Origin of the sequence: Streptomyces sp. NPDC048523 (assembly GCF_043199815.1) — a bacterium.
Lineage (GTDB): Bacteria > Actinomycetota > Actinomycetes > Streptomycetales > Streptomycetaceae > Streptomyces.
In genome coordinates this window covers 1-55,164 of the sequence record NZ_JBICWQ010000017.1, presented here as the reverse complement: position 1 = coordinate 55,164, position 55,164 = coordinate 1, and the positions used below count along the sequence as shown (strand labels likewise).

General features: G+C 70.2%; 55 protein-coding genes and 11 pseudogenes (1 of these 66 only partly in view). 38 read left to right on the top strand and 28 right to left on the bottom strand.

What is annotated here, in order from left to right; all coding sequences use genetic code 11:
• Both ACGFWE_RS42290 and ACGFWE_RS42285 read right to left on the bottom strand, forming a co-directional pair.
• Positions 1-295: pseudogene (locus ACGFWE_RS42290) on the bottom strand (cytochrome P450) (its annotated part extends 233 nt beyond the left edge of the window); the annotation flags it as partial.
• A 661-nt stretch (positions 296-956) separates the two neighbouring features.
• Entirely contained in the window at positions 957-2,039 is a 1,083-nt protein-coding gene (locus tag ACGFWE_RS42285; RefSeq protein ID WP_352391490.1) for an NAD(P)-dependent alcohol dehydrogenase, read from the bottom strand.
• A 72-nt stretch (positions 2,040-2,111) separates the two neighbouring features.
• Between ACGFWE_RS42285 and ACGFWE_RS42280 the strand changes: the two genes are divergently transcribed.
• From ACGFWE_RS42280 to ACGFWE_RS42240, 9 genes are all read left to right on the top strand, one after another.
• Positions 2,112-3,557 carry an aldehyde dehydrogenase family protein gene (locus ACGFWE_RS42280; RefSeq protein WP_393605856.1) on the top strand — a complete coding sequence of 482 codons (1,446 nt, stop codon included), beginning with the start codon at positions 2,112-2,114 and terminating at the stop codon, positions 3,555-3,557.
• A gap of 11 nt (positions 3,558-3,568) precedes the next feature.
• Positions 3,569-4,768 carry a PucR family transcriptional regulator gene (locus ACGFWE_RS42275; protein ID WP_393605854.1) on the top strand — a complete coding sequence of 400 codons (1,200 nt, stop codon included), beginning with the start codon at positions 3,569-3,571 and terminating at the stop codon, positions 4,766-4,768.
• A gap of 228 nt (positions 4,769-4,996) precedes the next feature.
• Complete coding sequence (locus ACGFWE_RS42270) at positions 4,997-6,019, top strand: alcohol dehydrogenase catalytic domain-containing protein (RefSeq protein ID WP_393605852.1); 1,023 nt, start codon at positions 4,997-4,999, stop codon at positions 6,017-6,019.
• Positions 6,016-7,410, top strand: a complete 1,395-nt coding sequence (locus ACGFWE_RS42265; protein WP_393605850.1) for an amidohydrolase family protein — start codon at positions 6,016-6,018, stop codon at positions 7,408-7,410. Before ACGFWE_RS42270 ends, ACGFWE_RS42265 begins: the two co-directional genes overlap by 4 nt.
• A gap of 11 nt (positions 7,411-7,421) precedes the next feature.
• Complete coding sequence (locus tag ACGFWE_RS42260) at positions 7,422-8,075, top strand: flavin reductase family protein (RefSeq protein WP_393605848.1); 654 nt, start codon at positions 7,422-7,424, stop codon at positions 8,073-8,075.
• Between the two features lie 64 nt (positions 8,076-8,139).
• A complete protein-coding gene (locus tag ACGFWE_RS42255) occupies positions 8,140-9,237 on the top strand; it encodes a BMP family ABC transporter substrate-binding protein (RefSeq protein ID WP_352391496.1) in 1,098 nt (365 codons plus the stop codon).
• A 34-nt stretch (positions 9,238-9,271) separates the two neighbouring features.
• Positions 9,272-10,828, top strand: coding sequence for an ABC transporter ATP-binding protein (locus tag ACGFWE_RS42250; RefSeq protein WP_393605846.1), 1,557 nt, complete (start codon positions 9,272-9,274; stop codon positions 10,826-10,828).
• The gene (locus ACGFWE_RS42245; RefSeq protein WP_352391498.1) at positions 10,825-12,003 is read left to right on the top strand and encodes an ABC transporter permease; all 1,179 of its coding nucleotides are present in this window, start codon (positions 10,825-10,827) and stop codon (positions 12,001-12,003) included. The genes ACGFWE_RS42250 and ACGFWE_RS42245 overlap by 4 nt, the downstream gene beginning before the upstream one ends.
• Complete coding sequence (locus tag ACGFWE_RS42240) at positions 12,000-12,914, top strand: ABC transporter permease (protein ID WP_352391499.1); 915 nt, start codon at positions 12,000-12,002, stop codon at positions 12,912-12,914. Before ACGFWE_RS42245 ends, ACGFWE_RS42240 begins: the two co-directional genes overlap by 4 nt.
• A gap of 386 nt (positions 12,915-13,300) precedes the next feature.
• Here ACGFWE_RS42240 and ACGFWE_RS42235 read toward each other — a convergent pair whose 3' ends face one another.
• On the bottom strand, positions 13,301-14,335 hold the full coding sequence (locus tag ACGFWE_RS42235) for an aldo/keto reductase (protein WP_393605843.1): 1,035 nt from the start codon (positions 14,333-14,335) through the stop codon (positions 13,301-13,303).
• A 214-nt stretch (positions 14,336-14,549) separates the two neighbouring features.
• On the opposite strand from ACGFWE_RS42235, the gene ACGFWE_RS42230 reads away from it, so the two are divergent.
• The 6 genes from ACGFWE_RS42230 to ACGFWE_RS42205 all read left to right on the top strand — a co-directional run bounded on the left by ACGFWE_RS42230 (position 14,550) and on the right by ACGFWE_RS42205 (position 18,748).
• Positions 14,550-15,002: a VOC family protein gene (locus tag ACGFWE_RS42230; RefSeq protein ID WP_393605841.1), complete on the top strand. Its 453-nt coding sequence runs from the start codon at positions 14,550-14,552 to the stop codon at positions 15,000-15,002.
• On the top strand, positions 14,987-15,382 hold the full coding sequence (locus ACGFWE_RS42225) for a nuclear transport factor 2 family protein (protein ID WP_393605839.1): 396 nt from the start codon (positions 14,987-14,989) through the stop codon (positions 15,380-15,382). Before ACGFWE_RS42230 ends, ACGFWE_RS42225 begins: the two co-directional genes overlap by 16 nt.
• 159 nt (positions 15,383-15,541) lie before the next feature.
• Complete coding sequence (locus ACGFWE_RS42220) at positions 15,542-16,402, top strand: fumarylacetoacetate hydrolase family protein (protein ID WP_393605837.1); 861 nt, start codon at positions 15,542-15,544, stop codon at positions 16,400-16,402.
• A 27-nt stretch (positions 16,403-16,429) separates the two neighbouring features.
• Positions 16,430-17,593: an amidohydrolase family protein gene (locus tag ACGFWE_RS42215; RefSeq protein WP_393605835.1), complete on the top strand. Its 1,164-nt coding sequence runs from the start codon at positions 16,430-16,432 to the stop codon at positions 17,591-17,593.
• Positions 17,594-17,621: 28 nt separating this feature from the next.
• Positions 17,622-18,395, top strand: a complete 774-nt coding sequence (locus ACGFWE_RS42210; protein ID WP_393605833.1) for an HpcH/HpaI aldolase/citrate lyase family protein — start codon at positions 17,622-17,624, stop codon at positions 18,393-18,395.
• On the top strand, positions 18,392-18,748 hold the full coding sequence (locus tag ACGFWE_RS42205) for a cupin domain-containing protein (RefSeq protein WP_352391506.1): 357 nt from the start codon (positions 18,392-18,394) through the stop codon (positions 18,746-18,748). The genes ACGFWE_RS42210 and ACGFWE_RS42205 overlap by 4 nt, the downstream gene beginning before the upstream one ends.
• 93 nt (positions 18,749-18,841) lie before the next feature.
• On the opposite strand, the gene ACGFWE_RS42200 is transcribed toward ACGFWE_RS42205, so the two are convergent.
• The 3 genes from ACGFWE_RS42200 to fdxA form a co-directional block, all read right to left on the bottom strand.
• Positions 18,842-19,639: an IclR family transcriptional regulator gene (locus tag ACGFWE_RS42200; protein WP_352391507.1), complete on the bottom strand. Its 798-nt coding sequence runs from the start codon at positions 19,637-19,639 to the stop codon at positions 18,842-18,844.
• Between the two features lie 120 nt (positions 19,640-19,759).
• The gene (locus tag ACGFWE_RS42195) at positions 19,760-20,761 is read right to left on the bottom strand and encodes an NAD(P)/FAD-dependent oxidoreductase (RefSeq protein ID WP_393605830.1); all 1,002 of its coding nucleotides are present in this window, start codon (positions 20,759-20,761) and stop codon (positions 19,760-19,762) included.
• Positions 20,758-21,099: a ferredoxin gene (fdxA, locus tag ACGFWE_RS42190; protein ID WP_393605828.1), complete on the bottom strand. Its 342-nt coding sequence runs from the start codon at positions 21,097-21,099 to the stop codon at positions 20,758-20,760. Before fdxA ends, ACGFWE_RS42195 begins: the two co-directional genes overlap by 4 nt.
• A gap of 221 nt (positions 21,100-21,320) precedes the next feature.
• On the opposite strand from fdxA, the gene ACGFWE_RS42185 reads away from it, so the two are divergent.
• The 4 genes from ACGFWE_RS42185 to ACGFWE_RS42170 are packed head-to-tail and all read left to right on the top strand — an operon-like array spanning position 21,321 to position 25,554.
• Positions 21,321-22,640 (top strand): SRPBCC family protein, encoded by a 1,320-nt coding sequence (locus ACGFWE_RS42185; protein ID WP_393605826.1) that lies wholly within the window; start codon positions 21,321-21,323, stop codon positions 22,638-22,640.
• Positions 22,637-23,161 carry an aromatic-ring-hydroxylating dioxygenase subunit beta gene (locus ACGFWE_RS42180; protein WP_393605824.1) on the top strand — a complete coding sequence of 175 codons (525 nt, stop codon included), beginning with the start codon at positions 22,637-22,639 and terminating at the stop codon, positions 23,159-23,161. The genes ACGFWE_RS42185 and ACGFWE_RS42180 overlap by 4 nt, the downstream gene beginning before the upstream one ends.
• Positions 23,162-23,182: 21 nt before the next feature.
• Positions 23,183-24,394, top strand: a complete 1,212-nt coding sequence (locus tag ACGFWE_RS42175; RefSeq protein ID WP_393605822.1) for a Dabb family protein — start codon at positions 23,183-23,185, stop codon at positions 24,392-24,394.
• Complete coding sequence (locus ACGFWE_RS42170; protein ID WP_393605820.1) at positions 24,358-25,554, top strand: hypothetical protein; 1,197 nt, start codon at positions 24,358-24,360, stop codon at positions 25,552-25,554. Before ACGFWE_RS42175 ends, ACGFWE_RS42170 begins: the two co-directional genes overlap by 37 nt.
• A 105-nt stretch (positions 25,555-25,659) precedes the next feature.
• Here the strand turns inward: ACGFWE_RS42170 and ACGFWE_RS42165 are convergent, their stop codons facing one another.
• The 5 genes from ACGFWE_RS42165 to ACGFWE_RS42145 form a co-directional block, all read right to left on the bottom strand.
• The gene (locus ACGFWE_RS42165) at positions 25,660-26,733 is read right to left on the bottom strand and encodes a TauD/TfdA family dioxygenase (RefSeq protein ID WP_393605818.1); all 1,074 of its coding nucleotides are present in this window, start codon (positions 26,731-26,733) and stop codon (positions 25,660-25,662) included.
• Positions 26,734-26,853: 120 nt separating this feature from the next.
• Entirely contained in the window at positions 26,854-26,994 is a 141-nt protein-coding gene (locus ACGFWE_RS42160) for a hypothetical protein (protein ID WP_266510399.1), read from the bottom strand.
• A 184-nt stretch (positions 26,995-27,178) separates the two neighbouring features.
• The gene (locus ACGFWE_RS42155; RefSeq protein ID WP_352391514.1) at positions 27,179-27,376 is read right to left on the bottom strand and encodes a hypothetical protein; all 198 of its coding nucleotides are present in this window, start codon (positions 27,374-27,376) and stop codon (positions 27,179-27,181) included.
• 115 nt (positions 27,377-27,491) lie between these two features.
• Positions 27,492-27,716 (bottom strand): translation initiation factor IF-1, encoded by a 225-nt coding sequence (infA, locus tag ACGFWE_RS42150; protein ID WP_352391515.1) that lies wholly within the window; start codon positions 27,714-27,716, stop codon positions 27,492-27,494.
• Positions 27,713-28,516, bottom strand: a complete 804-nt coding sequence (locus ACGFWE_RS42145; RefSeq protein WP_393605815.1) for a GNAT family N-acetyltransferase — start codon at positions 28,514-28,516, stop codon at positions 27,713-27,715. Before ACGFWE_RS42145 ends, infA begins: the two co-directional genes overlap by 4 nt.
• A 303-nt stretch (positions 28,517-28,819) precedes the next feature.
• Between ACGFWE_RS42145 and ACGFWE_RS42140 the strand changes: the two are divergent.
• The 3 genes and pseudogenes from ACGFWE_RS42140 to ACGFWE_RS42130 form a co-directional block, all read left to right on the top strand.
• Positions 28,820-29,329: pseudogene (locus ACGFWE_RS42140) on the top strand (IS6 family transposase); the annotation flags it as partial.
• Positions 29,330-29,536: 207 nt separating this feature from the next.
• Entirely contained in the window at positions 29,537-30,133 is a 597-nt protein-coding gene (locus ACGFWE_RS42135) for a sigma-70 family RNA polymerase sigma factor (protein WP_352391517.1), read from the top strand.
• The gene (locus ACGFWE_RS42130; protein ID WP_393605813.1) at positions 30,130-31,107 is read left to right on the top strand and encodes a CU044_5270 family protein; all 978 of its coding nucleotides are present in this window, start codon (positions 30,130-30,132) and stop codon (positions 31,105-31,107) included. Before ACGFWE_RS42135 ends, ACGFWE_RS42130 begins: the two co-directional genes overlap by 4 nt.
• Before the next feature lie 209 nt (positions 31,108-31,316).
• On the opposite strand, the gene ACGFWE_RS42125 is transcribed toward ACGFWE_RS42130, so the two are convergent.
• Together ACGFWE_RS42125 and ACGFWE_RS42120 are read right to left on the bottom strand one after the other, a co-directional pair.
• Positions 31,317-31,805: a hypothetical protein gene (locus tag ACGFWE_RS42125; protein WP_352391519.1), complete on the bottom strand. Its 489-nt coding sequence runs from the start codon at positions 31,803-31,805 to the stop codon at positions 31,317-31,319.
• Positions 31,806-31,884: 79 nt separating this feature from the next.
• A complete protein-coding gene (locus ACGFWE_RS42120) occupies positions 31,885-32,181 on the bottom strand; it encodes a hypothetical protein (protein WP_393605811.1) in 297 nt (98 codons plus the stop codon).
• 321 nt (positions 32,182-32,502) lie between these two features.
• Between ACGFWE_RS42120 and ACGFWE_RS42115 the strand changes: the two genes are divergently transcribed.
• From ACGFWE_RS42115 to ACGFWE_RS42105, 3 genes and pseudogenes are all read left to right on the top strand, one after another.
• Entirely contained in the window at positions 32,503-33,399 is an 897-nt protein-coding gene (locus ACGFWE_RS42115; protein ID WP_393605809.1) for an aminoglycoside phosphotransferase family protein, read from the top strand.
• 488 nt (positions 33,400-33,887) lie between these two features.
• Positions 33,888-34,873, top strand: a pseudogene (locus ACGFWE_RS42110) (NAD-dependent epimerase/dehydratase family protein).
• A gap of 318 nt (positions 34,874-35,191) precedes the next feature.
• Positions 35,192-35,555, top strand: a pseudogene (locus ACGFWE_RS42105) (LysR family transcriptional regulator); the annotation flags it as partial.
• Between the two features lie 110 nt (positions 35,556-35,665).
• Here ACGFWE_RS42105 and ACGFWE_RS42100 read toward each other — a convergent pair.
• Positions 35,666-36,646, bottom strand: a complete 981-nt coding sequence (locus ACGFWE_RS42100) for an Lrp/AsnC family transcriptional regulator (RefSeq protein WP_393605878.1) — start codon at positions 36,644-36,646, stop codon at positions 35,666-35,668.
• A 110-nt stretch (positions 36,647-36,756) separates the two neighbouring features.
• Between ACGFWE_RS42100 and ACGFWE_RS42095 the strand changes: the two genes are divergently transcribed.
• Together ACGFWE_RS42095 and ACGFWE_RS42090 are read left to right on the top strand one after the other, a co-directional pair.
• Positions 36,757-38,274: an MFS transporter gene (locus ACGFWE_RS42095; RefSeq protein ID WP_393605807.1), complete on the top strand. Its 1,518-nt coding sequence runs from the start codon at positions 36,757-36,759 to the stop codon at positions 38,272-38,274.
• A gap of 250 nt (positions 38,275-38,524) precedes the next feature.
• On the top strand, positions 38,525-38,707 hold the full coding sequence (locus ACGFWE_RS42090) for a transposase (protein WP_393605805.1): 183 nt from the start codon (positions 38,525-38,527) through the stop codon (positions 38,705-38,707).
• Positions 38,708-38,710: 3 nt separating this feature from the next.
• On the opposite strand, the gene ACGFWE_RS42085 is transcribed toward ACGFWE_RS42090, so the two are convergent.
• Positions 38,711-39,580 carry a helix-turn-helix transcriptional regulator gene (locus ACGFWE_RS42085; RefSeq protein ID WP_393605803.1) on the bottom strand — a complete coding sequence of 290 codons (870 nt, stop codon included), beginning with the start codon at positions 39,578-39,580 and terminating at the stop codon, positions 38,711-38,713.
• Positions 39,581-39,735: 155 nt separating this feature from the next.
• Between ACGFWE_RS42085 and ACGFWE_RS42080 the strand changes: the two are divergent.
• Positions 39,736-40,448 (top strand): annotated as a pseudogene (locus ACGFWE_RS42080) (SDR family oxidoreductase).
• Between the two features lie 231 nt (positions 40,449-40,679).
• Positions 40,680-40,889 carry a 4-oxalocrotonate tautomerase family protein gene (locus tag ACGFWE_RS42075; RefSeq protein WP_352391525.1) on the top strand — a complete coding sequence of 70 codons (210 nt, stop codon included), beginning with the start codon at positions 40,680-40,682 and terminating at the stop codon, positions 40,887-40,889.
• A gap of 345 nt (positions 40,890-41,234) precedes the next feature.
• Here ACGFWE_RS42075 and ACGFWE_RS42070 read toward each other — a convergent pair whose 3' ends face one another.
• The 10 genes from ACGFWE_RS42070 to ACGFWE_RS42025 all read right to left on the bottom strand — a co-directional run bounded on the left by ACGFWE_RS42070 (position 41,235) and on the right by ACGFWE_RS42025 (position 48,807).
• A complete protein-coding gene (locus ACGFWE_RS42070) occupies positions 41,235-41,585 on the bottom strand; it encodes a hypothetical protein (RefSeq protein ID WP_393605801.1) in 351 nt (116 codons plus the stop codon).
• A gap of 127 nt (positions 41,586-41,712) precedes the next feature.
• Complete coding sequence (locus ACGFWE_RS42065; RefSeq protein ID WP_393605799.1) at positions 41,713-41,904, bottom strand: winged helix-turn-helix domain-containing protein; 192 nt, start codon at positions 41,902-41,904, stop codon at positions 41,713-41,715.
• 123 nt (positions 41,905-42,027) lie between these two features.
• A complete protein-coding gene (locus ACGFWE_RS42060; RefSeq protein WP_393605797.1) occupies positions 42,028-42,180 on the bottom strand; it encodes a hypothetical protein in 153 nt (50 codons plus the stop codon).
• Positions 42,181-42,231: 51 nt separating this feature from the next.
• Complete coding sequence (locus ACGFWE_RS42055) at positions 42,232-42,861, bottom strand: class F sortase (RefSeq protein ID WP_352391526.1); 630 nt, start codon at positions 42,859-42,861, stop codon at positions 42,232-42,234.
• A gap of 102 nt (positions 42,862-42,963) precedes the next feature.
• Positions 42,964-43,353: a sortase-dependent protein gene (locus ACGFWE_RS42050; protein ID WP_352391527.1), complete on the bottom strand. Its 390-nt coding sequence runs from the start codon at positions 43,351-43,353 to the stop codon at positions 42,964-42,966.
• A 123-nt stretch (positions 43,354-43,476) separates the two neighbouring features.
• Positions 43,477-45,540, bottom strand: a complete 2,064-nt coding sequence (locus ACGFWE_RS42045) for a sensor histidine kinase (protein ID WP_393605794.1) — start codon at positions 45,538-45,540, stop codon at positions 43,477-43,479.
• On the bottom strand, positions 45,527-46,294 hold the full coding sequence (locus tag ACGFWE_RS42040) for a response regulator transcription factor (protein ID WP_352391529.1): 768 nt from the start codon (positions 46,292-46,294) through the stop codon (positions 45,527-45,529). The genes ACGFWE_RS42045 and ACGFWE_RS42040 overlap by 14 nt, the downstream gene beginning before the upstream one ends.
• A 241-nt stretch (positions 46,295-46,535) precedes the next feature.
• On the bottom strand, positions 46,536-46,874 hold the full coding sequence (locus ACGFWE_RS42035) for an SDR family NAD(P)-dependent oxidoreductase (RefSeq protein WP_393605793.1): 339 nt from the start codon (positions 46,872-46,874) through the stop codon (positions 46,536-46,538).
• A 62-nt stretch (positions 46,875-46,936) separates the two neighbouring features.
• On the bottom strand, positions 46,937-47,812 hold the full coding sequence (locus tag ACGFWE_RS42030) for an SDR family oxidoreductase (protein ID WP_393605791.1): 876 nt from the start codon (positions 47,810-47,812) through the stop codon (positions 46,937-46,939).
• A gap of 485 nt (positions 47,813-48,297) precedes the next feature.
• Positions 48,298-48,807 carry a transposase family protein gene (locus ACGFWE_RS42025; RefSeq protein ID WP_393605789.1) on the bottom strand — a complete coding sequence of 170 codons (510 nt, stop codon included), beginning with the start codon at positions 48,805-48,807 and terminating at the stop codon, positions 48,298-48,300.
• A gap of 14 nt (positions 48,808-48,821) precedes the next feature.
• On the opposite strand from ACGFWE_RS42025, the pseudogene ACGFWE_RS42020 reads away from it, so the two are divergent.
• Positions 48,822-48,902: pseudogene (locus ACGFWE_RS42020) on the top strand (IS5/IS1182 family transposase); the annotation flags it as partial.
• Between the two features lie 119 nt (positions 48,903-49,021).
• On the opposite strand, the gene ACGFWE_RS42015 reads toward ACGFWE_RS42020, so the two are convergent.
• Complete coding sequence (locus tag ACGFWE_RS42015) at positions 49,022-49,159, bottom strand: hypothetical protein (RefSeq protein WP_393605876.1); 138 nt, start codon at positions 49,157-49,159, stop codon at positions 49,022-49,024.
• Positions 49,160-49,436: 277 nt separating this feature from the next.
• Positions 49,437-49,880: an inositol monophosphatase family protein gene (locus ACGFWE_RS42010; protein WP_352391533.1), complete on the bottom strand. Its 444-nt coding sequence runs from the start codon at positions 49,878-49,880 to the stop codon at positions 49,437-49,439.
• Between the two features lie 75 nt (positions 49,881-49,955).
• On the opposite strand from ACGFWE_RS42010, the pseudogene ACGFWE_RS42005 reads away from it, so the two are divergent.
• A pseudogene (locus ACGFWE_RS42005) lies at positions 49,956-50,453 on the top strand (transposase family protein); the annotation flags it as partial.
• 92 nt (positions 50,454-50,545) lie between these two features.
• Here ACGFWE_RS42005 and folE read toward each other — a convergent pair.
• Positions 50,546-50,926: pseudogene (gene folE / locus ACGFWE_RS42000) on the bottom strand (GTP cyclohydrolase I); the annotation flags it as partial.
• Between folE and ACGFWE_RS41995 the strand changes: the two are divergent.
• The 7 genes and pseudogenes from ACGFWE_RS41995 to ACGFWE_RS41965 form a co-directional block, all read left to right on the top strand.
• A pseudogene (locus tag ACGFWE_RS41995) lies at positions 50,882-50,977 on the top strand (alpha/beta fold hydrolase); the annotation flags it as partial. The pseudogenes folE and ACGFWE_RS41995 sit on opposite strands and share 45 nt — an antisense overlap.
• Before the next feature lie 203 nt (positions 50,978-51,180).
• The gene (locus tag ACGFWE_RS41990) at positions 51,181-51,558 is read left to right on the top strand and encodes a sortase-dependent protein (RefSeq protein ID WP_352391546.1); all 378 of its coding nucleotides are present in this window, start codon (positions 51,181-51,183) and stop codon (positions 51,556-51,558) included.
• 2 nt (positions 51,559-51,560) lie between these two features.
• Positions 51,561-52,202 carry a class F sortase gene (locus tag ACGFWE_RS41985; protein ID WP_393605874.1) on the top strand — a complete coding sequence of 214 codons (642 nt, stop codon included), beginning with the start codon at positions 51,561-51,563 and terminating at the stop codon, positions 52,200-52,202.
• A gap of 117 nt (positions 52,203-52,319) precedes the next feature.
• Complete coding sequence (locus tag ACGFWE_RS41980; protein WP_352391535.1) at positions 52,320-52,811, top strand: RNA polymerase sigma factor; 492 nt, start codon at positions 52,320-52,322, stop codon at positions 52,809-52,811.
• Positions 52,795-53,343: a hypothetical protein gene (locus ACGFWE_RS41975; RefSeq protein ID WP_393605787.1), complete on the top strand. Its 549-nt coding sequence runs from the start codon at positions 52,795-52,797 to the stop codon at positions 53,341-53,343. Before ACGFWE_RS41980 ends, ACGFWE_RS41975 begins: the two co-directional genes overlap by 17 nt.
• Before the next feature lie 243 nt (positions 53,344-53,586).
• Positions 53,587-53,852: pseudogene (locus ACGFWE_RS41970) on the top strand (transposase); the annotation flags it as partial.
• 710 nt (positions 53,853-54,562) lie between these two features.
• Positions 54,563-55,164, top strand: a pseudogene (locus tag ACGFWE_RS41965) (hypothetical protein); the annotation flags it as partial.

The following is a 55,164-nucleotide window of genomic DNA, read 5'->3' as shown; positions in this document are numbered from 1 at the left end:
ACTGCGACGGGGCGAACGCGCGGAGGAACTCCTCGGTCGCGGCGTCCAGCAGATCGGGGGAGTCGATCAGCTTCTGGCGCTGGTCGGGGTGGCGAGCGAGGTGGACGAGCGTCGATCCGGTCAGGGAGGTGGTGGTGTCGACGCCGCCGGCGATGAGCAGGCCGATCACCGACACCAGTTCGTCCTCGCCGAACTCGCTGCCGTCACCGCGCCGGCCGGCCACCAGTGCGCTGACCGCGTCGGCCCGTGGTGCCGACCGGCGCTCGGCGATCAGCTCGCGGATGCGCTGGTCCATGTAGGCCAGTCCGGCGGCCCCGCGCACGGCGCGCTCGCTGGCGGCCGGTGCGGCGAAGATGTCGTGGATCGGACCGGCCAGCTTCGCCCAGTCCTCCTCGGGGAAACCCAGCCAGTCCAAGGTCACCGCGGCCGGCAGCGGGTTGGTGAGGTCACGGACGAAGTCGCAGGAGCCGAGCTCGACGAAGTCGTCCACGACGCGGGCGGCATGCCGCTCGATCATGGGCACCAGCCGCTCGATCGCCTCCGGGGTGAGCAGCGGGTTGATCAGTTGGCGGTAGTCGGTCGACCGCGGGGGGTCGAGCTCGATCGGGTACTGGTCGAGACCCGGTCCCTTGGGGATGACGATGCCGACCCCCTGACCACCGTGGTCGCTGCGGGCCGAGGAGAACGTGGCGTCGTCGCGGGCGATGCGGGCCACGTCGGCATACCGCGTCGTATAGGTGAAGCCGCCATGGGCGGTGGTGCGGCCTACCGGGCAGGACTCGCGGAAACGCGCGTAGTAGGCGACCGGATCGGCGTTGGCCTCGTCGGAGTGGTGATCGAAGTCGATGTCGGCGGACATGAAGGGCACGCTCCACGTGCTCGGTCTTCTGCGCGGTGTTGACCGGCCGCGCCACCGGGTGAACAGGTGCCTCGTCTGCGTCGGGCCACCCTAACGTCTAGAAGGTCAGCACGGCCTTGCCGACCGCACCGGACCGAACCGCCGCGACGGCCTCGTTGATCTGCTCGAACGGGAAATAGGTGATCATCTTCTCGACCGGGAACTGCCCCTTGGCGTTGAGTCCGAGCAGCTTCGGCAGGAACACCTGCGGCAGGCTGGACCCGCCGATGATGCCGGTGACACTGCGCCCGTTGAGGATGCTCCGCCAGTCGAAACTCATCGTCTCGCTCGGTCCGATTCCGATGACCCCGGCGCGGCCGAGCGGCCCAAGTGACTCCACAGCGGTGCGCAGGACGTCCTCTCGGCCTGTCGTGTCGATCACGAAGTCGAATCCCTCGGGGACGAGGGCGGCCAACTGCTCGGCGGCCGGCCCGGCCGAGGAGTCGACGGTGTGCGTGGCGCCGTAGCCGCGGGCCGCCTCCAGCTTGGCCGGGTTCACGTCGACGGCGGCGACGATCCCGCAGCCGCTCAGCGAGGCCGCGATGATGGCGGCCACGCCGACGGCCCCCGCTCCGAAGACCGCGATCGACGAACCGGGGCGCGGCTGCAGCACGTTGAGCACGCCGCCGGCCCCGGTCTGGAAGCCACAGCCGAAGGGCCCGGCCCGCAGCAGGTCCAGGGACGGATCGATCCGGACGACCGCCCGCTCCGGCGCGACGACATGACTGGCGAACGACGACTGGCCGAGGAAGTGGGCGTTGACCTCGCGCCCGTCATGGGTCACCGCGGTGGAGCCGTCGGGCCGGCGGCCGGAGAAGTTCACCGCGTCGAAGCTGCGGCAGTAGGCGGGCGAGCCGGTGCGGCACAGCGTGCACGTGCCGCACGAGGCGAAGGACATGGTGACGCTGTCGCCCGGGCGCACGGACGTGACATGCGCGCCGACCTTCTCGACGACGCCCGACCCCTCGTGCCCGAGCAGCGCGGGCGTGGGGAAGAAGGTGGCGAATTCCAGGTCGGTGCCGCAGATGCCGACCCCGGCGACGCGGACGAGCACCTCGTCGGGGCGGGGTTCGTCCAGGTCCACCTCGGTCAGGACGAAGGGCTGTCCGGGTTGCTCCAGCAGAGCGGCGGTGGCGCGCACCAGGCCTCCTCAGTGACTCACATAGCGAGATCGCATATTGACATGCGTGACAGGGTCGGTCAAGGTTCACCTATGGCGGCTGTTGACTTCCCTTCCTCCCAGCAATTCATCGACGGCGAGTGGGTCGGGGCCCGCGACGGGGGCACCCTGGACATCGTCGATCCGGCCACCCAGCAGGTGATCACCAAGGTGGCGCTTTCCGGTGGAGCAGATGTCGACGACGCGGTCGCTGCGGCGCGGCGCGCCTCCCCTGGCTGGGCGGCGACCAACCCCAGCGACCGCGGGGCACTGATCGGGCGCTGGGCCGACCTGATCCTCGCCGACGTCGAGGCACTGGCGGCCGTAGAGGCGAGGGACGTCGGCAAACCACTGTCCGGGGGCCGGACGAACATCTACATCGCCCACGACATCATCAACTACTTCGCCGGCGCGGCCGACAAGCTCACCGGGGTCACGCTGCCGACCCGCAGCCCCGACTTCCTGGGCTACACGGTTCCCGAGCCGTACGGCGTGTGCGCCGTCGTCATCCCGTGGAACGTGCCCGCGGTGCTCACCGCCGCGAACGTCGCGCCGGCGCTGGCCGCGGGCAACGCGGTCGTCCTCAAGCCGTCCGAGATCGCGCCGTTGGCCCCGTTCGCACTCGCCGAACTCGCCCGCCGAGCCGGGTTCCCTCCCGGGGTGATCAACGTCGTCGCGGGCGGCCCCGAGGCGGGCGCCGCGCTGACCTCGCACCCGGGCGTCGACCACATCAGCTTCGTCGGCTCCACCGCGACCGGACGGGCGATCATGACGGCCGCCGCGCAGAACCTCGTCCCGGTGAAGCTCGAACTCGGCGGCAAGTCGCCGAACGTGCTGTTCGCCGACGCCGACCTCGACACGGCGATCGAGGCGGTCGTCGGCTCGATCACCGAGAACGCGGGGCAGAACTGCTACGCCGGTTCCCGGCTGCTCGTCGAGGCCTCGGTGCACGACGAGGTCGTGGAGCGGGTCGCCGCCGCCATGGCCGCCGTCAAGACCGGGCCCTGGGACGCCGACCTGGACATGGGGCCACTGGTCAGCGCCACGCAGTTCGCCCGCGTCAGCGGCTTCCTCGAGGACGCGCCTCGCGACGGCGCGCGGCTGGTCACCGGAGGCGCACCCACCGGCGACGGATGGTTCGTCCAGCCGACCGTGTACGACCGCGTGGACGCGGGCATGCGCGTCGCCCGCGAGGAGATCTTCGGCCCGGTCCTCGCCGTACAGTCCTTCCGCGACACGGCCGCGGCTACCGAACAGATGAACGCGACGGACTTCGGCCTGCTGGCCTGCATCTGGACCAACGACGTCTCCCGGGCCCTGCGCCTGGCGAAGGACGTCCGCTCCGGGCAGGTGGCGGTCAACCAGTTCCACGACGCGGGAGTGATCGGCTTCCCCTTCAACATGCAGAAGGACAGCGGCTTCAGCCGGGGCGGCGGCTACGCGGCGCTGCGCGAGTACACCCAGGAGAAGGGCGTGGCCATCCGGCTGCTGGCCCGCTGAGACTCGACATCATGGGAACCGTCGCCGAAGCACGGTCCGGACCGGCCCGCGACAGGGCCGGTCCGGACGCCGAATCGGCTGCGCTGGAGCGGGAACTGACCGAGGCCGTGCTCGCCGGCGCCGCGCGCTCGGACGTGCTCCACGCGCTGGTCCGGGCCACCGGCCGGCAGGTGCGGCTGCTGTCCGCCGAGGGCGCGGTGCTGGCGACCACCGACGGCGGGTCAGGAGTGCCGGCCACGGTGGCGGACGGTGTGCTCGCCGGCGCGGCCGGACCGGTGGTCGACACGCTGGACGGGCTGCGCGCCACAGCGCTGCCCGTGCGTGCGGGGACGACCGTGGCCGGTGTACTGCTGACCGTCGGTCCCGGTGATCCGCGCGTGCAGCAGCTGGCCGGTGCCGCGGTCACCGCGCTCCTCATCGACGCCGTGCGCGCGGGGGACGACACCGCCCAAGCCTCGCCGCCACATACACCGGCCGACGTCGTCGCCGCACTGCGGTCCGGGACGGTGAGCCCCTCGGTGTGCGCGGCGGCCTCGGAACTGGGGATCGATCTGCAGCGACCGCCGGCCGGTGCCGTACTCCACTACAGCGGCTCCCGCCTGCGCGCCTGGTCCACCGCTCTCACCTGGCTGGAGCACCCTGTGCAGCAGGAGGCGCGCACGGCATGGACGGTGGCGGCCGGCGAGGTCACGCTCGCCCGCCTGCGAAGCCGGCTGCGCCACATGACCGGTGACGAGTCCGCGGGTGACGACATCGTCGCGGCGAGCGGCTCCCACCCCGCATCGCCCATCGGTCTGGCCCGGTCCTTCACCGAGGCCGAACGGCTGCTCGGGCTGGCCAGGACCCGGGGCGTCCCGCTGCTCACCTTCGACGGGTGCGGGGTGGTCCAGGTGCTGCTGCCCCTCCCACGCGCGCACCTCGAGGCGTATGCCGAGGCGCACCTCGGGCCCATCAGGCAGCGTCCGGAACTGATGGCGACCCTCCGCGCCTGGCTGGCCGAGAGGGGCAGCCGGCAGAGCGTCTCCGAACAGCTCCACCTCCACCGCAACTCGGTGGGCTACCGGGTCCGCCAGATCAAGAACCTCCTGGGCACGGACCCCCTGCTGCCCGCCGCCTCGGCCGAACTGCACCTGGCGCTCGCGGCGCTCGACCTGCTCGCTGCCGACGACCGGCAGCCGCACGGCGACGAGCCGGTTCCAGCCGGACCCTGAACAGCCCTTCTCCGCGGCGGGGGTGGCGCCGAGCGAGCGTCCGCACCGGCCTCTTCCGGCCTGCCGCCTGCACCCGCGATTGTCACGGACAGGCGCAACGCCGACGAAACCCAGTTTTTCCCTACAAGCGTTGACAGCACTGTTCGGCATGGGCAGAGTGGCCTCACAATACGTTCCACCGACTCGCAATGCGAGACGGGTGAGGTGAGGAGGGCCGCGGTGCGAGCGATGGTGCAGACCGATTTCGGGGGAACCGAGGTCGTGTCCCTGCAGGACGTCCCGGAGCCGGTGTGCGGACCGCGCGACGTCGTCGTCGAGGTCGCGTACTGCGGGCTGAACCGCCTGGACCTGCTGCAGCGCAAGGGGCCGGGCCTGATCCCCGGGTTCCGCCTTCCGCACGTGCCGGGCATGGACTTCGCCGGAACGGTGGCGGCGACCGGCTCCGCGGTCAGCTCCATCGTCCCGGGCGACCGGGTCATCGCCGATCCCACACAAGGCTGCGGCAGTTGCCCGCGCTGTTCGGCGGGCGACCGTGCGTACTGCGCGAGCCCGCGCATCATCGGCGGCAACATCCCCGGCGCGCTCGCCGAATACGTCCTTGCGTCCGCCGAATCGGTCGTCCGGGTTCCGAAGTCCCTGCCACTAGCCGCAGCCGTCACCCTGCCGACCGCCTTCGCGACAGCGTGGCATGCGGTGCACACCGTCGGGGCCCTGCACACCGGTGAGACCCTTGTCGTGCACGCGGCCGCCAGTCCCGTCAGCCTGGCGGCCATCGCGCTGGCCAAGCGGGCCGGTGCCTCGGTCGTCGCCTTCGCGGGCAGCGGCGCGAAGCTGGCCGCCGCTCGCGCGGCCGGCGCGGACCTGGCCCTCCCCAGCGACGACCCCGACCCCGCGAAAGCGGTGTCGGCCTTCACCGACGGCGCCGGAGCGGACCTGGTCCTGGACCACGTCGGCACCGACACCTGGCGCACCTCACTGGACTGCCTCGGCATCGGCGGACGTCTGCTGATGCTGGGCAACACCAGCGGCGACCAGGTGGCGTTCTCGCTCAGCGAGGTCTTCCACCGCGGCCTGAAACTGCTGGGCGCAGGCGGCTACACCTCGGCCGACTTCGTCGCCGCCACCTCAGCCTGCTTCGCCGACCGCCTGCACCTGCCCACCGCCGCACTGTTCCCGCTCGCTGATCTCGCCGACGCCTGGGACATGCTCGGCGCCCGCGACACCATCGGAAAGGTCGTGATCACGCCATGACCGACCTTCTCGTCGTGGGCGGCGACATCGTCACCATGGACTCCGCGCGGAGGGTCCTCACCGGCGCGACGCTCGCCGTGTCCGGGGACAGCATCTCCGCGCTCGGCACGGCCGAGGACCTGCGCTCCCGATTCCCGGGTGCAAAGGAGATCGACGCCTCGGGCTGTGTCGTCATCCCGGGCCTCGTCGACGCCCACCAGCACACGACCGTGGACCCCCTCGTACGCAGCACGATCCCGGACCACATCGGCTCGCAGGAGTCGATCTTCGACTGGATCGTCCCGCTGCACGCCCACGCCGACGGTGACGACGACGAACTCGCCGCGACGATCACGGCCGTCGAGTGCCTGACCCGGGGCATCACCACGGTGCTGGAGCCGGGCACGGTGGCCTATCCGGAACGGGTCGCCGAAGGACTGGCCGCCGCGGGCATCCGCGCGCGGGTCGGCGGCTGGGGCTGGGACGCCGAGGGCGTGCCGTTCGGCGCCCCAGCCGACGAGGTGCTCGCCAGACAGGAGGACATCGTCCGGTCCCTGCCGGTCACCGGGCCGGTCACCGGGTGGGTGACGCTGGTGGGCCACGACCTGGCCAGTGACGAGCTGTTCACCGGAGCGGCGAGCCTGGCAGAGCGGCTCGACACCGGGCTGACCTGGCACATCTCGCCGGGGCCCGCCGACGTCGAGGCCTACGCCAAGCGCAGTGCGCGCCGACCGGTGCTCCACTTCGACGAGCTGGGAGTACTCGGCCCGCGCCTGCTGCTCGGGCACGCCGTGTGGCTCGACGACGCGGAGGTCGACGCGATCCTCGCCACCCGTACCGCGGTCGCCGCCTGCCCCGGGGCCTACCTGCGTCTCGCCCAGGGGTACACGCGTGCCTCGCGCCACGCCGAACTGGTGCGCCGGGGCGGCCGGGTGGCACTGGGCTGCGACGCCCACAACGCCGGCGACGCCCCGGACGTCCTCCTGGCCGCCTATCTGTTCGCCGGCCTAGAACGCGACCGTGACCTGCCCGACCCGATCCGCGCCGAGCAGGCGTTCGCGCTCGCGACCGTCGACGGCGCCGAGGCGATCGGTCTCGGCGAGCGGACCGGCTCCCTCGAGGTCGGCAAGGCCGCCGACATCGTCGTACTCGACACCCGCGACCCCGCCTGGATGCCCCGGGGCGACCTGGCCCGCCAGCTCGTGTGGGGCCACGTCTCACGCACCGTCCGTGACGTGCTGGTCGACGGCCGCGTGGTCGTCCGGGAACGGCAGCCGACCGGTATCGACCTGGCCGCCGTCGCCGAGGCAGCCGCCGAGCGGTCCGCCGCCCTCCTGCGGCGCGCAGGCATCAGGCCCCGCCCGACCTGGCCGACGCGGCCGGCGGGCACCGCAAAGGAGACCACCCGTTGAACGTCATCCACATGTCCGGACGCTCTCCGGCCCACAAGCAGGGCCTGCTCTCGCAACTGGTGGTGCCGCGGCCGATTGCGATGATCACGACGCTCGACCCGGACGGGGGGATCAATGTCGCGCCGTACAGCTACTACATGCCGGTCTGCGGCGAACCCCCGCTGATCGCGGTCACCATCGGCGCCCAGCGGGAGGGCACCGCGCAGCCGAAGGACACCTGGCTCAACATCGAGCGCACGGGTGAGTTCGTCGTCAACCTGACCACCGTCGCGATCGCCGAGCACATCGAGGCGGTGGCCCGCGAATACCCCCGTGGCGTGAGCGAGATGGACGTCGCCGACTGGCGGCCGGTGCCCTCACAGGTCGTCGACACGCCGTCGCTGGCCGACAGCCCCGCGCACCTGGAGTGCCGTGTGCACGAGGTCATCGACCGCGGCGATCACACGTCCTGCTTCTCGGGCGTGCACATCGTGCTCGCCGAGGTCGTCTGCATCACCACCGACGACTCGATCATGTCCGCCCCGGACCGCATCGACCCCACCCGGGTCCGAGCGGTCGGGCGGATGGGCTTCCCGTACTTCGTCGCCGCGGGTGAGGAGGCCCTCTTCCACCAGGAGCGGGTCGCCTACGCCGAACTCGAACGCGCCGACACGCCCGCCAACTGACCCACTCCCCGCCCCGCCACCGCCCCTGCCAGGGCGGTGCCACCCAGCGAATGGAACAGCAACCATGACTGCAAGAACTTCGCTCCGGCGTCGTCGGGCCGCACTCGGCCTCGCCCTCGCGGGAGGCCTCGCGCTCTCCGGCTGCGCCAGCAACGCGGCGACGGCACCCAAGGCGACCGCCGCGGCGACCGGCACGGCGAGTGCGGGCGGCTCGGGCCTCAAGGAGCCCGACGTCAACGGAGACGGCAAGGTCGTCATAGGGGTTCTCAGCCCCGGCGACATCAACGACCACGGCTTCTACGAGAGCTTCGTCGACTCCGCGGACGCCTTCGCCAAGGAGAAGGGATGGAAGGTCATCAAGCGCGGCAGCGTGCCCGCCGGTGACGCGCTGACCGCGGCACGCGCGCTGTGCCAGCAGCACGTCGACCTGGTCGCGCTCGCAGCCGGTGAGCTGAAGGCCGCCATCCCGGCCTCCGAGGAGCCGGTCTGCGCCAAGACGGCCTGGTACGTGCCGTCGTCGGCGAACATCGACCAGTCCCCGCGGATCCTGCTGTCCTCCGACAATCCCAACCAGTCGCTGCTCGCCGCCGGTTACGCCGCGGGCCTGAAGATGAAGGCGGCCGGCTACACCAAGGCCGGGTTCGTCACCGGCGTCAAGGCCGACTTCAGCGTCCTCGGGGCCAAGGCCTTCCTGGCCGGGATCCGGGAGGTCGTCCCGAAGGCCACCCTGGTGAGCACCTACACCGGTGACTTCAACGACTCGGCGAAGGCCAAGGAGGCCACCCAGGCACAGATCAGCCAGGGCGCCAAGGTCATCTACCCCTATCTCGGCGGAGCGACCGACGCTGCCGCGCAGCTGGCCAACGCCAACGGCGCGCTGACCCTCACCCCGGGCACCGACCGGTGCGCCTCGACCAGCCCGAAGTTCGACATCTCGGTGATCTTCAGCCCGGGCGACTACTTCCGCGCCGCGCTGGAGAACTTCGCCAAGGACGACCTGAAGATGGGCACGGAGCGCGTGTGGCAGCTGGGCGTCGATCCCTACCCGACCGTCAGGATCTGCAACGGCCAGGGCGACGAGGACCAGCAGTTGGCCCAGTTCATGAAGAAGATCGGCACCAAGGCGATCGACCCGGAGGCCGAGGTCAAGCGCCTCGGCTGACCGTGCCGACACCGACCCAGGAGACTCACACGCGATGACACCGACGACCTCAGCGGCCCGGATCCTCGAGCTGCGTGGCATCACCAAGACCTACGGATCCGTCACGGCCTGCGACGCCGTGGACCTCACCGTCGACGCCGGCGAGATCCACGGTCTCCTGGGCGAGAACGGGGCGGGCAAGTCCAGTCTCATGAAGGTCCTCCTCGGGCTGATCCGGCGCGACGCCGGCACCGTGCTGGTGCGCGGAGAGCAGGTCGCGCTGGACAGCCCGCAGGAAGCGGCCGAGCTGGGCATCGGCATGGTGCACCAGCACTTCAGCCTCATCAACGGGCTCACCGTGTGGGAGAACGTCGCGCTCGGCGACACGGGCGCGGTGAACAAGCAGGCGATCTGTGCCGAGATCGCCGAGGTCGCCGGGCGGTACGGGCTGCCGGTCGACCCCGAGGCGCGCGTCGACGCGCTCGCGGCGGGCGAGCGGCAGCGCGTCGAGGTGGTCAAGTGCCTGCGCCGCAACCCCCGGATCCTGATCCTGGACGAGCCCACCTCGGTGCTGACCCAGGCCGAGTCGCAGGAGCTGTTCGCCGTGCTCGGCCGGGTGGTGCAGGAGGAAGGACGCGCGGTCATCCTCATCAGCCACAAGCTCGCCGAGATCGAGCAGGCCACCGACCGGGTGACGGTGCTGCGCAAGGGCCGGGTCGCCTTCCGGGCGGTCACCGCGGAGACCACCGCGCCGGAACTCGCCCGCCGGATGGTGGGCCGTGACGTGTCGCTGCACGAGGAGGCCGCCGCGCTGGGCCTGCTGCCGGTGCGGAAAACCCGTACCGGCGAGGGCGGCGCGCACGACCGGCAGCCGCCCGTCCTGCGCCTCGCCGGACTCACCGTCGAAAAAGGCGGGGTCAGGGTTCTGGAAGGAGTCGACCTGACCGTCGGCGCGGGCGAGATCTGCGCCCTCTACGGCGTCGAGGGCAGCGGCCAGGCGGCGCTCGGCGAAGTCCTCGCCGGGCTGGTCCTGCCGACCGCCGGCACCATCGAGGTCGCCGGGCACAGGGTCGATGTGGCCCGGCCGGGCGCGCTCGGGAAGGCCGGTCTCGGCATCGTGCCGGAGGACCGGCACCAAAGCGGTGTCGTCCTCGACATGAGCGTCACCGAAAACCTGACGATGAAGTCGCTCGACAAGCTCAGCGGCCGCTTCCTGCTGCGTCGGCGCGCGATGCTCGCCGAGGCCCGTCGCCTCGCCGACGAGTTCAACATCGTCGCCCCCTCACTCGACGCACCGCTACGCAGCCTGTCCGGAGGCAACCAGCAGCGCGTCGTGCTCGCCCGGGAACTGTCCGGTGACACCAGCGTCCTGGTGGCGGCGCAACCCACCCACGGGCTGGACGTCGGCGCCATCGAGGACATGTACGCCCGCCTGCGCAGGGCGGCCGCGGAAGGCGTCGGAGTGCTGCTCATCTCCACCGAACTCGAGGAAGTCATGGCCCTTGCAACCTGGATCGCGGTGATCTCGTGCGGGCGGATCACCGGAGCACTCCCCGTCTCGGAGGCGAACCCCGAGCGACTGGGCATGCTGGTCGGCGGTGAGGCCGCATGAGTGCCGCCTCGCTGACGAGCGTCGACGACCAAGCCCGGCGCTTTCTCGCTCGCCTTCGGCCCGGGCCCGGTGGCCCGCTCGTGATGGGCCTCACCGTGGTGCTGGTCGCCGTCGCCGCGGGTGCGTCGGCGCTGCTGCTCCTGCTCACCGGTGGCTCGCCGAGTGCTTCGGCGAGCGCGATATGGACCGGGAGCCTGGCCGACGCCGCGGGATGGACGACGACGCTGCTCAACGCGGCACCGCTGCTGCTGGTCGCGGTCGGGGCGTGCGTCTGCGCGTCGGCCGGCACGTTCAACATCGGCCAGGAGGGACAGGTGCTCATCGGCGGCCTGGTCGGAGCCTGGGTCGGACTGCGGCTGGCACTGCCCGGCCCGATGCTGGTCGTCGTGGTGATGATCGCCGCGGCGGTCGGCGGTGGCGCCTGGGCCGCGCTCAGTGCCCTGATGCTCCGCTACCGGGGCGTCAACGTCCCGGTGAGCACTCTGCTGATGACGTTCCTCGCCATCCAGCTCGTCACCTTCGCGGTCAGCACGCCGTGGCTGCAGGAGAGCGCGCAGGGCACTTCGGGCATCGCTGACGCGGCGTCCAACCCCCTGCCGGCCAACGCCCGGCTCGGCGGTTTCGGGCAGTACCCGTCGGTGCAGTTGAACGTGGGCCTGTTCATCGCCCTCCTCGCCGCGGTCGGCGTCGCGTTGGTCCTCAGCCGCAGCCGGTGGGGCTTTCGGGTACGCATGCTCGGACTGAATCCGCTGACGGCCAAGCACACCGGTGTCCGGGTGGCAGCGCTCGGCGGCTTCACCCTGGCGCTGTCCGGCGCCCTGGCCGGGCTGGCGGGCGGGCTGCTGCTGGTCAGCCCGATCGGCACCAACCAACTGCAGGCCGGGCTCTCGGACAACTTCGGCTGGGACGGCCTGCTCGTCGCGCTCGTCGCTCGCAACCGGCCCCTGGTCGCGGTCCCAGTGTCGTTGGTGTTCGCCGTGCTGCGTGCGGGCGGCGACTTCCTCTCGGCGACAGGCGTGCCGTACTACCTCGTCGATGTCGTCAAGGCGTTGCTGGTCCTGGCGTTCGTCGCGCCGCCCGTCCTCGTCGATCTCTTCCGCAGGCGGCGTCGTGCGATCCCGCGGACGGCGACCGCCGTGTCCGTTGTCCCGACCAAGGTGAAGGCATCCGCGTGAGCGCCCTGGACAGCACCACCACCATCCTCGCCAGCGGTGTCCGGCTGACGGTGCCACTGGCGTTCGCCGCCTGCGGCGAGTACGTGGCCGAGCGCGCCGGCACGATGAACATCTCCGTCGAGGCGATGATGCTCGGCGCCGCGTTCACCTCGATCGCCACCGCGAGCGCGACCGGCAGCGCCACCGTCGGTCTCGTGGCCGGCGTCGTGACGGGCCTCGTCCTCGGCTTCGTCCACGGCAACCTCGCCCACCGGGCGCAGATCAACACCTTCGTGGTCGGCCTGGTGCTGAACGCGCTGGTCCTCGGCCTGACGAGCTACCTGATCACGACGAACCAGTTCGCCTCGCACCAGGTCCACATGCTGTCGATCCCGCTGCTGCAGGACATCCCCGTGATCGGCAAGCCGCTGTTCTCCGAACGCTGGCCCGCCTTCTTCCTGTTCGCGCTGGTGCCGCTCACCTGGTGGCTGATGGAGCGCAGCCGCTGGGGCCTGGAACTGCGGGCGGTGGGGGAGAACCCCCAGGCGGCCGATGTCACGGGCATCAAGGTGAACATGCGGCGCCGACAGGCTCTGCTGTGGTGCGGCGCGCTGGCCGGTCTCGGGGGCGCGTACCTCGCCGTTGGCGAGGTCGGATCGTTCAACCAGAACATGACGGCCGGGCGCGGCTACATCGTCATCGCCGCGGTGATCTTCGGGGCGTGGCGGCTCGGCCGGACCCTGCTCGGCTGCCTGGTGTTCGGCCTCTCCGACGCGATGCGGCTGGCCCTCCCGGCGCTCGGCGTCACCCTCAACGCCCAACTCCTCGTCGCGGCCCCGTATCTGCTCGCGCTCCTGGCCATGCTGCTGTTCACCACCCAGCACCGGGAACCCGCTGCGCTCGGCCGGCCCTTCGAGCGCGGGTCGACGTGATGACCGGGATCGGACGAGGACGGATGCCGCTTGCGCGAGGACACGGGGCCCGTGGGTGCGCGAGCCCGCCGACGACGCAGTGCGGGGGCGTCCGTGGGGTGGGGCCCGTTGCCGGGTGTGAGGAGTGCGTAGATCCGGCCCACTGCCTCGGCCGGCCTTTGAGCGAGGCTCGACTCGGCGGCCGGGAGCGGCGAGTACGGATGCCGGCTCCGCGACCGCGCAGAGCCGGCATCCGACGCTGGTGCGCAGCCCCGCCGACTGAGCTCGTGGATCTTGTCCGCTGCCTGGGCCGACCTTCGAGGGAGGCTCGAGCTGGCGGCCGGGAGCGGCGACTGCGGACGCCGGTTCCGCAGCCGCACGGGGCCCGTTGGTGCTGGACCCCGATGTCAGCGGCGGCGCAGTGCCGCGGTCTGCAGCGCCGGCGGCGTGTGGCCGACGTCGAGCGGGTTGAGCACGCTGCCCGGCGCGACGAGTTCGTCGATCCGGTCCAGCGCCTCGGCCGACAGCGGCCGGTCCACCGCGGTGAGCTGCGCCAGGAGTTGGTCGTGGGTGCGCGCCCCCATCACGGCCGAGGTGACGCCGGGATGGGCGAGCACGAACCGCAGCGCCAGCTCGACCAGCGTGCAGCCCTCCTCGGCGGCCAGGCGCACGAGTTCCTCGACGACCGCGAGCTTGCGCTCGCGCACCTGCTCGTCGGCGAAGTCGAAGTGGTCGCCGTTTCTCAGCGCGCGCGAGTCTCCCGCAGGCTCGGCACCGGTCCGGTACTTGCCCGTCAGCCAGCCGCCGTTGAGCGGGCTCCAGACCATGACGCCCATACGGTGCCGCTCAGCGGTGGGCAGGGCGGCCGCCTCCGCGTGCCGGGCCAGGATCGAGTACGACAACTGCTCCACGGTGAACCGCTCGCTGCCGCCCCGCCGCGCGGCCCACTGTGCCTCCACGATCTCCTCGGCCGGAAAGCTGGAGGTGCCGATTGCCCGCACCTTGCCGGCCCGCACCAGGTCACTGAGCACACCGAGGGTCTCCTCGACGTCGGTGAGGGGATCGGGACGGTGGACGAGGTACACGTCCAGGTGGTCCGTCCCCAGCCGGCGCAGGCTGTCCTCCACAGCGCGCGTGATCCACAGCCGGGACGCGCCGCCCCGATTGCGGTCGAGCGGCCCCGCGGGCATCCGGCTCGCGACCTTCGACACCAGGACGACGTCGTCGCGCCGTCCCTTCAGCGCCCGGCCGACGATCTCCTCCGACTCACCGAAGGCGTACACATCAGCGGTGTCGACGAAGTTGATACCGGCGTCCAGCGCCGTCGCCACCATGCGGTGGCACTCCGCCTCGTCAGTGTTGCCCCAGGCGCCGAACATCATCGAACCCAGGCACAGCCGGCTCACCTCGATGCCCGTCCCACCCAGAATCCGGTAGTGCACGCCCGTCCTCGTCTCCCAGCCGACGCCGTGTCGCTGTCCTCCCGCAGGCTCGCACAGCGCCGGGCCCCGAACCGATGTCGCGCGGGGCCAGCATCCCTGGCCTGCGTGTTGTGTCCGCAGCACATCGACCCGCGGGTGCATGCGTGCCTAGGCTCAAACAAAGCCGATCAGAGAAATCCGATCAATGAAATCCGAACCCCTCACTGGAGGTACCGTGGCCACCGGTCTCACCTCGGCACGCTGGACTCACGTCGCGCTGCCGACCGGCGATCTCGACAAATCGATCGCGTTCTACACCACACTGACCCCGCTGGTCGTGGTCGAGCGGTTCAAGGACGCCGACGGCGAGAGCGTCTGGCTCTCCAACGACCAGCAGGCCGAGACGCCGTTCGTGCTCGTCCTGGTGTCCTTCAACAAGGACAAGGGCAACCAGCTGGGCCTGCTGCACCCCTTCGCGCACCTCGGCATCGAGGTGCCGACGCGCCAGGACGTGGACGCGCTCGCGGACCGGGCCCGCGAGCTGGGCTGCCTGCACTGGGAGCCCCGGCAGATGCCCGAGCCCGTCGGCTACATCTGCGCTCTGAAGGACCCCGACGGCAACGTCGTCGAGATCTCCCACGACCAGCGGGTCTTCGACTCGGTCCGCGCGAAGTGGGGTTCGTCCTGAAGGACACCCGCGCCGCCGTCGAGGCGTACCTCGCGGCGTTGAACGCGCACGACGCCGACGCCGTGGCCGCCTGCGTGGCCGAGGACTTCGTCAACGAGCACACGTCGTCCATGGGACAGAGCCGCAAGGGCCGCGCCGAGTACCGCGCCGCGCTGACCGGGTTCCTCGAGAACTTCGGGGACCTGCACTACGCGCCCGAGCGCTTCCTCGTCGACGGCGAGTCCGCCGCGGTGCCGTACGTCATGACGTTCCTGATGCGCTCGGCGGGCGACCGCCCCGTACGGGTTCGCGGAGTCTTCGTGTTCACCGTCGTCGACGGCCTCATCGCGCGTCGCACGGACTACTGGGACAGCGGCGAGGTGCAGCGGCAACTCGCCTGACCCCTCTGGCCGGCAGCCCGGAAGCAGCTCCCTGACACCCCGTCCGCCTCTTGCGCGGACGGGGTGCCGGTGTATCCCCGACCCGTCCTTCGTATCGCTTTGCATGACGGCATCTCGCATTGCTTGACACGATGTCGTCTCGCAATGAAAGATGCCGTCATGCAAGTAGTGACAACGCAGTCCGGCCTGGGCCGGATCGAGGACGGGGTCATCGCCCTGTTGGACACGGCATTTCCGCACGTCGGCGCGGTCCTCGAGCAGGACGGCTCGCTGCAGGGCCTGGCGTCCTGTGCGGTGCGCCGACGGATCCCGCTCGACCAGGCCACGATCGCGGCGCCGCTGGACCGCCCCCGAGCGGTGTGGGGCGTCGGGCTCAACTACGTGTCGAAGGCGGCCCGCACGGGCCGGGGAGTGCCCGAGCAGCCGATCCTGTACCTGGCCGCGTCGTCCGGCGTCCTGGCGCCCGGCGCGCAGGTGGTGATTCCGCGGGCCGCGACCGAACCCGACTACGAAGGGGAGATCGCGGTCGTCGTCGGCCGTCGGCTGTACCAGGCGTCCGAGTCGGAGATCTGGCCCGCCATCGCCGGCATCACGGCGGCCAACGACATGACGGCACGCGACGTCATGCGCAGCACCGCCACACCCGCCCTCGCCAAGAGCTACCCCGGCTTCACACCGCTCGGCGCGTCGATCCGCACCCCCGACGACCTCGCCGACCGCGACGCGATCCGCGTACGGACCCGGGTCAACGGCGAACTCGTGCAGGACGACACGAGCGCCGGAATGATCTTCGCGGTCACCGATCTGCTCAGCCGCCTGTCGTGGTTCGCCGCGCTGGAACCCGGCGATGTCGTCCTCACCGGCACTCCGGCCGGCACCGGCCAGGACCGCGACTGCTTCCTCGCCGACGGCGACGAGGTACGGGTCGAGGTGGACGGCGTGCTGCCCCTCGTCAACCGCGTCGCGCGCCCCGCGGACGCCTCAGCGCACGACCGCCGGCTGACCGAACCGGTCAGCTGACCACCTCTCACCCTGGAGCCCATACCGATGCCCATCTCCTCCACGCCGTCCTACGACCTCGTCCTGGCCGGCGGCACCGTCATCGATCCGGCGTCGGGCACCAACGCCCGGCTCGACGTGGCGGTCACCGGTGACCGCATCACCGCGATCGGGGAAGGGCTGGCGGCGGGCGCGACCCGCACGATCGACGTCACCGGCTCCACCGTGCTGCCGGGCCTCGTCGAGGGCCACACCCACATCTTCCAGTACGTCTCCGCCGTCGGCGCCCCCGCCGAGGAGGCCCACCTGCGGCGCGGCGTCGTCGCCGCGGCGGACGCCGGCACGGCCGGCGCCTCGACGTTCGCGGCCTTCCGCAAGCTGGTGGTCGAGGCGAACCCGCTGCGCATCGTCAACTTCCTCAACGTCTCGGTGCTCGGCCTGATCGACTTCCGGTTCGGCGAACTGCTGAACCCCGACACCCTGGTCCCCGAGGACGCGCTCGCGACCGCCGAGGCCCACCCCGACATCGTGCGCGGCTTCAAGATCCGGCTGTCCGAGGACGTCGTCGGCGAGAACTGGGAGTCGCTGCTGAAGAAGTCCGTGGCGCTGGCCGAGCAGGCCCGCCTCCCGCTGATGGTGCACATCGGCGAGACCGAGGAGCCGGTGCCCGTCGTCCTGGACTACCTGCGCCCCGGCGACATCGTGGCGCACTGCTACACCGGCAAGCCGAACGGCATCCTCGACGGCGACCAGGTGCACCCGGCAGTCATGGCGGCCCGGGAGCGCGGTGTGCTGTTCGACTCCGCCCACGGCAAGAGCAACCTCAGCTTCGAGGTGGCACGCCGGGCGATCGCCGACGGATTCCTGCCCGACATCCTCAGCTCCGACACCAGCGCCCGCAACTGGCGCGGCCCGGTGTTCGACCTGCTCACCAGCATTTCCAAGCTGATCGCCCTCGGCGCGCCGCTGGAGGAGTGCATCCGGCGGGCCACCGTCGCCCCGGCGCAGTTGCTCGGGCTCGACAGCGAGGGCTACGGCCGCCTCGCGGTCGGCGGACGGGCCGACGTCACGGTCGTCGACTGGACCGACGAGGTCACCCTGCCCGACGCCGCGGGCAACACCATCCTGGCGCCGCGCCTGGAGCCGAGCGTCGTGCTGCACAACGGCGCCGAGATCGACGTCGTGCCGTGGCGCGGTCTGCCGGCGGCATGAGACGCCCGCCCGTCCCGGGGCGGACGCGATGAGCGTCGGTGACGTCCATCCGCTGCGGCGTCGGCTGCGTGCGGCCCTGACCACGGGGCAACCCGCCGTCGGTACGTTCATCAAGCTGGCGTCGCCCGACGTGGTGGAACTGGCCGAGGCGGCCGGGTTCGCGTTCGTGGTCGTCGACCTCGAACACTCCGCCCTCACCGAGCAGAACGCCGTCGACCTGGTGCGACACGCCCACGCCTGCGGCCTGCCGGCCCTGGTCCGCGTGCCCGAGGTGGACGTCCCCGCCGTCAACCGGCTGCTGGAGGCCGGGGCGGCGGGCATCCAGCTGTCCATGCTCACCCGCGTCGCCCAGGCCGAGGCACTCGCGGCGGCGACCCGGTTCGCGCCCGCCGGCCGCCGCTCGGTGAGCCTGGCCAACAGGGCCGCCCGCTTCGGCGCGCTCCCACTGGCCGCCTTCCTGCACGCCGAGCGGGACGACCCACCGGTGCTGGTCGGCCAGATCGAGACCGCGCGCACCGATCCGCTGCCGGATCTGCTCGCCCCTCTCGACGTGTGCTTCGTCGGCAGCACCGACCTCGCGGTCGACCTGGGCCTGCCGGCCGACCCCGCGGTACTGCGCGCCGCGGTGGACCGGGTGCGCGGGGCCGCCCGCTCGGCGGCGGTGGCGTTCGGCGGCTGGGTGCCGGCCCGGGGCGCCGCGGCCGACCTGGGCCTGAATGACGCCGACTACCTGGTCGTCGGCTCGGACCTGCAGATGTTGGCGACCGCCCTGAAGGTGGCCGCCGGAGAGGAGAACCAGTGACCACACGCAACGCGGCGCTGTTCAGCACCGTCGTCAACTGGGACGAGCTGCCGGTGACCCAGGTGCGGCCGGGCGTCCGCCGTCGCGTCTACGCGACGGACGAGATGATGATCTGCCACCACGAGCTCGACGTCGGCATGACGCTCAACCCGCACCGGCACGAGGACTTCGACCAACTGGTCCATATCGCGGAGGGCCGTGCCAACTACTACGTGGACGGTGTCGCGCACGACATGCGTGCGGGGTCGTTCCTGCTGGTTCCCCGCGGCAGCGAACACTACGTGGAGCCGACACAGGCCCCCTGCGTGAACATCGACTTCTTCGTCCCGCCGAGGGCCGACCTGCTTCCCTGACCCAGGGACCTGGGAGCTGTTGAGGGCCTCCGGGCGGAGTGAATGCGTCTGACATTCACTCCGCCCGGAGGCCCTCGGTCTGTCACACGTGGGTCAGTCGGCGGTGGGCGCGCCGTCCGAGTTGCCCAGCCGCTGCGACAGCGCGCGGGCGGTCTCCAGCAGTGCCTGCGCCATCGGCGACTTGACGTCGTCGGGGACGGTCGCCGTCGTGCCGACCACAGCGAGCGTTCCGCTGATCTTGTCGCCCTCGAAGATCGGCGCCGCGATGGTGCGCACCCCGTTGACAGCGGGGGAGTTGACCGACAGCCCGTGCTGCCGGATGGCCTCGAGCTCCTCGGTGAGCTCGGAGGACTTGAGGACCGAGCGCGGCAGCACCGGTACCTGGTCCGGGGGCAGGAACGTGAGGAAGATCCGCCCCTGTGCCGAGGAGGTGAGGTCGAGACGCGAGCCGACCCGGACGCTGATGCGCACCATGTGGTCGGTGTTGTCCACCGAGCGCACCACGGTCGGCGACTCGCCGTCCCAGACCGACAGCACGATCGTCTCGTCGATGCGCCGGACCAGCTCCTCCATGTACGGCTCGGCGGCGGCGACGATCGGCAGGCCGGCCCGCGCTGCCGTCGCGAGCGTGAGCACCTGGGGGCCGAGGGAGTACAGCGAGGTGCGCTCGTCGTAGCGCAGCAGGTTCGCCGCCCGCAGGGCCTTCGTGTAGCGGTGTGCGGTGGCCTTGCTCGCCCCGAGCCGCGCGGTGATCTCGTTGAGACTCATGTGCGGCTTGCCGACCGTGAACGAGCCGAGGATCAGCGCCGCACGCTGCACCGTCTGGATCGTCGGCGCCGTCGTGTCGGGAGCGCCTCGCTCGCCGGTGCCGGGCTGCGCCTTCGTGGCCATGAATCTTGCTCCTGTTTCGTACTTAATAAGGCGGTAAGACGTCGAGTGGAACGCCGTATTGGATAGCGTAACGGGGTGAGCCGTGTAAATGTGCGGGAAGAGATGAGGTGTGCAAGGCCCTCATGCATCGGATGAGTGCCCCGGCGTGAGGGAGCGCGCCGAGTCGAGCAGAGCGGCGATGTGGTTGACGGCCAGAGCCGCTTCTCCGAAGCCGATCGAGATGAGGCTGACCTTGCCGTCGTGGTCGGCGATGTCGCCGGCCGCGAAGACGCGCTCCCGGCTCGTGCGCATCGTGCGGTCGACGAGGATGCGCCGGCGGCGCAACTCCAGTCCCCACCGCTCGATCGGGCCGAGGTCGGCGATGAAGCCGAGCGCGGCGACGACGGACTGGGCGGGCAGGCTGATCCGCTCGCCGTCCGGGCCCGCGACCACGACCTCCGACACCGACCCGTCGCCGGAGATCTTCTCGACCTCGTAGGGCGTCAGGACGCGCACGGAGGACGCGTGCACCTGCTCGACGGTGCGTTCGTGGGCCCGGAACCGCGTACGCCGGTGCACCACCGTCACCGACGAGGCGATCGGCTCCAGCGACAGCGCCCAGTCCAGCGCGGAGTCCCCGCCGCCGACCACCACGACGTCGTGTCCGGCGAGTTCGTCCAACCGCGGCACGAAGTACCGCAGCCCCCGGCCCAGGTAGTCGGAGCCCACAGGGAGCTCGCGGGGCACGAAGTTGCCGATCCCGCCGCACACCAGCACCGCCCCCGCGGTGACGCGCGTGCCGGTGTCGGTCGTGGCGACGATGTGCGCACCCGCGTCGTCGAGGTCGGTGACCCCGTGCCCGAGCAGGTAGAACGGCTTCGACTGCCCGGCCTGCTCGGCCAGCCGGTCCACCAGGTCCTGGCCGCGGACGGCGGGGAAGCCGGCCACGTCGTGGACGAGCTTCTCCGGGTAGAGCGCGGTGATCTGCCCGCCCACCTCGGGCAGGGCGTCGGCGACCGCGACGCTCATGCCGCGGAAGCCGGCGTAGTACGCGCCGTACAGCCCCGTCGGACCGGCACCGATGATCAGTAGGTCGACCGACACGTCGGGGCCGGCACCCATGGTGGCCGGCGAGCCGCTCACGCTCCCACCTCGGGGTGGTCGCGGCCGACCCGGCCGACCTTGCGTGCGCCCCCGGGCGACCCGAGCGGTTCGGCTCCGGCGATTCCGAGGGTGAAGAACTCGGCGTTCACGCGCTGGGACTGCTCGGCCTGGGCCGGCAGGTCCTCGTGGTGGAAGATCGAGATCTGCGGGCAGACGGGTTCGCAGCGCCCGCACTCGACGCATTCGTCGGGCTGGATGTAGAGCATCCGGTCGCCCTCGTAGATGCAGTCGGCCGGGCACTCCTCCATGCACGACTTGTCCATGACGTCGAGGCATGCCTGAGTGATGACATACGGCACGGGCTTCTTGCCCTTCACACGGTCGCACGGAATGCGAGATGGCGTCTTCCAATGTGGAATGGATGATGACGGCGCAGGCCCGGGGTGTCAACCATCGGGCGATTGCTTGACACTGTCGCCCGTGCTAAGGGAAGCTGGCGCGACATACGAGATGGCGTCTCACAACGCGCCACTCGGGTCGGGACTTGTGAGAGGCATACGCCGTAATGGGAAGCAACCCCCGGACCGTCCCAGCACCGATGATCACCGAGGACTGGGACCGGCTCACCTTCCGGGTCAACCGCGAGGCCTACCGCAGCGCGGAGATCTTCACCCGGGAACGCGGCTGGGTATGGACACACACCTGGCTCTACCTCGGCCACGAGACCGAGATCCCCCACCCCAACGACTTCAAGGTCCGCACCCTCGGCGGCCGGCCGCTGATCTTCTGCCGGGACACCGCCGGCGAGGTGCACGCCTTCCTGAACTCCTGCCCCCACCGCGGCACGGTGCTGTGCCGCGAGAACGAGGGCTCGACCAGGCTCTTCCAGTGCTTCTACCACGCCTGGACGTTCCGCAACAACGGTGACCTCGCCGCCATCCCCGACGCCGACGCCTACGAGTCGACCGACGAGTTCAAGGCCTCCATGGGGCTGCGCGGCGTCCCGCGGCTGGAGATCCACGAGGGATACGTCTTCGTCGCCTTCGACCCCGACGTCCCGCCGCTGCTCGAACACCTCGGCGACGCGGCCGACTACATGACGATGATCGAACAGCAGCACGTCGGCGGCATGACCACACTGCCCGGCACCCAGCAGTACAGCGTCCGGGGCAACTGGAAACTCGCCGTCGAGAACGCGATGGACGGCTACCACTTCGCGCCGACCCACAACACGTTCGTGGGTTACCTGCGCGAGAGCGGCTTCGCCGTCACCGACGACAACCAGTACGCGTACAACCTCGGCAACGGCCACGGACTGCTGGTCCTGACCGGTCACGGCGGGCGCATCAGCATGCTCTGGGAACCGCGCTTCGGCGAGGACGAGCGCGTGCGCACCGAGCAGCACCGGGCCGAGATGACCGAGCGGCTGGGGGAGAAGCGGGCGCGCTACGTGGCCGACGAGAGCCACATCCTGTTCGTCTTCCCCAACCTGCTCCTGTTCGACATCGAGGGGCTGTCGATCCGGCAGCTGGAGCCGGTGGCGCCCGACCAGACCGACGTACGCGCCTGGCAACTGGTCCCGCGCGACGAGGACCCCGCCGCGCGCGCCCTGCGCATGAAGACGGTCGTCAGCTTCGTCGGCCCGGGCGGGCTCGCCACGCCGGACGACATCGAGGCGTACGAGGCGGTCCAGCGCGGCATCCAGGCCACGGCGGGCACCGCGGTGCCCGAGCTGGACTACAGCGACATGTCACGCGGCATGGCCGACGAGGTCAAGGGCGTACAGGGCAGGTCGACCGACGAAGGCGCGATGCGGGGCTTCTGGCGGCACTGGATCGACGCCGTCGGGCTCGATGACGGCCTCCAGGTCCACGGCGAGCGACCGGCGTCCTTCCTCGCAGGCAGGGACATGCGATGACCACGATCACCAACACCCACTCCGTGCGGTGCCAGGGACGCACCATCACCCGCCCCGAGGTGGAGGACTTCCTCTACGCCGAGGCGGACCTCCTCGATCACTGGGACTACGACGGCTGGCTGGCCCTCTTCGAGCCCGGCGCCCGCTACGAGATCCCGACGACCGACTACCGCCCCGGCTGGTCGCCGCACGAGACCGGTTCCTTCGTCGACGACGACTGGGACCTGATCCGCGCCCGGGTCAAGCGCCTGAAGTCCCGCAAGGCGCACGCCGAGAACCCGCACTCGCGCACCCACCGGCTGGTGTCCAACGTGCGGCTCTCCGAGCACACGGAGGACTCCTTCCGCGTCGCCGCCTCCTTCGTCGTGCACCGCGCCCGCGACGGCCACTTCGACGCCTACGTCGGCTGGTACGAGCACGTACTGGTGCCGACCGAGGACGGACTCCGCTTCCGCTTGCGGCGCTCGGTCCTGGGCCACGAGTCGCTGGCGGCAGGCGCCCGGCTCAGCTTCATCCTCTGACCGGCGACGGATGGTGACCCGATGATCCGACACACCCTGTCCTTCCGCTTCGCCGACTCGGTCGACCAGGCCACGCGCGAGTCCGTGCTGGCCGAGCTGCGCACCTTCCCGGACCGGTACCCGGCCATGCGCGGCTTCGTCCTCGGCGAGAACGTCAGCACCCGCGACCGGACCTTCACCCACACCATGGCCGTCGACTTCGACAGCCAGGACGACCTGCTCGCCTATCTCGGCAGCGCGTCCCACGAGAGCTTCGTGCACACGCGCTGGCGACCGGTCATCGACCGGCAGGCCATCACCTCGTTCGAGTACACCGAGCGCCCCTCGCTCACCTCAGGAAGGACAGCGCCCGTGAGCACCCGCCCGCACGCCCCGTACGGCATGGAGTACGCCCGGATCGAGGTTCCGGACATGCAGGCCACCATCGACTTCCTCGAGTACCACGTCGGGCTCCAGCTGGAGCAGCGCACGGACGAGTACGCCTACCTGCGCGCCGACATCGAGCACCACGCGATCGAGCTGATCAACGCGCCCGAACGCACCGACGGGTGGACGACCGCGGTCGGTTACAGCGTCGAGAGCGACGAGGTCCTCGAACAGCTGCACAAGAGCGTCCTCGACGCCGGCCTCGAAGTCCTCGAGCTGCAGGAACGCCAGCAGGCGCTGTGCGAGAACGGCTTCGCGGTCAAGGACCCCAACGGGCTCATCATCGAGCTGTTCACCGAGTTCCAGGAGTACGCCGAACCGCCGCACATCGAGATCCGGCCGCTGAACCTGGTGCACCCCTTCATCGCCACCACGAAGTACCAGGAGACCCAGGACTTCTACCAGAAGGTCCTGCGCTTCATCCCCTCGGACTACGTCGTCGGCTCGACCACGTTCTTCCGCGGCGAGGACCGCCACCATCACAGCCTCGCGGTGCAGAACAACAAGGAGCACTTCGTCGCGCACCTGTGCTTCGCGATGAAGAGCCTCGACCACGTCATGCGGATGCGCGCCCGCGCGCTGTACAAGGGCGCGCCGATCGCCTCCGACATCGTCAACCACTCGGCGTCGACGTCGATCGCGTTCTACCTGCACGACACGCGCTTCGGCCCGCGGTTCGAACTGTGCGACCGGCACCGGGTGTTCACGCCGGAGGAGCACGAGACGCACCGGCCCCGCAGGATGCCGGCCGACCCGCGCAACATCGACGTATGGCGTCCGGCGTCCGACGACTGGGGACGTTTTTGAGACAGCAGTTGCTTGACGTCCTGAACCTGCTCGACACCATTCCCGCCCCTCGCGGGCAGGAACGGACGGCAGCCCACCGGCTGCGCACCTGGTGTGCGCGCCGGTGGCCGCACGTCGAGTGGCAGGTACTGGAACACGGTCCCGCGGGCGGCAGCCTGGTCGCCGAGCACGGGGCGGGTCCGCTGCTGTACTCCCACCTCGACACGTCACTGGACGACGGCGGTGCCCACAACCACCTCGTCACCGGCAGCGACGCGCTCATCGCCCCTCTCGCCGTGGACGGCGACGTGGTAGCCGGCTTCGGACTCGGGGTGGCCCGCGGGCCGGTGGCGGCGGCGCTCGTCGCGTTCGCCGAGGCGGGCGCCGGACGGCTGCTGCTCGCCGGCTCCGGTACGCACCGCCGTAGTGGCGGGACCACCGGCCTGGAGGCATACGCCGACGCGTATCCGCTGCCACGCTCGGCGATCGTCGCCAAGTGCGGCCCGCCCACGCTGCTGTGGCACGAGCCGGGCGCGCTCTACCTGACCGTCCGGGTGACCGGCCGCTCCGGCGCCGCGATGATGCCCGAGTCGGCCACACCGCCCGGGGGAGTCGTCGCCTCGGCAGGCATCGTCCTGGACGAACTCTCCCGCTGGCGCACCGCTTACCTGGCCGCCGACCCGCGGGCGGGACAGACCGGCCGGGCATGCGGCATCGGCGCGATCAGCGGCGGGTGGCCGGACAAGCCGGACCTGCTGCCGGCCCGACTGCGGATCGATCAGTACGTCGTCACCGGTGACCCCGTGGATCCGAAGGCGCTGGCGGCCGAGCTGGCCGACCGGCTGCGGGCACGGTGTGCGCAGTCGGTGCTGCGCGACTGCGCGCTCGAGGTAGAGGCCGAGCCGGTCGCTGCAGCCGCGGCGACGCCGACCGACGCCCCGGTGGTGACGGCCGCACGGGCGGCCTGGCTCGACGAGTTCGGTGCGCAGCCGCCGCCCATCACCGGCTGGACGGGATCGACCGACGGCGTCGAGCTGCGCGCCCGCGGCGTCGACACCGTGCGCCTCGGCCCGCAGTCGAAGCCGGCCGTCGGCGATCCCCGTCGCGATGCCCTGTCGTTGGGACAGCTGACCGCCTACGCGCGCATCTACCGTCGGCTGTTGACCGAACTGCCGGCGTAGAGCCGGCGCGAGCACCGTGCAGAACCTCTGGCTGTGACATACGACCGCCGCAGCCAGAGGTTGCTCCGGCTGCGGCGGTCGTACATCGCCGGCGGTCGGCCGGCGTCACACTCCCCAGTCGTCGTTGACGGTGACGGCGTCGGCGATGCGGAACCGGCCGCCGGGCACCAGGGGCGTGGTGGGCTCACCCATCACGACGACGTGCTTGCCGAACCGGGGCGCCAGCGGTCGGCCGACGTCGCGCTTGAGCCACAGACGCAGCAGGTGGCGGCGGCGCTCCGGTTCCGGGTGGTCGACGTAGCTGGTGCGCGAGTGCAGTGCGGCGTAGTTGAGCAGCCACTGCACGTCCCCCGGCTGGAAATCCATGTCGATCGGCAGGCCGGGCTCCTGCGAGATCTCGTCGAAGAGGGTGATGGCCGCGGCCTGGTCGGGCGTCAGTTCGGGGACGCCCGGGTACTCCTGGGCGCTGAAGATCATCGAGTTGCCCGCGTAGGTGCTGAAGATGCCGTCGACGTGGCTGATGATCGGCGAGGTGTACGTGAGTTCAGGGGAGTCGGGGTCCTGACGCCGCCAGTCCCAGTGGTAGGTGTCGAAGAGCCGCGCTGCGAGGTCCGGCCGGCGGCGCAGCATCTCGTTGTAGATCGTGGTGCCGCTGACCAGGCTGGAAGCGCCGCCCTCCTTGGCGCCGCGCAGGCACATGAGGGCGACGACGTCGGAGCTGTCCGAGTGGAACGGCAGCCGGTCCCGAATGCGGGAGGGCAGTGCGCCCTCGTCGGACATCGTCTTGTTCGACGTGGCGATGACGTGGTCGAGCAGGTCGCCCCGCTGGCTCTGCCCGATCGGCCGGCCGAGGTGGAGGCCCATGATGAAGAAGATGGCCGCGGCAACGGGGTCGCCGTACTCCTCGGTGCGCAGGCCGCGCACCAGGATGAAGCCCCGGCCGGCGTCCATCTGGCGGGCGCACTCGTCGTTGAGGGCGCGACAGGCGTCGAGCGGGTAATCGGCGGCGGTGACGGTGCGCAGGTCGGGGTCGTCGGCGACGAAGCGCCGTCCCAGGTCTTCCAGTTCGGTGCGCTCGGCGTCGCTGAGCAGGTAGATCCACTCGGTGGATTTCGCCAGCTCGTCGCCGCGCCAGGCGGACGGGCCGGAGACCGGCTGAAGGCCGACAGTGGTGGTCACGATGATGGACTCCTCGAAGAGGTGGACATGCCCGTCGGTGAAGTCACGACGGACGGCGAACGCCGACGGACGCCGAACGTTCGGTGTGGCTGGGGCTCGTCGCGCGGCGACGACCTGCACTCAGAAGGGAGTCTGAGGCTCGCCGACAGCCGTGCCGGGGCGCAGTCCCTCCCGGGGCGGGAAGTAGCTGAGCGGCTCGTCGTAGGTCCGGCGGCCGGCGCACGACACGAGCAGGACGCCGATCAGAGGGACTGGCCTCATGCTGGTCCCGTCCTTTCGAGAAGTGCCTCAACCATAGGAGACCTCTGCGGCGTGGTCAATATTGCGAGACGGTGTCTCATGATGCAGTACGCCATGGGCGGATGAGCACCTCCCGTACACACGACTGCGGACGCCGCTCCGTCGTGTCGCAGTGCTGGAAGGGACTGATCCAGCCGGACAGGGCTCAGGGGATCGGTCTCAGGGAACACAGCCGGTCTGCGATGTCGTGCACGGTAGGGCGCAGTGCGCGGAGGTCCTCGACCAGGTTGCGCCACGGCTCGTACACTGCGGTGTCCATGCTCTCCCCGGATGCCCGGAGGTAGGCGACGGCGACGCCGTAGGCGAAGAACTCGTAGCGGGCCGGCAGCGGCCGCAGCAGCACAATCTGCTTTAGGCCGCCTGCTCGCCGCGGCCGTTCGAGCCATCAACGGGGACCGGTCACGCCGATGCCGTGACCGGTCCCCTGGATCAGCTGTCGGGGAAGGTGCCGAGCGTCGCTAGTTCCGGTACCGGAACACGATCCGGCCGCGCGTCAGGTCGTACGGCGGAAGCTCTACCAGCACCCGGTCCTCGAGCATGATCTTGATGTAGTTTTTGCGGATCTTCCCGCTGATGTGCGCGAGCACGTGGTGGCCGTTCTCGAGCTCCACGGTGAACATGGCGCTGCGCAGGCACTCGACGACCTTGCCCTCGACTTCGATGACGTTCTTGTTCCTCGTCATCGCACCAGCTCCAGGTTGCTGCTCATCGGCCGGGCGCCGATGCCCTGGAACAGCGCCGAGGCCGCTCGGTTGGGCTCCTGGACTTCGGTCCAGGCCGCGGTGAACCCGGAGCGGTGCAGCGTCCCCAGCGCGTGGGCCAACAAGGCCCGCGCGATGCCGCGGCGCTGCTCGCCGGCCCGGACCGCGACCAGCCCCACGCGCGGCCGGATCACCGTCACCACCCGGATCAGCCCCAGGTAGCGGTCGGGTGCCGCGGCCACCGCGTATTTCGACGGGTCGACGATGGTGTCGCCTTCGCGGCGGGGAATCACCTCCGCGGGCATCGACTGCCACCCCACGGTCGCCTCGACTTCGTCGCGGATCGCGCGGTCCACCTCCCGCAGCAGACGCCCGTCCACCTGACCGGCGGGAACGATCGTCACGCCCGGCGGTGGCAGGACGGCGTCCAGCCCGGTGACCTGAGGGTCGGTCGGAACGACGTACTCCCACTCGCGGCGCCGGACCGTGAAACCGGCCCGGCGCCAGCCGGCCGTCAGCTCGACGTCGGCTTCGTCGACCACCGTGTACAGCGGCGCCGGCAGTTCCGCCAGCATCACTTCGGCGAGCCGGTCGAAGGCGGCTTCGTGCCAGACGTCGATGCTGACGAACAGGCGTCCGTCCGGCCGGTGCTGCGCATGCCCGCGGCCGACCACCAGGTCGTCATCCAGGGCGTGCCATTGCCTGTCCGCGACGCGCGTGATCGTCACCGCGTTCTCGCTCGGACCGGATGTGCAACCAGATGTGAAAGGCGTTGTGTTCATCGGAGTCTCCCTCCAGGAGTGCCTCGATCTCAGGCGCTCCTGGCGACACCGAACCTCAGCCGCCGGACCGTGACGGGTTGAGGGAGCACCCACGGATAACTGTGTTCACGGGGCTCACCTCCATACGACGACTTCACGGTCCACCGGGAAAGTAGCAGCGGGGCACCGGCTCGCTCAAACTCTTTTACCGGGCACTGTCACGCTGGCTGACTGTTGGGATGATCCTCTGCTTGATCAGGCGGGGAGGGGGCGTCGGTGGGGAGCGTGTCGCCGTAGTACAGGGATCACCGGTACCCGGTCGAGGTGATCTCCCACTGTGCGTGGCTGTACTTCCGCTTCCCGCTGTCGTTCCGCGAGGTCGAAGAGCTCATGCTCGAGCGCGGGATCGCCGTCTCCTGCGAGACGCTGCGCCGCTGGTGTGGCAAGTTCGGGCAGACCTACGCCAATGCGCTGCGCCGCCGGAAGCCCCGGCCTCGTGACAAGTGGCACCTGGACGAAGTTTTCATCAAGGTCAACGGCGTGCAGCCTTGACATCCTGGTGCAGAACCGGCGGGACAAGGCCGCGGCCAGGCGTTTCTTCCGCAGGCTGATGCAGAGGACGAGTGCGGTGCTGCGGGTGGTCGTCACCGACATGCTCCGCTCCTACGGCGCGGCCGACCGCGAGGTCATGTTCCGCGTCGAGCACCGGCAGCCGAAGTACCTGAACAAGCGGGCCGAGAACAGCCACCAGCCAGACGGCGGCTCCTGTCCGCGTTCAGCGGTATGTCGCCTCACTTCCGGCCCCGCCGCCATCTGATGACCGCTGGCGCCCACTGAGCCGAGATGACCGTCCGCTTCGCCATCCGGGAGCAGATCACCGGCGTCCCCGACCACGCCTTGACGCACCATCAGATGCCTACCGAGGTGACCAGAAAAACGATCACGACCGGGCGTGAACCCGTTCGCCGCGGATCGGCAAGTACAGGGTGTGAACACCCGTCATCCTGACACCCACCGACCCCACCGACGGACGGACAGTCCATGACCGACTCGGCCGGCGGCGACGCCGAGCTCATCGCGGCCTCACTCGCCGAACCCGAGCGTTTCGCGGCGCTCTTCGAGCGTCACGCCCCGGCGATCCACCAGTACGTTGCCCGACGACTGGGCCGGGACGCAGCCGACGACGTCACCGCCGAAACGTTTTTGACGGCCTTTCGGATACGGGCCCGGTTCGACCCGGCCCGCGCCGGCGTGCGGCCCTGGCTGTACGGCATCGCCGCCAAACAGATCGGCCGTCAGCGCCGGGAGGAGGTGAGGGCGCTGAAGCTGCTCGCCCGCACCGGCCACGACCCGGTCGCCGACAGCTGGACCGATTCCGCCGACGACCGCCTGGCTGCCGAGGCCGCCGCCCGCCCACTGGCCGGGGCGCTGGCCCATCTCTCCGCGGGTGACCGGCACGTCCTGCTGCTCTTCGCCTGGGCCGACTTCAGCTACCAGGAGATCGCCGAAGCCCTCGGCATTCCCGTCGGCACCGTCCGCTCCCGCCTCAACCGCGCCCGCCGCAAGCTGCGCACCGCAACCGGCGCGGCCGGCGACCCCCTCACCGAAGCTCGCATACACGAAGGCGACCCCGCATGAACGAGCTCTCCGAAACCCGCGGCCTGCGCGCCGACGCCCCCCTTCCCGACGCCGACCAGCTCGCCGCGCCGCGGGCCCGGCTCACCGCGGCGCTCCGGCAGGAGACCCACCGCGGACGGGCAGCCCTTCCCAGGCGCCGGATGATCCTGGTCGGCGCCGCCACCGCAGGAGCCCTCGCCGTGACCGCCGGGATCGTCGCGACCCTGCCCGAGGACAGCCCCCGTGCCCCCGCCGGGAAGCGCACCCAGGTGCTGTCGGCGGGCGCCTCCGCCGACGCCCTCGAACTGGCCGCCGCGACCGTCGAGAAGCACGAAGGCACCGAACCCGGCCCGAAGCAGTGGGTGTACGAGAAGAGCACCGTCTTCGTCCAGGGCAAGCCGGAAAGCAGCGAGGAGTGGACCCGCTGGGACGGCACCGGACAGGCCAGTCTGCCCGGCATTCCCCCCGCCGGTGACATCTCGGACTTCGACCCCGACAAGCTCCAGGTCTGGTACGGCCCCAACCAGGAGGAGAAGTGGAAGCGGGAGGGGTACGACGACCGCTCCCAGCGGCAGTTCTACCGCTTCCTCGCCACCCTGCCGAGCGACCCCGACCGCATGATGAAGCGCATCCGCGAGGAGCACGCCATCGGCTCCATCGACGGGGAGACGCGCGCACAGCGCGACTGGCGGGAGATCGACGTCCTGTACCGGTCGGTGCTGATCCCGCCGAAAGTCCAGGCAGGCCTGTTCCGGGCTCTCGCGAAGATCCCCGGCGCCCGGGTGACGACCGGCGTCAAGGACCCGCTCGGCCGCGCGGCGATCGGCGTGAGCGTGAACTACGCCGAGAAGGTGCCCTCGGGCTGGCAGGGCAAACAGGAGATCTTCTTCGATCCCGAGAGCTACGCCTACCTCGGGGAGAGCCTCAACGACGGAGAGATGGTCAGCGCCCGCGCGGCCTGGGGCGTCGTCAACAAGCCCGGCGCCCACCCCTGAGCACCGCGAGAGGCGCACGGTGCGACACCGGGCGCCTCTCGTCGGCAGTGAGGCTGTGAACGCGGCGGCTCGGAATAGTCGTGGGCAGTGTTGTCGCGGTTGTTGCCGAGTTCGGGGACTGCTGGGCGGCCCTGTTCGGACGACCGGGTGGTAGTGAACGGGATCGCGGGGCTGGCATCACCTACAGCGGGTGGTGCCGGCGCAGCCTCCTACGCGCATGCTCCGGGATCCGTTCCTGCTGGAGCGGTTCGTTCTTGCGCTGGGGGCGGCTCACGGTCGTCCTCCGTCAGTGCGGCAGGCTTGAGGAATTCGCAGGCGGTGTCGCGGAGCCGGAGCCATCGCTGGCCCGAGCGGGGTGTCAGACCGGTGGACAACAGTCGCAGTTGGTCCATTTGCGCGGTGACCGGGTCCGGCAGGGGCGAGGGCAGGGCGGCGAACATCTCCACGTCGTCGTGCCGTCGCAGAAGGCAGGCCGCAGCCAGACACCAGGTCTCGGGTGAGTCGGCGTCCGGTTCAGCGACGGTGGCGAGCAGTGCCGCGAGGACGACGCTCTCGACTTGGGCGAGAAACGGGCCTTGATCGAGGCGCCAGGTGTGCAGGCGCTGGTCGAGGCGGCGGGCGAAGACGGGATCGGCCGGGCGCGTGCGCAGCACTTCGCCGGCGAGTCGATCTGCTGCGGCGACCCGGTCAGCCGTCATCGAGGTTCTCTCCCGTGGCCGGTGCGGGCAGGGTGTCCAGCATTCTGCCTGCACCACCGCTGCTCATGTCAGAGGCACTTCACGTTGAGTTTGCGCTGGTCGCGGTGCCGCTGTCGGTGCCCTCGTGGACGATCGTCGCCAGCGTTACCGTGCGATAGCTGTACGTCGTCGACGTCGAGTCGCAGTTCACCGGTGCGGTCGTCGACCGTGCAGGCGGCGGGCAGTTGTGCTGCCGGGCGCTGGAGCCGGCGTCGGGGGTGCTCGGGGCGCAGCCGCTGATGCCGCCTGTGCCTGTGATCTTGCCGCCGCTGTAGTTGGGCTTGTTCGCGAACAGCGCGCAGGTGATGACGTGTTCGGGCGCGTTGGCGTCATCCACCGTCAAGGTCGCCGGGGGTTGACCCCGCCGATGGTGGCGGCCAGCTGCTGCTCGGGTGCCTGGTGCCCTTGGTGCTTTTGGGCTGAGAGGGCTCGGGGCGTACTGGAGGTCTGCCATGCCCCGAACCATTTGGAGCGGCGCCATCTCGTTTGGCCTGGTCACTTCTGCGAACTTCGGGGCCGTTCCGTCCCAAAGCCTCTGACTGCAGCCCTCTGAAACCGAATCGGTGATGCCGGGGGACTCACAGCGAGATGCTTCGTGAGGGAAGCGCCGCTCCGCCTGCCGCCTCAGCGCCTCAGCGCCTCAGTACTGTGGCGTCGCATGACCGACACCGAGATCGAGATCACCGCGGACCTGGTGCGCGACCTGCTGCAGGAGCAACATCCAGATCTTGCGGAGCTGGCCATCCGCGAGGTGGCCGGCGGCTGGGGCAACCAAATGTGGCGCCTCGGGGACGAGTTGGCCGTACGCATGCAGCGCATGGACCCCACCCCGGAGCTCCAGCTCAAGGAGCGGCAGTGGCTCCCCGTGCTGGCCCCGCGCCTGCCGCTGCCGGTGCCGACCCCGGTGCGGTTCGGTGAACCGTCCGAGCGCTTCCCAAAGCACTGGACCGTGATGACGTGGGTTGACGGCGAGCCGCTGGACCACGGCTCGATCACCCGCGGCGCCCACGCAGCCGACACACTGGCGGGCTTCCTCAGGGCGCTCCACGTGGAGGCGCCTGCCGAGGCGCCGATCAGCTCGGACTTCGGCGCTCACCCCAAGAAGTGCACGGACAGCTTCGACTACTTCTTTGAAGCCGTTGTCCCCGGCGACATTGCCGACGAGGTCCGGGCCGTCTGGGACGATGCCGTCGCGGCCTCCGAGTGGTGTGGCCCGCCGATGTGGGTGCATGGCGACCTCCATCCCGCGAACGTGGTCGTCTCGGACGGAACGCTCTCGGGCATCGTCGACTTCGGTGCCATGTTCGCCGGCGACCCCGCCTGGGACCTCGCCGCCGCATGGGTGCTGCTGCCGGCGGGCACGGTCTCACGGTTCTTCGACATGTATGCGCATGCCGACGAGGCGGCGATCCGGCGCGCCCGCGGGCTGGCCGCGATGAAGAGCCTCTTCCTGATGCTCATGGGGCAGAACGGAGATCGGGGCCTTCCCGGCGGCAAGCCGAACTGGGGACCTATAGGCCGGGCGGCACTTGATCGTGTTCTCAAGGGCGTTTGATGGACGCTTCCTCTAAGTGGTTCTCGAACGCCGACCATGAACACGAAGATCAGGAGCCGGAGGCCGGACGCCGGGAGGCGATCGACCTGACGGCGCTGCGGGCCTTGAGGAAGTCGCGCACGGACGTGGAAGCCCCGATCTCACAACGAGCGGCTGCGCCACCTCCAGGACGCGTTCTCCAAGGCGGCCGACGCCTCCCGCGCCCGCGCGGACCGCTACGCCGAACAGGACGATGCCGATGGACCGCAACCGGTGCGCCAGGACGACCAACGGGCGCACCGCCCGCAGGAGCCCGGACGGCACCGTGGTCGGGAGGCGGCCACTGAGTGCACCCGATGGCGCGCACCTGATGCCGCGGAGTGATGAGCACTTCCGGGTCGACGGATACCAGGTACTTTGCCCGAGGGCTGAGATCGATCTGATGGCTGATCATCTGCTGTGAGCGAATTTGCCTGGCAGGGTGGTGATGCCGGTGCTTGCGTGTCGGTATGGAGATCTTGGTTCTGGGCGGAACGGCGTGGGTGGCTCGGGAGTTGTCGCGGCAGGCGATCGAACGCGGCCATCGGGTGACCTGTCTCGCGCGTGGCGAGAGCGGAGAAGTCGCGGACGGAGCGACACTGGTCGCCGCTGACCGGCGCGATCCGTCGGCTTACGAGCCCCTGTTCGACCGGGTATGGGATGCGGTCGTCGAGGTGTCCTGGCAGCCGGGCTTTGTTCGTGGAGCGCTCGACGTGCTGGGCGGCGAGGCCGGGCACTGGGTGTATGTCTCGTCCGGCAACGCCTACGCCTCCCACGCCACGCTGGGGGCGGACGAGTCCGCGGCCCTGCTCGCTCCGACCGACCGGAGCGAGGTTGACCGCGAACTGTACGGCGAGGCGAAGGTCGCCTGTGAGCAGGCGTCGACGTCTGCTGTGGGCGATCGCCTTCTCATCGCGCGAGCCGGGCTCATCGGCGGCCCGGGCGATCACAGCGGGCGTTCCGGCTATTGGGTCACCCGCGCCGCACGCGATCCGCGTGGGCCGATGCTGGTCCCCGACACGCCGGCCGCGCCTACCCAGGTGGTCGACGTGCGAGACCTCGCCTCTTGGCTGCTCGACTCCGCGGAGACGGGAGCCACCGGCACGTACAACGCTGTCGGCCCGGTCGTTCCGTTCGAAGAATGGATTGAGCTGTCCCGCGTCGTCGGCGGGCACACCGGTCCTGTGGTCACCGCCGAATCGGTGTGGCTGCTCGCCAACGGCGTGGCCCAGTACATGGGGCCCGAATCGCTGGCGATGTGGCTGGTTGAGCCGGGCTTGGAGGGGTGGTCGGCCCGGGACGGTCCGCGGCGCAAGCCGCGGGGCTGCGTCACCGGCCCCGGGCGGAGATGCTGGCCGACACGCTGCGCTGGGAACGCGAGCAGGGACTGGACCGGGAAAGGCGCGCCGGCCTCAGCGCGCAGCGCGAGCGCGAGTTGCTCGACGCCCTCGGCTGACGGCGCTGGATTGGTCCCGCACCGGCGGACTGCGGGCGGAATGCACCCAGTTCCAGACGGTGCTGGCGAAGCTCCGCGTTTCCGCCGGTCCGGGCCGGTCCCGCACGAAGCGCGACAGCATCGCGGCCGACAAGGGATACAGCAACGGCCCGTGTCGCGTTTACCTGCGTGTCGACGGCCCCCACGATCTACGTCATCGGCGTCAGGTGATTCGGCTCTGTCGTAGATCTTGTGACAGAGCCCGATACTCCCCGTGGGAAATAGACGAACTTCCCACGGGAAATACCGGGGCCGCTTCCGTGTTCTCCTCCTCGCACTGACCAAGCCCTGGGAAACAGGTTCGATCTGGTGCTGGCCAAGCGGCGCCCCGAGCTGACGTGGACCGGGGGGAGCGGTCCGGCTGAACGCGAACCGCCCGGTCGCTCTGATCGTGTACCACGCCCGCCGGGCTCACCCGGGCGCTCGCCCTGGAGCGGCAGGGCCGGGCGTGGAGCATCGTCTGGACCAGTGGCAGCCTCAACGGCCTGGTCGCGGCGGCCCGGGCCGGCCACGTCGTGATGGCCCACTCCCGGGGGGCTGATCCCGCCGACTCTGGTACGGGTACCGGAGTCGGCCGGACTGCCGAACTCGGCCGCGTCGACTTCAGCTGGTCCACGGTCACGGCCACCGCTGCACGACCGTCTAGGACGCCGCCGACGCGCTGGCCGCCGCGATCCTGGCGGGCGGCGACCGCCACCAACGCTGAGTCCAACCGGGAACGCGGCTGGCCGCCGTCCTCACCAGGGGCGCCGGTCAGCGTCCGGGCTGCTGGTAGGTGATCTGCTTGACCCTGCGCAGGAAGGGCGTCGCCTCCACGTGCCGGACCCCGGACAGGCGGCCCAGTGGGCCGCTCAGATAGGCGTACAGGCCGGCTGTGTCCTTCGCGACAGCTGTCACCACGATGTTGCAGGGGCCCGCCGTGGCGCTGGCGTAGGCGATCTCGGGGTGGGTGCTTAGGGCCTCGCCGACGGACTCGAGATCACCGGGCGCGGTCGTGATCCACAGGACGGCGGCGCGCGGGTAGCCGAGGGCCTCTGAGTGGTACTCGATGTCGATGTACAGGGCCCCGGACGCGAGCAGGGCGGAGAGGCGGCGCTTGACGGCCGACTCGGAGCGGCCGGTGGCGCGCTGGAGTTCGGGATACGCGGCCCGCCCGTCGCGTTCGAGAGCCTTGACCAGCGGCTCGTCCTCCCGGTCGATGTGTACCGGTCCCGGCCCGGGCTCCGGGTGCGGGCGCAGAGCGGCGATCTGGTCGTCGGTGAGTATCGTGAACTTCGCCAGCCAGCCCGTCGGCCCGCCGAAGTAGCGGTGGAGCAGCTGGTGGGCGCGGATCTCCACGACGCTGGGGGTGCGGGGCAGTTTGCCCAGCAGTAGTTCGTCGTGGTCCCCGGGGCTCCGGGGCCGGGTCATGCACACGATCTCGGTGCCACCGGAGGCGAGTCCGATCCATGCCGTGTCCGGGCGCCTGGCGAGTGCCTCGGAGATGGTCTGCGCGCTGTCGGGAGCGCACCGCACCCGCAGCATCCACTGGTCCTGCCCGAGCCGGTGGGCGTCCCGGACGGCGACGACCCGCAGCCCGGCCTCGGCGCACAGCCGGCGGTACCGGCGCGCGACCGTCTGGTCGGACACCCCGAGCACGGTTCCAAGGCGGCTGAAGGACGCCCGTGCGTTGATCTCCAGGGCGGCCAGCAGCCGGAGATCCAGGTCGTCCACTGTGGAGGATTTCAGCGTCAGCACGCCATCTCCTGTCGAGTTCCGGCGCTTCGGTGCCCGGCATCACGCCAATCGACCGGGGTGCGGCCATCGTACGGAGAGACAGGGAGACGTCGCAAAGGAGTGGGGACATGCGTACATGGGGGCCGCTGACGGCGGTGTGCTTGGGCACGTTCATGTTGTTGCTGGACGTGACGATCGCGGTCGTCGCGCTGCCGGACATGGCGCGGGCGCTGGACGCGTCGCTGAGCGATCTGCAGTGGGTGATGGACGGGTACGCGCTGGCGCTGGCGGCGCTGCTGCTCGGAATAGGGGCAGCCGCCGACGTACTGGGTCGGCGGCGGGTGCACGTGGCCGGCATGGTGCTGTTCGCGGTGGCGTCGCTGCTGTGCGGGCTCGCCTCCGGGCCCGGGATGCTGGTCGCTGCCCGGGCGGTGCAGGGCGTGGGCGCGGCGGCGATGTTCGCCACCACGCTGCCGCTGCTGGGCTCGGTGTACCAGGGCCGACGGCGGTCGGTGGCGCTCGGGGTGTGGGGCGCGGTCAGCGGTGCGGCGGCCGCGGTCGGGCCGGTGCTCGGCGGGGTGCTGACGGACGGGCCGGGCTGGCGGTGGATCTTCTTCGTGAACCTGCCGGTGAGCGTGGCCGCGATCTGGCTGACGCTGCGGGTGGTGCCGGAGTCGCGCGGGGCGAGCGGACGCCGGGTCGACTGGGCGGGCACGGTGACGTTCGCGGCGTTCGCCGGTGCGGTGACGTACGGGGCGGTGCGCGCGGGGGCACACGGCTGGGCCGAGGGGACGACCCTCGCGTGGTTCGGGTGCGGCGTCCTGGCGCTGGCCGGCTTCGTCGCCGTCGAGTGGCGCGCGGCTGACCCGCTGATCGATCCGCGGCTGTTCCTGAAGCCCGCGTTCTCCGGTGTGATGGCGGGCGCCCTGGTCTTCAACGCGGCCGCCTTCGGTGGCATGGCGTACACCTCGATCTGGCTCCAGACGATCCTCGGGATGAGCCCGGTGCGCGGCGGTCTGGTGTTCCTGTGGCTGTCGCTGGCGTCGTTCGTGGTCGCGGCGGCCGGGGGCCGGCTGCTGCACGGGGTGCCGCCGCGGATCACCATTGGTGGCGGGCTACTGCTGGTCGCTTCCGGCCAGTTCTGCATGGCGGTCCTGGACGCGGGCTCGTCGGCCGCCGCCTTGGTCCCGGGTCTCGTGCTCGTCGGCATCGGCACAGGGCTGGTGTCGCCGGGCATCGCGGGCGCCGCGCTGGCGGCGGTGCCGGCCGAGCGGGCAGGCATGGCCGGCGGCGCGGTCAACACCTTCCGGCAGCTGGGCTATGCGCTCGGGATCGCGGTCCTGGGGACGGTGCTGACCTCGCGGATACAGGACACGTTGCCGCACGACGCGGCGCACACCCTGGCGGGCGGCGGGGCGGGGGCACTGCGCGACGCGTTCTCCGAGCACACCCTGCGTGCCGCCTTCGCGACAGGGCTCAACCATGCGGCGGTGGCCGCCGGTCTGACGGCCCTGGGCGGCGGAATCCTGGTGCTCGCCCTGGTCCGCACGCCCCGTGCGGCTGGCGGCTCAGGGACGGGTCCGGCCGGACGGACCCTGACAGAGGAGCAGGCCAATCGGCAGACCCCAGCGATGCGTGAGCTGTAGCGCCGTGCCTTCCCCGAGCCCAACGTCGTCCCGGACGATGCGCCGAATCCTCCAGTCCGAGCGTCAGCATGAGCCGCCCGACTCCGGCTCTATCGGTTGTCGTAGCGCTCGTGAAGGATCGTCACGGTGTAGGCCTGCTCGGGCAGGTCATGGCCTGCATGGTTGGCCAGCTGCCGGTAATGAGATGACCTGCTAGGTACAGCAGCGCGGCCAGCAGTGGGGTCACTGGGTACCGGTGCCGCCTCCCCGCATGGATCAGGGTGTGGGTGTGGCGATGAGCCGGGTCCGGACCGGTGTTCCGTGGCGGGAGGTTGCCGTCGAGTACGGACCGTGGAACCGGGTTTACGACCTGTTCCACCGGTGGCAGCGGAACGGTGCCTGGCAGCGGACCCTCACCCGGCTCCAGGCCCGGGCCGACGCGAAAGGCGGCTGATTGTCAGCGTGCCGGTCCGGTGAATTCCTGGGTGCCGAGGACAGCAAGCAGATCGAGAAGATCGGCGCTGTCGGTGCCGACTGCAGGGGTGAACCAAAGCAGCCGCTGTCGGCCGTCCTCACTGAACAGGTTGAGGCAGTTGACCTCGATCAGGCCAAGTACAGGATGGATGAGGCGTTTGCGGTCATCACGCCGGAATGCCACGTCATGGTCGGCCCAAAGAGCAGCGAATTCCGGCGAGGCATTGAGTAGTGAGCTGATCAGCGAGCTGGCTTCGGCGTCCCTGGCATCACGTCTCGCGGCGGCTGCTCGAAGATCGGCGACGAAGGCCCGGGACTGGTGGCCATGGTCGGCTTCGGGATACATCGCACGGGCGTCGGGGTCGGCGAACCATCGGTGGATGAAGCTGGCCCGAGCGCCCCGGAAGCCCGAGTGGTCCCCGAGCAGCGCCACCGCCAGCGGATTCTGCACCAAAGTGACATGCAGGTCGGTGATGACCTGCGCGGGTGTCGATGTCAGACGGCTGAGGAGGTCGAGCATGCCAGGGTGGACATGCGAGGCCGGTCCACCGTGTGTGGGCACCGGGCGATCGGCCAGGTGGTAGAGGTAGTCGCGCTCGTCAGCCGTCAGCCGCAGTGCCCTCGCCAGCGCGGCAATCATCTGCTCGGAGGGCTGGGATCCGGCCCCGCGTTCAAGTTCGTTGTAGTAGTCCACCGATGCTCCGGCGAGCTGGGCGACTTCATCGCGGCGCAGTCCGGGCACCCGGCGGCGGGGCCCGGGGGGAAATCCCACGTCAGCCGGGCGAATACGCGCGCGCCGCGAGCGCAGGAACGCGCCCAGCTCGTCATATTTCACAGAACCCATGCCTGCCATCCTGCGTCCGGGCGGCCCGCTGACATAGGGGATGACATCCCCTGGCTCCGCCAACCGATACTGCGCATCGTAGAGGCCATGGATACGAGCCCTCCCAGAACCACTCCCCACCTGCGGTCGAACGGGTCGCAGTCGTTACCGGGGGATCACGCGGCATCGGCCGGGCGGTCGCCCACAGGCTCGCCCAGGACGGCCTGGTGGTCGTAGTGAACTACGCCTACGACGGGGCTGCCGCCGAAGGGACCGTAACGGCGATCACCGGCCCCGGCGGGCGGGCGATCGCGGCGCAGGCGGACGTGGCGGACGAGCAGGCGATGACGGCGCTGTTCGACCGGACGGAGCAGGAGTTCGGCGGCGTGGACGTCGTGGTGAACTGTGCCGGCCGACTCGCTCTGTCACCCATCGCGGACCTCGGCTTGGCGGTGCTGGACGCTGTGCATCGCACCAATATCCGCGGTGCCTTCGTCGTCGCCCAGCAGGCCGCCCGGCGACTACGCGCGGGCGGTTCGTTCGTGCGGTTCTCGACCTCCGTGGTCGGCACCAGGTCCCTGCTTACGGTGCTTACGTAGCGAGGCTTACGGTGCTTACGTAGCGAGCAAGGCAGCCACCGAGTCGTTCACGTTGATCCTCGCCCGCGAGCTGCGCGGGCGAGACATCACCGTCAACGCCGTCGTCCCGGGGCCTACAGCCACGGACCTGTTCTTCGAGGGCAAGACGCCCGAGCAGATCGACCAGCTCGCCAAGGCTCCGCCCCTTGAGCGGCTGGGCACCCCGGAAGACATCGCCCACGTGGTTGCCTTCCTCACCAGCCCGGCGGGGCACTGGGTGAAATGGCCAGATCCTGCGAGCCAACGGCGGCCTGGTGTGATGCCGCAGCCGCACATCGTGATGGTCGCCGGCCCGCAACGGCAGCGTGGTGGTACCGGTCATCTACATCCGGATCCGCGCGGAATCCTTTCACCGCATCAGCGTCGACGAACTGCCAATCCCCACGCCAGCCTCTGACACGCCGACAACAGTCGAGAAGCGGCCCCGTGGCCACGCATCTCGGACACATGCTTCCGCCTTACGGAAGAGATCAACTCAAGGAGAAGCACACATGCCGTTCGCCAATTTCAAGGTCCCCGCAGGCACCATCACCGCCGAGGACAAGAAGAAGATCGTAGAGCGCACCACAGCTCTGTACGCGGAGATCTACGGTGAGGAAGCCCGCCCCAACACCGTCGTGTTGATCGACGAGGTCGCCGACGGCGGCTGGGGCTTCGGTGGCAGTGTGCTGACCGCCGCCATGCTCAACGGGGACGCATAGCCTCCGCCTCTGTGTGGGGCCCGGAGCTGCAGCACCGAGTCCCGCACCCGCCGCAGCCCTCACAGCTCGCTCCCGGAAGAGATCCACGACCACAGCGCCTAGTACTGCGGCGAGTTCGGCGAATACCGCTTCCATCTGCTCGGGATCTGCACTGCGGCGCAGTGCAGATCCCGAGCAGTGGTCATCGTGTGCGGTGCCTGTCACCTCCGATACCGCTGCGCCACTGCCCGAGAAGAGGGTCGAGCATCTGATGAGCCGGCCCGAGCGGCGGGTCGAAGCGATGCGCGAACTCGGCGTGCACATCAACGCATTCTCCGCGACGCGGCGGCCACGGTCCGCGAGCGCTCAGTAGCCTGCGGCCGGCCAGTTGCACAGCAGCGGCGGCGCCGGCCAGGTAACCCGATGCCGTGGCGGCCGCCATGGACGGCGGGGCCGAAGTCGCCGCATCCCCGGCCGCATACAGTCCGGAGACACCGGTCCGGGCATAGCGTCCACCTTGATCGCCTCGACGCTGAGCATCTCGTCCGGTTCGGTCAGGCTCGCTCCGAGCGCACTGGCCAGCGACGAGCGCTGGTGGAGAGTCGTCCTGACCAGCAGTGCGCGGATGGAGAGTTCGCCGCCGTCGGCGAACACCGCCGCCCGCAACTCGGATCCCGGCCCGTCGAAACCACTGACCGGCCCCTCGTCCAGACCCACTCCGCCGGCGGCCAAACTGCTCGCGCTGCTGATCGGTCAGCGCACCGCCGCTGGTCAACAGCATGATCCGATCGCTCCAAGCGCGCAGGTTCAGTGCTGTGTCCGGGCCCTTTTACCTCCGCCCAGGTCACCTCTTCCACATCTTCACCGCCTCCTCGTCGCGCTCGGCGACCCGCCGCACGGGCACCTGCGGGGAGAACCCGAGCCAGTGCATCAGCCGGGTGGCGCCTGAGACGCTGTAGGAGACGTGGTACTCCCGGCCGATCAGCGTGGCCACCCGCCCAGCGGTCCATACCTGGTCTTCCACCCAGCCGTGCACGGCCGGCCCCTCCTCCAGATACGCGGCGAGCTTCTCCAGGCAACGCGGCGACAGACGGCACCGTGATCCGCTCGGCCCGCGCGATACCAGGGCCTCGATCCCGCCGTCCTGCCACAGCTGGTGTCACTGGTAGGCCGACTTCCGGCTCGCTCGGAGGCGCTGGGCGACCTCCAGCGGTTTGATCTTCTGCTCGAACAGCATGGCCGCCTGCCGCCGTACGGCCTCCCGACGCTGCCGTCCCGCAGCGGTCAGCCCGCCCCCGTCCGCATATCTCACACAGCACGAAATACAGCCCGCACCCTGGCCCAACAGGCACATCGCCCGCCCTCAGCTCGCTGTCGCGTACACGATGAGGTTGTCGACGGGGTGCCCCTGCGCGTCGAAGTCTCCGTCGCACGTGATGAGCCGTAGAGCACGTTCCTGGGTCGGCCCGTAGACCTTCTCCGTCGGGAAGGCGTTCTTGGCGACGCTCTCCGTGGCCGTGACGGTGAAGTGAAGGGCTTTTCCCGTCTTGTCGGTGACAGTGATGTCCGCACCCTCCTTGATCTTCTTCAGGTCGTGGAAGACGGCCTCGCCGAAGCGGGTGTCGTTGTGGCCGATGATGACGGCCGCGCCGATCTCACCGGGCACCGCACCGCCCGTGTACCAGCCCGCGGTCATCCCCTCCTCGGCCGCCGGGACCTCGACCGTCCCGTCCGTGTTGAGGCCCAACTCCATCAGCGAACTGGTGATCCCCACGGAGGGAACGGCCAACTCGGCGGGGGCAGCCGGAGCCGCCGGAGCGTCAGAGGCCGCGGGCTGCCCGGACCTCGGGGTGCCGGGTGCGGAGGCGGAGGGGACGACCCGCACTGTCGGGTCGGGGCCGGCCGAGCAGCCGGTGAGCACGCTGACGAGGGTCAGCAGGGTGAGGGTCGCGAGGCGGGCCCGGGACAGTGCCGGACGGTGTGCAGAGGGCAACGCGGGCTCCAGAACAGGGTGCGGAGGTTCGCCGGAACGCGCGGTGGCGCCGCCTGGTGAAGGGCAGCGCCACCGTTTCGTACGAGAGGTCGTGCTGCCAGGTCAGCCTTCGCGGCGGGCGGTGGTGCGACGGCGCAGTACGTAGGTGCCGGCGCCCGCGAGCAGCAGCGCGCCGGTGGCCGAGCCGATGAGCGTGGCGGTGTTGTCGTCCTTGGCGGGGGCCTCGCCCGCGGCGACACCGCCACGCGGGTAGTCCTTGCCTCCGTTCTTCTGGGCTTCGGCCTTCCGGGCCTCGGTCTCTTTGAGCGTCTTGGCGTCCTCGGCCTTCTTCTTCGCCAGGGCCTCCTTGTCGGCAGGGGTCGAGTCGGTCGCGCCCGGCGACGGAGTCGGGTCGGTGGCGAAGGCCGCAGTGGCCGGGACGAGCAGCGCGCCGGCCGCGACGCCGGTCAGGACAGCGATACGCAGCGGGCGCAGGATGAGACCGCGGGACATGTGAGGACTCCAGTTCCAGCCCGGCTTGGTCGTTCCTGGTTGCCGATCCGCACCAGGTTCCGGGCATGGCTTCACCCTGACGACCACTTGTGAAGAAACTGTCAGAGCGTTGTCGTCATCCCATCAGGGTCGACCGGGGCCCTCCGGCTTCCGTGACTCGGCTGTCGGCAGCCGCAGGGTGAAGGTGGCCCCCTCCCCCTCCGTGCTCGCCACCTCCACCGTGCCGCCGTGGGCCTCGGCGAGCTTGAGGACGATCGCCAGGCCGAGGCCGCTGCCGCCGGTGCTGCGATTGCGGGACTTCTCCGCCCGCCAGAAACGGTCGAACACGTACGGGAGGTCGCCTGCCGGAATGCCACTGCCGGTGTCGGACACCTCCACGGCGAGTTCGTCCCCCGGGTCGGTGACGTACCGGCGCAGGGTCACCGTGCCGCCGGCCGGGGTGTGGCGCACCGCGTTGGAGAGCAGGTTGCTGACGGTCTGCCGCAGCCGTACGGGGTCGGCGTCGAGGAGCGGTGGGTGAGGGGTGCCCGGCGGCGGTGTCAGGACCGTGAGGGTGACGCCCGCCGTCTCGGCCAACCCCTGGTGCGCGGCGGCGACCTGGCCGAGCAACTCGTCGATCCGTACCGGCTTCCGGTGCAGCCGCAGGGCGCCCGCGTCGGCCGCGCCCAGGTCCTGGAGGTCGTTGATGAGGTGCTGGAGCTGCACCGCCTCCTCCAGGAGCGAGGAGACGAACGCGGGGTCCGGCACGGCCAGTCCGTCGTGGGCCGCCTCCAGCCAGCCCCGGATGTTGCTCAGCGGCGTTCGCAGCTCATGAGCGACATCGCTGACCATCACCTTGCGCTGCTCCTCCAGGCGGGCCCGGTGCGCGGCCATGTCGTTGAAGGCCGCCGTCAGCCGTCCGATCTCATTGTCGGAGACGACGGGCACGGGCACCGGCGTCGCGTCCAGGCCGTCCCGCATGCGCTGGGCGGCGCCGGTGAGCGCGTGCAACGGGCGTACGAGCCTGGCTCCGGCGAGCACCGAGGCGCCGACGGTGAGGGCGAGGACCAGGGCGGTGACACCGGCGATGCGTGCGGTGTTGGCGCGGGAGAGGTCGAAGCCAGGCACGCCGGCGGCACCGGGACCGTCGATGAACAGGAGTGCGGGCTCGGCGACATAGCCCGTGAGCTGTTCCCGGCGGGCGCTTTCGACACAGTTGGCCACGGCCCGGTCGTACGCGCTGTCGCGGATCTCGGCTGTGGTGTAGTCGAGTGCGCCGCCGGAAGCCGCTTTGCGTTCGGCCGTCGCGGCGTCCTCCGCCTTCTTGGCGGCCAGGGCCTTCGCCTCCCGATCGCTGAGGCCGTCCTCGGCGCCGGAGACCGCATCGTCGCGCCCGTATGCGTAACTCCGGTCCCAGGACAGGTCCAGGTTCAGTTTCACGGCGGTGCGACCCTGTCGTTTCAGACAGGCGTCAGCCAGTTGGTTGAGGGCGCTCAGGGCCTTCCGCTCGGTCGCGGTGGGACCGACCGGGTAGGACGCAAAGCACTTGGCCTCCATGTCACGGTCGGTTCCCCCCTCGGTCTCGTCGCTCACGAACTGGACGCGGGGCCGTCCGCCCGGGCTCTCGACGACGTCGGCGGCGATACCCATCTGGCTGAGGCACTCCACCCTCCCGGCGGCGGCCTTCCGCAGTGCGTCGTGTTCCTTCGCGGGCAGCCGGAAGGGCCCCACGGCCCGTGGATCGACGCGGTCGGCGCCGGCCTTGGCCGCATCGGGCACCAGCACGGTGTCGACGGAGCGTGGATCCACGACCGCCGAGGCCTGCTGGGCGAGCAGATCCTCGGACGAACCGCCGTCCGCTGAGCGTGAGTCGGCCGAGTCCACGATCGGGTGTCGGCCCGGCGTGGTGAGCACGATCCGACGCCCGGACTCCTGGGCCAGATCTCGCACGGTGGTGTCGACGCCGTCCCAGTCGGGGTGGCTGGCCGCGTAGCCGAGGAGGGTGTCGTAGATCTTCGCGTCGGACTTGAGGTTCTGCCCCTGCTCCTGGCGGATCGCGACGGAGGTCGTCTGCACGGCCAGCCAGGCGGTCGCGGCGACCGAGCATGAGGCCACCAGCGCCGTCACGGTCAACAGCCGCCCCGCCAGGCTCTTGCGCAGCGGCAGCCGGGCGTCCCCCGCCGCACCTCCCCTGTCAGGACGACGCATGGCGCACGTTCTTCGCGGGGTCCGTGAGTTTGTAGCCGACGCCGAAGACGGTGATGAGGCGGGCCGGCCGTCGTGGGGCGCGCTCGATCTTCTTGCGCAGGTTCATGACGTGCACGTCGACGGTCCGGCCGCTGATGTACTTGTCGAAGCCGTGCAACTCGCCCAGGAGCCGTGCCCTGGTGAAGACCCGGCCGGGCTCGGCCGCCATCGCCGCGAGGATACGGAACTCACCGGGCGTGCACTCGACGGGCGTCCCGGCCACCGACACCTCGTGCCGCGAGGGATCGACCCTGAGCGCGCCGACCGTCAACACCTCGTCGTCCGGGGCCGCTTCGGGCTCGGCCGAGGCGGGAGCGGGTACGGTCGCCGGAGCCGGGTCGGGGCCGCGCCGGTTGCGGCGAAGCAACGTCCTTACCCGGGCGGTGAGTTCACGCGGACTGAACGGCTTGGTCATGTAGTCGTCGGCGCCGAGGTCGAGGCCGAGCAGCAGATCGTCCTCGGTGCTGCGGGCCGTCAGCATCAGCACCGGCACCTCCCGGCGTTCGGCGCGCAGGATCCGTACGACGTCGAGACCGTCGGCCCCGGGCATCATCACGTCGAGGACGACCAGGTCGGGTTCCTGGTGCCGGACCGTCTCGAGAGCCGTCCGGCCGTCCTCGACGACCGTGACGGCGTGACCCTCGTGCTCCAGGTAGCGGCGCACCAGTTCGGCCTGCTTCGCGTCGTCTTCGGCGACCACAATGTTTGCGCACACGCCGCAGATCGTAGCGACCGCTGGCGCCGGGAGGTCGGGACTGTCCTTACCGTGAGGGCGGTTGGGTGGTGGACAGGCGAGGGGGCCGGGCTGCCATCGAGCGTCCTGTGAGGTCGAGGAGCAGCTCGGCGAAGAGGGCGTCGCCCTGCCGAACCAGGGGCGGGTGAAGGTCGAGGGGTCGGCCAGGGACAAACTCGCGGCCCACCCGCGAGCGGGTGGGCCATCACGAAAGATCGATGGATCAGTACCGGGACGTCGCCGTGAAGCGGAACGCGGCGGGTTCGATCGACTCCACGGTGCCTTCATGCAGGTAGGCCGCGTTGTTGACCAGAACGTCGACCGGCCCGAGCTGGTCCTCGGTGACCTGCACGGCATTCGTCCACGCGTCCTCGCTCGTGACGTCGAGGTTGACGAAGATCGCTTTGCCGGACAGTTCGGCCGCGCGCCGGCTGCCCTCGCCCTCGTGACGGGCGGCGACGACCACGTTGGCACCCTCACCGGCGAAGGCGTGCACGAGGGCGCCGCCGACGGCACCCACGGCGCCGGTGACGAGGACAGTCTTGTTGGCGAAACGGTTCATGACACTTCTCCTTTCAGTTCCTGATGACTTGCTGATGGATTGTGTGCAATTGCCGTGCGGGGTTACGGCAAGAGGGTGGGCGGTGAGTCCCTGATGACGATGTAGTCGTCGGCATCGGTTGAATAGGCGAGGTCCTTGGCGCTCTCCAAGGCGCCCAGACGGTCGCGGAGCGCGGCGACACCCAGGTTGTGAGCGTCGGAACCGAGCGTGAGGCGCTTGGGGGCGACGGTCTGGTCAGCGGAGGCGATGATCGCCTTGGCGATCTTGACGGGGTCACCGGGAGCCGGCAGGGCCGGGCCTTGGCCCGAAAGGGCCGCGCGCAGGGACCCTGACGGACCGTCCGCATAGACGTCGAGCGCCGTTCCCAGGACTGCGCTGGCGCCGCCGAACTCCGTGCGGGCCACACCGGGCTCGACCAGGGTGACGCTGATGCCGAAGGGGGCAATCTCGGCCGCTGCGGACTCCCAGAAGCCCTCGATTCCCCATTTCGTGGCGTGGTAGTAGCTCATCGCGGGGAATGCGATCTGGCCGCCGATACTCGCGATCTGGATGATTCGGCCACCGCCCTGTGCGCGCAGGTGCGGGATCATCGCACGCCCGAGTTGGATGGAGCCTGTCAGGTTGGTCGCGATCTGGCGGTCGATCTGATCGTCGGAGGCTTCCTCGGCTGCGCCGAGCAGGCCGTAGCCGGCGTTGGACACGACCACGTCCACTGTGCCGAGTTCGACGAAGGCACGGTCGACGACTGTGCGGATCGCTGCGGTGTCGGTGACATCCAGCGCCGCCGTCCACAGCCGGTCGCCGTGAACATCCTTGAGATCGTCGAGGGTCTGGGTACGCCGGGCCGTCGCGGCGACCCTGTCACCGCGTGCGAGGAGCAATTCGGTGAGCCGGCGGCCGAAGCCGGAGGAGGTACCGGTGATGAACCAAGTCTTCATGTCAATCTCTCCTGATGAGCTGATATCGAGCTGGTTATGCAGGAATTGGTACAGGGTGAATCAGATTTCGAGGCGCTGCAGGATGGTCATGGCTGGTCCATCGAGGTCTGTGGCCGGCCGTCCGCCTGGCTCCCACCCTGCCTTGCACCACTGCCCGGTCTTTGCGTCTTGCAGTGTTCACTCGTGCTCAGCACTGCCCACACCGAAAACGCCGACGTTCTCGGCTGACTGGACACGCGTCGGGCGGATGACTGCTTTGGCCGGATCGAGCTTCGACTCGAAACAAGGCTCGGGGGTGTGAAAGGGCGGCACCTGCCAGCAGGTCATCGTCTCGATGCCCGGAGCCGCCGGGTCCGTACGAACGTCCCAGGCCACGTCGTGCGCAGGGACCAAGCCGGCGGCAGCACGCTGTGAAGGGCGATGCTGCCTAACGACCTCGTGCACGGTCGGCGGTGGCACGTCGAGGTGGGAGCTGTGGTCGGTTTTCACGCTCGAAGACCGTGGCCGAGGGTGGCAGTCTGCTGGTGTGAGAGCAGTGCGGCGACGGCTTGGACGATGTCACTCATGTGCTCACGGCGGCCAAGGTGCCGGGCGAGAACCCGCCAGTTCTTCAGGTGTGCGATGCCGTGCTCGACGCGGATGCGTCGTGAGGAGTGTGCCTTGCTTTGCTGCTCGTGCCTTTCCTCGTACCAGGCTGGAGCGTTCTTCTTGAACTTGCGATGTGGTGGTGTCAGCACGCGTCCGCCGGTCCGCGCGCCCATGCCCTGATAGCCGGCGTCCCCGAGGATCTCCAGGAAAGGACTGTCCACCAGGAGCTCGACCAGACCGAGCTGTCGGGCCTGGGTGATGTCCGCGCAACTGCCCGGTCGGACCGGGCTGCAGAACAACACTCGGCCTTCGGTGTCCGTGAGGACCATGGCCTTCACGGCGTTCTGCTTGGTCTTTCCGGAGACGAACCTGTCCCGGTCCTTGCGGCCGGCGGCCGGGCGCCGCACGCGGATCTCCGTGCGACTGCCGGCAGCGCGGCGACGGCCTTCACCACGCGGTCCAGGTCGTCGCTCTCATGCACAACCTCGCGCTCGCGTCATGACCAGAGGACTGCCTCCACGGGCCCTGACCTGCCCGAACACGGCCTTGTGCAACACCCTTTAAGACTTGTCCCGCAACCGGTGTTCAGGGCGAGGCAACGTATCCGAGAGCGGGGGTCGCTCAGTTGGCGGTCACGGCGATGTCCAGGAGCTGTTGGTGGAGACCAGGGCGGGTGAACAGCGCGGCTGCGGTGTCAGTCCGGTACTGGCCGGTGAGGTCACTGAAGGCACCTCCGGCCTCTTGGACGACGGGGATCAGCGGGGCAATGTCCCAGGGGCCGGCTCCCAGGAGGAGAAAGGCGTCCAGTATGCCCGGTCGCGACCAGGAGCGCGCCGTGGCAGGTGCCGGATCCGGCGGACGGGTTTGCGAGGCGCTGGCGCGGCGGGATCCGCTGCAGTCCAGTCGAGCAGCGGCCGGACCTGCGAGACCCCCTGGGCCAGCCGCGCAGCCACGAGGCGTTCCTGCTGGTTCAGTCTGAACGGAGGCGGCCAGATGCCGATGGTCGCATTCTGCGCGCTACCGCCTTCGCTGATGGTCAACCGGTGCTCCTGCGCGGCTGAGTTGGAGGGGCATGGCCCTTCCGGGAGCCCGAGTCCGGCCTGGCCCACCACCGGCGGCCCAGGGCAGGGGCGGAGACCATGCCCAGGGTGATGCGGCCGTCCTCCTCGACAGCGATCAGTGTGCTCCACTCCGGTTCGCCGGCGAGGAAGCTCGCGGTGCCGTCGATGGCGTCGATGATCCAGCGCCGTCTGCCGTGTCCGTGGGCGCCGAACTCCTCACCGATGAACGCGTCGTCGGGATACACCTGGTGGATCAAGGAGCGAAGGACGAGCTCGATCTCCCGGTCGGCGTCGGTGACCGGGCTCCCGTCTCCCTTGACGCGGGATTCGATAGTGGCGGTCGAGAAGTAGCGTCGGGCGATGGCATCCGCCTGGTCGGCGAGGTGGTGAGCCAGTTTCAGGTCTGCCGGGTCCGTCACGAGACTGCCCTTCCGGCCGTGGTCCGCCGTTGAGGCTCCGGACGGAGCGTGCGGGCGCGGTGAGACTAGCAAGGCGTGGCTGCTGTGATCACGGCGTCGGAGCCGTCCTGGATTCCCCGTTCACCGGACTGGACCCACGCCTCTTTGCCAAATAGTGACCGCGCTGCGTCGCGAGGGCGCCGAAGTGGGCCGGACGGGCGACCGTGGAGCCTGCCGCTGGACGACCGCGTCATGCTGATCACGGCCTACTGGCTGGTGGTCGGATGGCCGCTGCCGGGCAACCGCAACGACTGCAAGGCATGGGCGGGATCCAGTGCGAAGGCCGCCGGCGGGCAGACGACCACGATCGCCGACCGCGGCTATCCCGGCACCGGGCTGGTGATGCCGCACCGCCGACGCAAAGGCGAGGAACTCCCCGCCTCGAAAGAGGAACAGAACCGCTCACACAAGCAAGTCCGGGCCCGCGTCGAGCACGTCTTCGCCCGCGTGAAGACCTGGAAGATCCTCCGGGGCCGCTTCGAGGGCGACGGAGTGCACCGCGCCATGCTTGGCATCGCACGCCTGCACAACCTCATTCCGCTGCCTGGGCCGCACCGGCACCGCGCCGGGCGTGGCGGGCCTGCAGCCGTTCGAATGCCAGGCGGCCCGCGGCATCCCATTGGTGGTCAGGAGGTGGCGCCGGTCAGGGCGAGGAATTCGCTGCGTGAGCGGGCGTCGGAGCGCAGCAGGCCGTGCACGGTGGAGGTCATGGTGCTGGAGCCGGTGGCCTAGACGCCGCGCAGGGTCATGCAGGAGTGCTCGGCTTCGATGACCACGCCGACGCCCTTGGGTTCCAGGTGGGTCTGCAGCCAGTCGGCGACCTGCTTGGTCAGGCGTTCCTGCACCTGGGGCCGGCAGGCGAAGTGCTCGACGACGCGGGCCAGCTTGGACAGGCCCAGGATGCGGGCGCCGGGTAGATAGCCGACGTGGGCGGTGCCGACCTGCGGCACGCCTTGGTGCTGCTGGAGGGCTGCGGCCACTGGACGCAGCAGGAGCGGCCGGACGAGGTCGACGCGGCACTGATCCCGTTCCTGGAGGAGTTGAGGGCCGGGATTTGAGGGACGTGTTGGCTGGAGTGGTAAGCCCCTTCGGAAGCCCCTCGATGACTTTGCCATCTCTTTGCAACCCACCTCTCCGTCGACTCGTCTCTTCGCACGATCCGTCACACAGCCCGCCCGCACAGCCCGGTCATCAGACCGACCACCGGGCAGGGCATTCCTCCGGCGGACCGACGAAAGAGAGCGATTCCATGCGCCGTACCGTGCGCCGTACCGTCCTCAGCACCGTGGCACTCGCGGCCACCGCCGTACTGGCGGGCGCCGCCCCCGCGTTTGCCGATGGGACGAGCCCGACCCCGTCAACGACCGTGGCACCGGCCGACGAGGCAACCCCGTCAGCGACCGCGGCACCGGCCGACGAGGCAACCCCGTCAGCGACCGCGGCCGGCACCGTCGACCCCAACTCGGATGCGTCCCAGGTCGCCGCGGTTCCGGCCGGCGCGCCCGACACCGGAGCGACACCGACGTCGACGGACTCCGGAGCCCCCGGGGCGCTGATCGGCGGGGGCGCTGCCGCCGCGTTCGCCGTGGGCGGCGCCGCGGTGTTCGTCGTACGCCGTCGGCGGGCGACCGGGGCGTGACCGTGTTCTCCAGGCGCGCGTTCGGCACGGGAGCCACGGCTGCCGCCGCCTCACTGCTCGTGGGCTGTTCCTCCGGCGGCACGGGCGTACGGACGACGGGGACCGCGAGCCCCGACGCCTCATCCCCACCGCCGGGATCGACCGCCGGCAAGCACACCTCCGCCAAGTCCGCGCGGGCGGTGGGCCGTTCGGCCCCGGTCCGGCTGCGGATACCGGCCCTCGGGGTCGACACCCCGGTCATGCGGCTGGGGCTGGCGTCCGACGGCACGGTGCAGGTCCCTCCGATCACCGACCACGACCAGGCCGGCTGGTACGAGCACTCGCCGACGCCGGGCCAGACCGGCCCGTCGGTGATCCTCGGCCATGTCACGGTCGGCGCGTACGGGGACGGCGTCTTCCACGGCCTCTCGCGGCTGCGCCGGGGCGAGAAGATCGTGGCGCGGCTGGAGAACGGCACGGAGGCGGAGTTCACGGTCACGTCCCTGCGGACGGTGGCCAAGGCCGACTTCCCGACGGACGACGTCTACGGGAACGTGGACCGTCCGGAGCTTCGGCTCATCACATGCGGCGGCCCCAAGGACGAGAGCGGCTACCTCGACAACGTGATCGTCTTCGCCACGCTGACGTCGTCCACGACCTCGTGAACGCCCCATAGGAACACTGAAACACACACTGGACGGCGGGCCGCCGGAACGTACGCCGCCGGCCCGCCGTCCTCCCCCACGAGTGCCACACCGGTGGCGACAGCACCATGGAGAGCGTTGAAACGGTCCCGCGACAAGGCAGCGTCCGAGCTGTTCGCAGCCCTCTACCCGCGCCTGGCCGGCTGGTGCCGCCGTCTTGTCGACGACGACGAGACGGCCCACGAGATCGCTTCGGAGGCGTTCACCCGCCTGTGGGCCCGCTGGACGTCGGTGGAAGAGCCGCGCGGCTTCCTTTATGTGACGGCGGCCAACATCGTCCGGGACCACTGGCGCAAAATGGAACGCGAACGCAGAGCCATGCGGCATGTGACGACGGAAACGGCGCTGCGTACCCACACCGAGGCGTCTGACCCGTCCGTCCGCCTGCTGGTGCAGTCGCTGCCGGAGCGACTGCGCGTGCCGATCATTCTCCACTACTACGCTGACATGCCCATCCGGGAAGTGTCCGCGCTGACCGGACGTAAGGAAGGAACCATCAAGGCCGACCTCCACGCGGCCCGTGAACAACTCCGAGCCCACCTGAGGAAAAGCCTTGACCACACGCTTTGACGAAGACGACGACCCGGATTTCGGATCGATCCACTCCACCACCCCGGGCCACGACCCCGACGACCCCCTCCTGGTCCTCCTGGGCCCCGCTCCGGCTTATCTGGGCGCACCCCCGGGCCGCTACGAGAAGATCCGCCGCACCGCGGTGCGCCGTCGCCGCGTCCGCACGGCGGCGGGAGTGGGCGTGGTCTGCGCCGTCGCTGGTCTCATCGCCCTTCCGCTCAACCTGATGACAACCCACAGCCCCCGCTCGCCCACGGTCCCGCAGGCCCCGCCCATCTCGACGAGCCCGTCGACACCCCCCGCCGACCGCTCGCCCATGCCTGCCACACCGCAGCCGTCCGATGGCGCCAGTACCGGCCCCGAAGCCCCCGACTCCTCTGCCGCCTCCACCACGCCGAGCCAGACGCCCACCGATGAGTCGCCGGTGGCCACCGCCGCGCCCACGACGAATCCGACCACCGCAGAGATCATGCCGGCGGCGAGCGTGGCCGGGACCACGGCGACACCGGACGGCACAGTGGCGCCGTAAGAGCACGAACCGCACTCCAAGAGGACGTTTATGCAGGTCAAGCCCTAAATGCGGCTCTCTCCGCTGCCCTGCTTCGGCGGCCGTCATCCCATAGGCGGCGAATGACGGTCTCCATGGCGGATGCTCAGCCATCCGTCTCGTTCGCTTCCATGCCTGGAAGTCCGTCTGACGTGAAGTTGCTGTGGAATCGCGCAATGAACGACGGAACCGAGCCCTCCGACTCGCACGTGATCACGCTACGCCGTGAGCGAGCGCAAGCCGTACCCCGGTGACCTGTCCGACGCCCGATGGGCCCTGGTCGGGCCGACGTTAGCGGCCTGGAGAAAGGATCGACTCGACGCAGACCAACCGGGCATCCGGCGAAGGTCGTTTCACGGGACGTCCTCAACGCCATCCTCTACGCAAACCACACCGGAATCCCCTCGAGATACCTCCCGCACGACTTCCCGAACCACGGCACCGCGTTGCTCGAACAAGGCAGGGCGCCACGCCCCTCGGGCGACGTCCTGGCCGCTATCGCGGGAGCGCTGCGGCTTACCGACGCGGAGTCCGACCACCTCCACGTCCTCGCGGTCGAAGGACCTGGTGGCATAACGGAAATCGCTGATCACCTCGTTCCGGGACTTTGCTGCCGGGGACGGCGAGGCAGCGAGTCCGGCGGTGGCGGAGGCCGCGGAGCGCGACGGCGGTGCGGCAGCCGGGTCCGGGCTCTCCTGGCAGGCCGTGGCCAGGAGTAGGGCCGCCACGGCCCCCGCGGTCCGGGCATGCCGCGATGCGTTCAAGGCTTCCCCCAAGGAATGGCCCGGCGCCGGGAGCCAGGCAGCACCACATCCTGCCGATGAGTTCCGACCGCTGCTGACGTCGACGTAGTCATCGGCCGGGGTGGTCAGGTGCCGGGTGCTCGCCGGCGAACTCACCGACGACGAGTTCGAGGACCACGTCATCGACGACGTCATCGTCGAGGAACAAGCTGAGTGCCTGTGGCTGATGCCGACCTGACGTCTGCTGGAGGCGTGCCGAGAGCTCCGCCGAGAGGGCTGTGGACCTGAGCCCGTGGGTACGAGCGGCCGTACGTGCGGGGATCCGACGGATCAGCTCCTCCCTCCCCGGGATACGCTCGCGCCCTTGCCTGATCAATTTCTCGTTCCAGGCTTTCTGTTCCGACCTTCTTCCGGGGGAAATCATGGGGATATCAGTACGCCGGTTCGCGTCGCGGAGAGTGGCGAGTGCAGCCCTCGGGTGCGTGCTGCTCGGCGGAGGAGCCGGGGCCTGCGGGACGGGTGGCGAGAGTAGTTCCGGCAAGTCCGCGCAGACGTCGGCGCCGGCCCTGACGCCCGCCGAGGCCGTGGCGAAGGCCGCGGAGGACTCAGCCAACATCACATCCCTCCGTTACCAGATCAGCGGATCCGTGCCGGATCGGGGCCGGTTGACCGTCGACGCGGCCATGAGCACGGCGCCGCTGTCCATGACCATGGAACTGACCATGCCGGACCAGCGCGCGAAGGGCCCGCTGAGCATCCGGTTCGCTGGTAAGGCGATGTACGTCGGCGGTGGCGCGCTCGACATCCGGAAGTTGGGGAGATCCGCGAAGCTGGACCCCGACAAGTTGAACGGCAAGAGCTGGCTCAGGATCGAGCCGGCGGCCTGGGGCCTCATCTCCGTGGACAACCGGTCCTACGGCATACTGCCCCACCAGGTCGAGGGCAGCCCGATCGTCCAGTCCACGCTGCTGACCGGCGCCAAGAACGCGAAGAAGATCGGGGCCGAGACGATTCTCGGCGCCCGCACCACGCACTACCGCGGAACCGTCACCTTCGACGG

What these genes read in the sequence shown, in the direction of transcription:
- ACGFWE_RS42085 (WP_393605803.1), bottom strand. Translation starts at nt 39,580, where the DNA reads ATGGCAGGCATGGGTTCTGTGAAATATGACGAGCTGGGCGCGTTCCTG.
- ACGFWE_RS42185 (WP_393605826.1), top strand. Translation starts at nt 21,321, where the DNA reads ATGATCACCGAGGACTGGGACCGGCTCACCTTCCGGGTCAACCGCGAG.
- ACGFWE_RS42265 (WP_393605850.1), top strand. Translation starts at nt 6,016, where the DNA reads ATGACCGACCTTCTCGTCGTGGGCGGCGACATCGTCACCATGGACTCC.
- ACGFWE_RS42280 (WP_393605856.1), top strand. Translation starts at nt 2,112, where the DNA reads ATGGCGGCTGTTGACTTCCCTTCCTCCCAGCAATTCATCGACGGCGAG.
- ACGFWE_RS42145 (WP_393605815.1), bottom strand. Translation starts at nt 28,516, where the DNA reads ATGAACACAACGCCTTTCACATCTGGTTGCACATCCGGTCCGAGCGAG.
- ACGFWE_RS42180 (WP_393605824.1), top strand. Translation starts at nt 22,637, where the DNA reads ATGACCACGATCACCAACACCCACTCCGTGCGGTGCCAGGGACGCACC.
- ACGFWE_RS42250 (WP_393605846.1), top strand. Translation starts at nt 9,272, where the DNA reads ATGACACCGACGACCTCAGCGGCCCGGATCCTCGAGCTGCGTGGCATC.
- ACGFWE_RS42275 (WP_393605854.1), top strand. Translation starts at nt 3,569, where the DNA reads ATGGGAACCGTCGCCGAAGCACGGTCCGGACCGGCCCGCGACAGGGCC.
- ACGFWE_RS42160 (WP_266510399.1), bottom strand. Translation starts at nt 26,994, where the DNA reads ATGAGGCCAGTCCCTCTGATCGGCGTCCTGCTCGTGTCGTGCGCCGGC.
- ACGFWE_RS42075 (WP_352391525.1), top strand. Translation starts at nt 40,680, where the DNA reads ATGCCGTTCGCCAATTTCAAGGTCCCCGCAGGCACCATCACCGCCGAG.
- ACGFWE_RS42175 (WP_393605822.1), top strand. Translation starts at nt 23,183, where the DNA reads ATGATCCGACACACCCTGTCCTTCCGCTTCGCCGACTCGGTCGACCAG.
- ACGFWE_RS42030 (WP_393605791.1), bottom strand. Translation starts at nt 47,812, where the DNA reads ATGAAGACTTGGTTCATCACCGGTACCTCCTCCGGCTTCGGCCGCCGG.
- ACGFWE_RS42095 (WP_393605807.1), top strand. Translation starts at nt 36,757, where the DNA reads ATGCGTACATGGGGGCCGCTGACGGCGGTGTGCTTGGGCACGTTCATG.
- ACGFWE_RS42035 (WP_393605793.1), bottom strand. Translation starts at nt 46,874, where the DNA reads ATGAACCGTTTCGCCAACAAGACTGTCCTCGTCACCGGCGCCGTGGGT.
- ACGFWE_RS42245 (WP_352391498.1), top strand. Translation starts at nt 10,825, where the DNA reads ATGAGTGCCGCCTCGCTGACGAGCGTCGACGACCAAGCCCGGCGCTTT.
- ACGFWE_RS42115 (WP_393605809.1), top strand. Translation starts at nt 32,503, where the DNA reads ATGACCGACACCGAGATCGAGATCACCGCGGACCTGGTGCGCGACCTG.
- ACGFWE_RS42220 (WP_393605837.1), top strand. Translation starts at nt 15,542, where the DNA reads ATGCAAGTAGTGACAACGCAGTCCGGCCTGGGCCGGATCGAGGACGGG.
- ACGFWE_RS42135 (WP_352391517.1), top strand. Translation starts at nt 29,537, where the DNA reads ATGACCGACTCGGCCGGCGGCGACGCCGAGCTCATCGCGGCCTCACTC.
- ACGFWE_RS42130 (WP_393605813.1), top strand. Translation starts at nt 30,130, where the DNA reads ATGAACGAGCTCTCCGAAACCCGCGGCCTGCGCGCCGACGCCCCCCTT.
- ACGFWE_RS42260 (WP_393605848.1), top strand. Translation starts at nt 7,422, where the DNA reads ATGTCCGGACGCTCTCCGGCCCACAAGCAGGGCCTGCTCTCGCAACTG.
- ACGFWE_RS42200 (WP_352391507.1), bottom strand. Translation starts at nt 19,639, where the DNA reads ATGGCCACGAAGGCGCAGCCCGGCACCGGCGAGCGAGGCGCTCCCGAC.
- ACGFWE_RS42050 (WP_352391527.1), bottom strand. Translation starts at nt 43,353, where the DNA reads ATGTCCCGCGGTCTCATCCTGCGCCCGCTGCGTATCGCTGTCCTGACC.
- infA (WP_352391515.1), bottom strand. Translation starts at nt 27,716, where the DNA reads ATGACGAGGAACAAGAACGTCATCGAAGTCGAGGGCAAGGTCGTCGAG.
- ACGFWE_RS42270 (WP_393605852.1), top strand. Translation starts at nt 4,997, where the DNA reads ATGGTGCAGACCGATTTCGGGGGAACCGAGGTCGTGTCCCTGCAGGAC.
- ACGFWE_RS42125 (WP_352391519.1), bottom strand. Translation starts at nt 31,805, where the DNA reads ATGACGGCTGACCGGGTCGCCGCAGCAGATCGACTCGCCGGCGAAGTG.
- ACGFWE_RS42255 (WP_352391496.1), top strand. Translation starts at nt 8,140, where the DNA reads ATGACTGCAAGAACTTCGCTCCGGCGTCGTCGGGCCGCACTCGGCCTC.
- ACGFWE_RS42045 (WP_393605794.1), bottom strand. Translation starts at nt 45,540, where the DNA reads ATGCGTCGTCCTGACAGGGGAGGTGCGGCGGGGGACGCCCGGCTGCCG.
- ACGFWE_RS42210 (WP_393605833.1), top strand. Translation starts at nt 17,622, where the DNA reads ATGAGCGTCGGTGACGTCCATCCGCTGCGGCGTCGGCTGCGTGCGGCC.
- ACGFWE_RS42090 (WP_393605805.1), top strand. Translation starts at nt 38,525, where the DNA reads ATGGATCAGGGTGTGGGTGTGGCGATGAGCCGGGTCCGGACCGGTGTT.
- ACGFWE_RS42215 (WP_393605835.1), top strand. Translation starts at nt 16,430, where the DNA reads ATGCCCATCTCCTCCACGCCGTCCTACGACCTCGTCCTGGCCGGCGGC.
- ACGFWE_RS42170 (WP_393605820.1), top strand. Translation starts at nt 24,358, where the DNA reads ATGGCGTCCGGCGTCCGACGACTGGGGACGTTTTTGAGACAGCAGTTG.